Annotated in this window: 49 protein-coding genes (1 of these 49 running past the window's edge); 26 read left to right on the top strand and 23 right to left on the bottom strand. The window is 62.1% G+C overall.

The features are described from left to right. From AD670_RS08170 to AD670_RS08180, 3 genes are all read right to left on the bottom strand, one after another. The coding region (locus tag AD670_RS08170; protein WP_053130328.1) for a DUF6531 domain-containing protein at positions 1-3,677 on the bottom strand (3,677 nt) is incomplete at its 3' end. A 110-nt stretch (positions 3,678-3,787) separates the two neighbouring features. Beyond that, a complete protein-coding gene (locus AD670_RS08175) occupies positions 3,788-6,871 on the bottom strand; it encodes an efflux RND transporter permease subunit (protein WP_053130331.1) in 3,084 nt (1,027 codons plus the stop codon). 2 nt (positions 6,872-6,873) lie between these two features. Further along, entirely contained in the window at positions 6,874-7,980 is a 1,107-nt protein-coding gene (locus tag AD670_RS08180; protein ID WP_053130334.1) for an efflux RND transporter periplasmic adaptor subunit, read from the bottom strand. Between the two features lie 100 nt (positions 7,981-8,080). On the opposite strand from AD670_RS08180, the gene AD670_RS08185 reads away from it, so the two are divergent. Together AD670_RS08185 and AD670_RS08190 are read left to right on the top strand one after the other, a co-directional pair. Next, a complete protein-coding gene (locus AD670_RS08185) occupies positions 8,081-9,286 on the top strand; it encodes a multidrug effflux MFS transporter (RefSeq protein ID WP_053130337.1) in 1,206 nt (401 codons plus the stop codon). A gap of 78 nt (positions 9,287-9,364) precedes the next feature. Next, the gene (locus AD670_RS08190; RefSeq protein WP_053130340.1) at positions 9,365-11,305 is read left to right on the top strand and encodes a TonB-dependent receptor domain-containing protein; all 1,941 of its coding nucleotides are present in this window, start codon (positions 9,365-9,367) and stop codon (positions 11,303-11,305) included. On the opposite strand, the gene AD670_RS08195 is transcribed toward AD670_RS08190, so the two are convergent. Together AD670_RS08195 and AD670_RS08200 are read right to left on the bottom strand one after the other, a co-directional pair. After that, positions 11,302-12,621, bottom strand: a complete 1,320-nt coding sequence (locus tag AD670_RS08195; RefSeq protein WP_053130474.1) for a HAMP domain-containing sensor histidine kinase — start codon at positions 12,619-12,621, stop codon at positions 11,302-11,304. The genes AD670_RS08190 and AD670_RS08195 overlap by 4 nt on opposite strands. A 20-nt stretch (positions 12,622-12,641) precedes the next feature. Continuing rightward, on the bottom strand, positions 12,642-13,385 hold the full coding sequence (locus tag AD670_RS08200; protein ID WP_053130343.1) for a response regulator: 744 nt from the start codon (positions 13,383-13,385) through the stop codon (positions 12,642-12,644). Between the two features lie 180 nt (positions 13,386-13,565). Between AD670_RS08200 and AD670_RS08205 the strand changes: the two genes are divergently transcribed. From AD670_RS08205 to AD670_RS08220, 4 genes are all read left to right on the top strand, one after another. Next, positions 13,566-14,432 (top strand): pirin family protein, encoded by an 867-nt coding sequence (locus tag AD670_RS08205; protein ID WP_053130346.1) that lies wholly within the window; start codon positions 13,566-13,568, stop codon positions 14,430-14,432. Positions 14,433-14,547: 115 nt separating this feature from the next. Continuing rightward, positions 14,548-15,993 (top strand): mechanosensitive ion channel domain-containing protein, encoded by a 1,446-nt coding sequence (locus tag AD670_RS08210; RefSeq protein ID WP_053130349.1) that lies wholly within the window; start codon positions 14,548-14,550, stop codon positions 15,991-15,993. Between the two features lie 111 nt (positions 15,994-16,104). Beyond that, entirely contained in the window at positions 16,105-16,623 is a 519-nt protein-coding gene (locus AD670_RS08215) for a sigma-70 family RNA polymerase sigma factor (RefSeq protein WP_053130351.1), read from the top strand. Beyond that, entirely contained in the window at positions 16,620-17,537 is a 918-nt protein-coding gene (locus AD670_RS08220) for a FecR domain-containing protein (protein WP_053130353.1), read from the top strand. The genes AD670_RS08215 and AD670_RS08220 overlap by 4 nt, the downstream gene beginning before the upstream one ends. A gap of 59 nt (positions 17,538-17,596) precedes the next feature. On the opposite strand, the gene AD670_RS08225 is transcribed toward AD670_RS08220, so the two are convergent. Genes AD670_RS08225 through AD670_RS08235 form a run of 3 tightly spaced genes read right to left on the bottom strand, consistent with a single transcriptional unit; the run spans position 17,597 to position 20,118 of the window. After that, positions 17,597-18,313, bottom strand: a complete 717-nt coding sequence (locus AD670_RS08225; RefSeq protein WP_053130355.1) for an ABC transporter ATP-binding protein — start codon at positions 18,311-18,313, stop codon at positions 17,597-17,599. Beyond that, positions 18,310-19,137 (bottom strand): ABC transporter permease, encoded by an 828-nt coding sequence (locus AD670_RS08230; RefSeq protein ID WP_053130358.1) that lies wholly within the window; start codon positions 19,135-19,137, stop codon positions 18,310-18,312. The genes AD670_RS08225 and AD670_RS08230 overlap by 4 nt, the downstream gene beginning before the upstream one ends. 9 nt (positions 19,138-19,146) lie before the next feature. After that, complete coding sequence (locus tag AD670_RS08235) at positions 19,147-20,118, bottom strand: aliphatic sulfonate ABC transporter substrate-binding protein (RefSeq protein ID WP_053130360.1); 972 nt, start codon at positions 20,116-20,118, stop codon at positions 19,147-19,149. A 340-nt stretch (positions 20,119-20,458) separates the two neighbouring features. Here AD670_RS08235 and AD670_RS08240 point away from each other — a divergent pair, with 340 nt between their 5' ends. Further along, on the top strand, positions 20,459-20,674 hold the full coding sequence (locus tag AD670_RS08240; RefSeq protein ID WP_003173733.1) for a molybdopterin-binding protein: 216 nt from the start codon (positions 20,459-20,461) through the stop codon (positions 20,672-20,674). A 55-nt stretch (positions 20,675-20,729) separates the two neighbouring features. Here AD670_RS08240 and AD670_RS08245 read toward each other — a convergent pair whose 3' ends face one another. Further along, the gene (locus tag AD670_RS08245; protein ID WP_053130362.1) at positions 20,730-21,875 is read right to left on the bottom strand and encodes a MalY/PatB family protein; all 1,146 of its coding nucleotides are present in this window, start codon (positions 21,873-21,875) and stop codon (positions 20,730-20,732) included. A 78-nt stretch (positions 21,876-21,953) separates the two neighbouring features. Continuing rightward, the gene (locus tag AD670_RS08250) at positions 21,954-22,805 is read right to left on the bottom strand and encodes a LysR substrate-binding domain-containing protein (protein ID WP_371263178.1); all 852 of its coding nucleotides are present in this window, start codon (positions 22,803-22,805) and stop codon (positions 21,954-21,956) included. Positions 22,806-23,048: 243 nt separating this feature from the next. Between AD670_RS08250 and AD670_RS08255 the strand changes: the two genes are divergently transcribed. The 7 genes from AD670_RS08255 (at position 23,049) to ggt (ending at position 31,274) form a co-directional block, all read left to right on the top strand. Continuing rightward, positions 23,049-23,870 (top strand): transporter substrate-binding domain-containing protein, encoded by an 822-nt coding sequence (locus AD670_RS08255; RefSeq protein WP_053130366.1) that lies wholly within the window; start codon positions 23,049-23,051, stop codon positions 23,868-23,870. A gap of 13 nt (positions 23,871-23,883) precedes the next feature. Then, on the top strand, positions 23,884-24,618 hold the full coding sequence (locus AD670_RS08260; protein WP_053130368.1) for an amino acid ABC transporter permease: 735 nt from the start codon (positions 23,884-23,886) through the stop codon (positions 24,616-24,618). Next, complete coding sequence (locus tag AD670_RS08265) at positions 24,608-25,291, top strand: amino acid ABC transporter permease (RefSeq protein WP_053130370.1); 684 nt, start codon at positions 24,608-24,610, stop codon at positions 25,289-25,291. Before AD670_RS08260 ends, AD670_RS08265 begins: the two co-directional genes overlap by 11 nt. Further along, entirely contained in the window at positions 25,278-26,102 is an 825-nt protein-coding gene (locus AD670_RS08270) for an amino acid ABC transporter ATP-binding protein (RefSeq protein WP_053130372.1), read from the top strand. Before AD670_RS08265 ends, AD670_RS08270 begins: the two co-directional genes overlap by 14 nt. Positions 26,103-26,118: 16 nt before the next feature. Then, positions 26,119-26,715 (top strand): cysteine dioxygenase, encoded by a 597-nt coding sequence (locus AD670_RS08275; RefSeq protein WP_053130374.1) that lies wholly within the window; start codon positions 26,119-26,121, stop codon positions 26,713-26,715. 39 nt (positions 26,716-26,754) lie between these two features. Beyond that, positions 26,755-29,457 carry a cystathionine beta-lyase gene (gene metC, locus AD670_RS08280; protein WP_053130377.1) on the top strand — a complete coding sequence of 901 codons (2,703 nt, stop codon included), beginning with the start codon at positions 26,755-26,757 and terminating at the stop codon, positions 29,455-29,457. Between the two features lie 92 nt (positions 29,458-29,549). Then, the gene (ggt, locus tag AD670_RS08285; RefSeq protein ID WP_053130381.1) at positions 29,550-31,274 is read left to right on the top strand and encodes a gamma-glutamyltransferase; all 1,725 of its coding nucleotides are present in this window, start codon (positions 29,550-29,552) and stop codon (positions 31,272-31,274) included. A gap of 109 nt (positions 31,275-31,383) precedes the next feature. Here the strand turns inward: ggt and AD670_RS08290 are convergent, their stop codons facing one another. From AD670_RS08290 to AD670_RS08300, 3 genes are all read right to left on the bottom strand, one after another. Then, positions 31,384-31,914: an AAA family ATPase gene (locus tag AD670_RS08290; protein WP_053130477.1), complete on the bottom strand. Its 531-nt coding sequence runs from the start codon at positions 31,912-31,914 to the stop codon at positions 31,384-31,386. Continuing rightward, on the bottom strand, positions 31,911-32,474 hold the full coding sequence (gene pnuC, locus AD670_RS08295; protein WP_053130383.1) for a nicotinamide riboside transporter PnuC: 564 nt from the start codon (positions 32,472-32,474) through the stop codon (positions 31,911-31,913). The genes AD670_RS08290 and pnuC overlap by 4 nt, the downstream gene beginning before the upstream one ends. Positions 32,475-32,591: 117 nt before the next feature. Then, entirely contained in the window at positions 32,592-34,226 is a 1,635-nt protein-coding gene (locus AD670_RS08300; RefSeq protein ID WP_053130385.1) for a methyl-accepting chemotaxis protein, read from the bottom strand. A gap of 230 nt (positions 34,227-34,456) precedes the next feature. On the opposite strand from AD670_RS08300, the gene AD670_RS08305 reads away from it, so the two are divergent. Together AD670_RS08305 and AD670_RS08310 are read left to right on the top strand one after the other, a co-directional pair. Beyond that, on the top strand, positions 34,457-35,287 hold the full coding sequence (locus AD670_RS08305) for an undecaprenyl-diphosphate phosphatase (RefSeq protein WP_053130479.1): 831 nt from the start codon (positions 34,457-34,459) through the stop codon (positions 35,285-35,287). Further along, entirely contained in the window at positions 35,284-35,667 is a 384-nt protein-coding gene (locus AD670_RS08310) for a DUF1294 domain-containing protein (RefSeq protein WP_053130387.1), read from the top strand. The genes AD670_RS08305 and AD670_RS08310 overlap by 4 nt, the downstream gene beginning before the upstream one ends. Here AD670_RS08310 and AD670_RS08315 read toward each other — a convergent pair. Next, a complete protein-coding gene (locus AD670_RS08315) occupies positions 35,656-36,012 on the bottom strand; it encodes an MmcQ/YjbR family DNA-binding protein (protein ID WP_053130389.1) in 357 nt (118 codons plus the stop codon). The genes AD670_RS08310 and AD670_RS08315 overlap by 12 nt on opposite strands. Next, a complete protein-coding gene (locus AD670_RS08320; protein ID WP_053130392.1) occupies positions 36,009-36,917 on the bottom strand; it encodes a LysR substrate-binding domain-containing protein in 909 nt (302 codons plus the stop codon). Before AD670_RS08320 ends, AD670_RS08315 begins: the two co-directional genes overlap by 4 nt. Before the next feature lie 125 nt (positions 36,918-37,042). Between AD670_RS08320 and AD670_RS08325 the strand changes: the two genes are divergently transcribed. Together AD670_RS08325 and AD670_RS08330 are read left to right on the top strand one after the other, a co-directional pair. Further along, positions 37,043-37,654: an FMN-dependent NADH-azoreductase gene (locus AD670_RS08325; RefSeq protein ID WP_053130394.1), complete on the top strand. Its 612-nt coding sequence runs from the start codon at positions 37,043-37,045 to the stop codon at positions 37,652-37,654. 241 nt (positions 37,655-37,895) lie between these two features. Then, positions 37,896-38,933: a dienelactone hydrolase gene (locus AD670_RS08330; RefSeq protein WP_053130398.1), complete on the top strand. Its 1,038-nt coding sequence runs from the start codon at positions 37,896-37,898 to the stop codon at positions 38,931-38,933. On the opposite strand, the gene AD670_RS08335 is transcribed toward AD670_RS08330, so the two are convergent. Further along, positions 38,927-40,102, bottom strand: coding sequence for an MFS transporter (locus AD670_RS08335; protein WP_053130402.1), 1,176 nt, complete (start codon positions 40,100-40,102; stop codon positions 38,927-38,929). The two genes, AD670_RS08330 and AD670_RS08335, sit on opposite strands and share 7 nt — an antisense overlap. A gap of 298 nt (positions 40,103-40,400) precedes the next feature. Beyond that, entirely contained in the window at positions 40,401-41,987 is a 1,587-nt protein-coding gene (locus AD670_RS08340) for an ABC-F family ATPase (protein WP_082340930.1), read from the bottom strand. A gap of 311 nt (positions 41,988-42,298) precedes the next feature. Here AD670_RS08340 and AD670_RS31635 point away from each other — a divergent pair, with 311 nt between their 5' ends. Together AD670_RS31635 and AD670_RS08345 are read left to right on the top strand one after the other, a co-directional pair. Then, entirely contained in the window at positions 42,299-42,460 is a 162-nt protein-coding gene (locus AD670_RS31635; protein ID WP_168208991.1) for a hypothetical protein, read from the top strand. 5 nt (positions 42,461-42,465) lie between these two features. Beyond that, positions 42,466-42,783 carry a hypothetical protein gene (locus AD670_RS08345; RefSeq protein ID WP_053130406.1) on the top strand — a complete coding sequence of 106 codons (318 nt, stop codon included), beginning with the start codon at positions 42,466-42,468 and terminating at the stop codon, positions 42,781-42,783. 123 nt (positions 42,784-42,906) lie between these two features. On the opposite strand, the gene AD670_RS08350 is transcribed toward AD670_RS08345, so the two are convergent. Next, positions 42,907-44,145, bottom strand: a complete 1,239-nt coding sequence (locus AD670_RS08350; RefSeq protein WP_053130409.1) for an MFS transporter — start codon at positions 44,143-44,145, stop codon at positions 42,907-42,909. A 157-nt stretch (positions 44,146-44,302) separates the two neighbouring features. Here AD670_RS08350 and AD670_RS08355 point away from each other — a divergent pair, with 157 nt between their 5' ends. Further along, positions 44,303-45,115 carry a bifunctional 2-polyprenyl-6-hydroxyphenol methylase/3-demethylubiquinol 3-O-methyltransferase UbiG gene (locus AD670_RS08355; RefSeq protein WP_053130412.1) on the top strand — a complete coding sequence of 271 codons (813 nt, stop codon included), beginning with the start codon at positions 44,303-44,305 and terminating at the stop codon, positions 45,113-45,115. Positions 45,116-45,244: 129 nt separating this feature from the next. Here AD670_RS08355 and AD670_RS08360 read toward each other — a convergent pair whose 3' ends face one another. Next, complete coding sequence (locus AD670_RS08360) at positions 45,245-45,631, bottom strand: TIGR03067 domain-containing protein (protein WP_053130417.1); 387 nt, start codon at positions 45,629-45,631, stop codon at positions 45,245-45,247. 258 nt (positions 45,632-45,889) lie between these two features. Between AD670_RS08360 and lpxO the strand changes: the two genes are divergently transcribed. Beyond that, positions 45,890-46,789, top strand: coding sequence for a lipid A hydroxylase LpxO (lpxO, locus tag AD670_RS08365; protein WP_053130420.1), 900 nt, complete (start codon positions 45,890-45,892; stop codon positions 46,787-46,789). An 18-nt stretch (positions 46,790-46,807) separates the two neighbouring features. On the opposite strand, the gene ligD is transcribed toward lpxO, so the two are convergent. Both ligD and AD670_RS08375 read right to left on the bottom strand, forming a co-directional pair. Next, entirely contained in the window at positions 46,808-49,285 is a 2,478-nt protein-coding gene (ligD, locus tag AD670_RS08370) for a DNA ligase D (protein WP_053130423.1), read from the bottom strand. A 24-nt stretch (positions 49,286-49,309) separates the two neighbouring features. After that, entirely contained in the window at positions 49,310-50,149 is an 840-nt protein-coding gene (locus AD670_RS08375; RefSeq protein WP_053130425.1) for a Ku protein, read from the bottom strand. Positions 50,150-50,335: 186 nt separating this feature from the next. Here AD670_RS08375 and AD670_RS08380 point away from each other — a divergent pair, with 186 nt between their 5' ends. Further along, positions 50,336-50,650, top strand: coding sequence for a hypothetical protein (locus tag AD670_RS08380; RefSeq protein ID WP_053130428.1), 315 nt, complete (start codon positions 50,336-50,338; stop codon positions 50,648-50,650). An 11-nt stretch (positions 50,651-50,661) separates the two neighbouring features. Further along, positions 50,662-51,810, top strand: coding sequence for a PQQ-dependent sugar dehydrogenase (locus AD670_RS08385; RefSeq protein WP_053130432.1), 1,149 nt, complete (start codon positions 50,662-50,664; stop codon positions 51,808-51,810). 43 nt (positions 51,811-51,853) lie between these two features. On the opposite strand, the gene AD670_RS08390 is transcribed toward AD670_RS08385, so the two are convergent. Further along, complete coding sequence (locus AD670_RS08390; RefSeq protein WP_053130434.1) at positions 51,854-52,333, bottom strand: nuclear transport factor 2 family protein; 480 nt, start codon at positions 52,331-52,333, stop codon at positions 51,854-51,856. 13 nt (positions 52,334-52,346) lie between these two features. Then, positions 52,347-52,925: a TetR/AcrR family transcriptional regulator gene (locus tag AD670_RS08395; protein WP_053130436.1), complete on the bottom strand. Its 579-nt coding sequence runs from the start codon at positions 52,923-52,925 to the stop codon at positions 52,347-52,349. Between the two features lie 124 nt (positions 52,926-53,049). Between AD670_RS08395 and pssA the strand changes: the two genes are divergently transcribed. Then, on the top strand, positions 53,050-54,393 hold the full coding sequence (gene pssA, locus AD670_RS08400; protein ID WP_053130438.1) for a CDP-diacylglycerol--serine O-phosphatidyltransferase: 1,344 nt from the start codon (positions 53,050-53,052) through the stop codon (positions 54,391-54,393). A 143-nt stretch (positions 54,394-54,536) separates the two neighbouring features. Then, positions 54,537-57,671 carry the 5' portion of a hypothetical protein gene (locus AD670_RS08405; protein ID WP_156338158.1) on the top strand. It continues 480 nt past the right edge of the window, so only the first 3,135 of its 3,615 coding nucleotides appear in the window; its start codon is at positions 54,537-54,539; its stop codon lies beyond the right edge, outside the window.

A 57,671-nucleotide genomic window follows, 5' to 3' on the forward strand; every position in this document is an offset into this window, starting at 1 on the left:
CGGATGAGGTTGCCGAAGGCGTCATAGTCGTAGTGGCGGTCGCCCTGGATCATCAGGCGGTTGCCGGCGACGATGTCGGGGCCGGGGCGGTCTTGCATGAGCAGGTTGCCGGCCGGGGTGTGGCCGAAGCGTTCCTGCAGGTCCTGGGAGTGGTTGGCGCGGGTGAGGCGGCCTAGCGGGTCGTAGTGGTAGTGGTGTTCGCCTTTGCGGGTGTCGAGCAGGCGGGTGAGGTTGCCGGATGTGTCGTAGTCGTATTGACGTTGGTAGAGATGCTCTTGTTGCTGGGTGATCGCGTGGGCGTGCAGGCGTTGCTGGTCGTCGTAGTGGTAGTGGCTGAGGAGTTGGCCTTGTTGGCGCTGGTGTTCTTGGCCGGCCTTGAACAGATGAGAGGTCAGCGGCGCGCCGTTTAACTCGACCGTGGCGAGGTGGCCGCCTTTGGCGTGGTTGAAGGTGAGGCGGTTGTTGTCGGGCAGACGCAGGGTTTGAAGCTGGCCGCAGGCGTCGTAGCCATAGCGCAAGGTGCCCCAGCCCTGATGTTCGGCGGTGAGGCGGTTTTGTTGGTCATATTCGTAGGCCAGCGCCCAGTGGCCGTCGTCGACGCTGAGCAGGTTGCCCTGGCGGTCGTAGGCATATTCAACAACGCTGCCATCGGGCAGGGTTTTTCGTACGAGGCGTCCGGCGTGGTCTCGCTCGTAACGGGTAACGAGCTGACTGCCATCGTCACCGTGTTCGATTTTTTCCTGCAGGTTGCCGTTGAGGTCGTAGGCATAAGCCGTACGCTGCCCGTCAAAGCCGGTTTCCTGCTGGATCAGGCCGTTGGGGTGATAAGCAAGTCGGTAGGTCTCGCCAACCTCGTTTTCGATCTCGGTCAGCAGTAATCGCGCATTGTCGTAGCGGTAGTTGACCTGGGTACCGTCGGCGTTGATACGGCGGCTGATCAGGTGCAACCCATCGGCATATTCGTAGCGAGTAACGTGGCCCCGTTCATCGCGTTCGGCGGTGATTTTTCCGTAGGGGTTGTAGCTGTATTCCCGACATGCCCCACCGGGCAGCACCACGCGAACCAACCGACCCACGCTGTCCCACTGATACTGGGTCAGCGCGCCATGTTCATCCTCACGGGCAATCTGGCGCCCCAGGTCGTCATAGCGATACCGCTTGATCCCGCCATTGGGCAGTTGTTCCTCTATGAGCTGCCCACGGTCATTCCACACCAGCCGCTGACAACTGTGATCCGGATACCAAACCCCGACCAGTTGCCCGTATTTGTTGTAGCTGTAGTCCGTGACATGACCGTCGGGATCGATCTTACGAATGACATCGCCCTGGTCATTGCGCTCGTACTTCCAGACCGCCAGACCCCGCCTTACAACCCGTACGAAGCCATTGTCATGCTCGTAGGTTGTTGGCTCATCATCCCCGGGAAATAACGCGACCAGCCTTCCGGCTTCGTCGTACTGATACGCCGTCACAGCGCCCAGAGGATCCTGCTCAACCGTCAGCCGGCCCTTGTCATCGTAGGATTTGAAATGCTGGGCACCATCCGGATCTATCCGCTGTACCAGCCGCGCCCGGTCGTCATGGACATACACTTCCTGACTGCCATCGGCGTTATGCACCGTGACACGGCCGTCATCTCCCCAGGCATACCGCGTATCCATCTGGGAAAAACTGGCCCAATGCCGCACACACCGTGCGGCATTGCCAGACCGTTCCCACGCCCAGAAGAAACTCGCCCCACCGGCCAGTCCACGCTCAAGAATCACATGCTGATCGTCGTAGCGATAAACCTCGCGTTCACCTACCGCATTGGTCGCCGAGACCAGTCGGCCAGCGTCGTCGTAGGCGTAGGAAACGACGGTCTGCTCGGTAATCCAGACATACGGACCACGGCCTTCCGCCCGCTGTACCTGGTAGTCCACCGCCACGATGCGGTTCGATTCATAGCGCAGGAACAGCGCACAACCCGCACCGTTATCCAGCCGCTCAATGCGCCCCAAATAATCCCGAGCAATCCGCAGCCGGTTGTCGTACGCATCGCTGATCGAGACCAGCACACCGTCGCGAAAGTGATAAAACCGCGACGCCTGGGCCAGCACCAATTCATCCGGCGACGAGCCCAAATAGATCGCGGCTTCGGCCAGACTATTGGTGATGGCCGGTCGAGCAACACTCGGCATCGGAAATGAAGTAAGGCGATTTTCATGGTCCGTCCACACCACCGAATCGCCCGAAACAGAAAGCCGATGCGCCAGCGAGTGACTCCAGCCAAACCCCAACCCGCCATCCAGTTCCACCGCACTGGTGCGATATAGCCGCGTCCACTCAAACGGCAGGATTCCATCCAACGTGCCATCGGTTAGAGTGAGCAATTCCTCCCCGGTAACCATCGACACGGGGCAGCCGTTGGTTACCGTCTTATCCGAAGAAGCCGCCGCATCGCCCTTTGGATTTGTCGATACAGCAGGCACATCATCGACAGGCTCCTGCCTGACCAACACCGTCTTCTGTGTCTTGTTACGAACCGCCGGCACCGGGTTCGAAACCACGTGATCTCCCGCCTTCATCGGCGCAGCCGGTACGGTCTTGATCGCTGTCGCCGGGCCACCAAGCAGCAAAGGCTTCACCGCCTCGACATGCGCGTCCAACTTCGGCACGACCCACTGATCAGCCAGCCTCTCCAGCCACTGGCGCGCTCGTCCGGATTTGATATGTCCCAGCACCTGAGCGCCCAGGCGAATCTGCACGCCCATGCCCCGGGTCGCCCAGATCAAAAACAGATTGATCAACACCTCGCCGGTGATCTCGCCCAGCACTTCACACATCTCGGGCGGCGGTAGCAGGCGTATCCAACTGACCATGGCCGACAGGTAGATAAACAGCAGCGGCTCATCGCTGAGCACCGACAGCCCCTTTGCGATGGCGTCGTTGCCCAGCCTCAGCAGTTCATCGAGTTCAGTCTGGGAGATGTAGGCCAACAACTTCTGGCTGTTGGCCTTGAGGTCCGCCAACAAGTCATACAGCTGTGTGACGTTGTCCCACAGGTTGTAGAGCGCCTTGGCCATCCCGCTTGAAAACGCCAAACCTTGCATCACGCTACGTTCGGGCGGCGTGGCGTTGGCGAAGTCATCCCACAGGGGCTGGAAAGTCTTGGTCCATTCGTCACGCAGGCGACTTTCCAACCCCGCGATCACCGACTGATAAGACGCATGCAGCGCCTTGACGTGATCCTTGGAAACGTTGGGATAGAAGGTGATTTGGTACGGCTGGTTGCGATCACACTCGGTGATTTCGAGGATGCCGCTGGGGCCGATGGTTCGATGCAGTGGTGCGCCGAGCGGGCTGCCGTCCTGGGCAATGGCTTGCAGCATCACCGGCGTATTGCCGATTGGCACAAACCGAGTGCTTTCGAACATATGCACCAGAGTCAACGAGCCCTGGGCTTTGCACATAGCGACCGTTTTACTGGGGGCTTTGGAAGAAACCGGCGCCACCAGCGCCACCTCATCCCCCACCTTGAATACTTGCTCAACCTCCAGCGCCGAAACGCTCCAGAAGCTTTCGGCCCACTCATCAAAGGTACTCAGGCAACCGCGCAAGTCACGAAAGACGCGCTCAACGTCCGGCGCCTTGGCATCCATGGGGGCCAGGACAAAGCTGGCAATGATGGGAATCAAGAGGCAGCCCTTTCAACCAGGGCCTTAACAAAAACAACCATCTGCAATCCCTCGCACTGTTTAATCAGGCGAGGGACTTTGCAGCGGTTTTCAATGGCGGGGAGTAGGGCTTATCCGGCGGTCACGTGGGCCGTATCGACAACCTTTGTCTTCGCTCGTCCCAGCACCAGGCTGCACAGCGCCGGCAAAAACAACAGCGTCAGCACCGTGCCCACCAGCACCCCGCCAATCAGCACAAACGCCAGGGACGACCAGAACACCGATAGCGTCAGCGGAATAAACGCCAGCGCCGCTGCCAGCGCGGTCAATATCACCGGCCGCGCGCGCCGCACCGTGGCCTCGACAATCGCCGCGTGGATCGCCATGCCATGTTCCTGGTTCTGGCGGATCTGGTCGGTAAAGATCAGCGTGTTGCGCATCAGGATCCCACCGATGCCGATCAGCCCCAGGATTGCGTTGAACCCGAACGGCTGGTTGAACAGCAGCAAGGTCGGCACTGCGCCAATCAAGCCCAACGGCGCGGTGGCAAAGACCATGAACATCACGCCGAAGGAGCGCACCTGGAACATGATCACCGTGAGGGTCAACAGGATCATGATCGGGAACAGCGCCGCCAGCGCCACGTTGGCCTTGGCGCTTTCTTCCACCGGGCCGCCGATGTCGATCCGGTAACCGGCCGGCAGCCTGGCGATCAGCGGTTGCAGGTCCTTGTACACGGCCATTTCCACGTCGGGCGGTTGCACGCCGTCGATGATGTCGGCGCGCACTTCCACGGTGCTTGCGCGGTTGCGGCGCTTGAGGATCGGTTCTTCCATCACCGCCTGGAACTGCCCGACCTGGGCCAGTGGCACCGAAGTGCCGGCGTTGTTGGTCAGGGTCATGTTGTTGAGGTTACCGAGGTTCTCGCGCTGGTTGCCCTGGGCACGGGCGACCACGGACACGGTGCGGTTGCCCTCACGCACTTCGGTGATCGGGTTGCCGCTGAGCAAGGCATTGAGCTGGGACTTGACCTCGTTGGGGGTAAAACCCAGCAGGCGCAGGCGGTCTTGATCCAACACCAGGCGATAACCGCTGGTGCGCTCGCCCCAATCGAGAAAGGCGTCCTTGGTCAGCCTGTTGGCGGCGACCACCTTGCGCACGTCTTCGGACACCCCGCGCAGCACCTCCACATTCGGGCCTGACACGCGGAACACCACCGGGAACGGCACCGGTGGGCCGAACAGCAATTGGGTGACCCGTACCCGCGCCGCCGGAAACTCACCGGCCGCAATTCGCTCACGCATGCGCAGCTTCAAGGCGTCGCGGGCGTGGGAGTCCGGCGTCTGCACGATCAGCTTGGCAAACGCCGGGTCCGGCATTTCGGGGTTCAGTGACAGGAAGAAGCGTGGTGCACCGCCGCCCACGTAGGTGTCGACCATGCTGGTTTGCGGCTCTTGCAGCAGCGCCTTTTCCAACTGCGCCGCCACCGTTTCGGTACTCTTGAAGGCACTGCCGGGCGGCATATACACCTCAAGAATCAGCTCGGATCGGTCGGAGTTGGGGAAGAACTGTTTCTTCACCACGGCCATGCCCAGTACGCACAGCACAAACGCCGCCACCACCAGCCCGGTCACCCACCAACGCTGACGCACGCAGGCTTCAACCAGGCTGCGCAGTTTCTGGTAATAGCGCCCGGCATAAATCGCGTCGTGACCACCGGGCACCGGTTTGATCTGCGGCAGCAACTTCACGCCCAGGTACGGCGTGAACACCACCGCCACCAGCCACGACGAGATCAGTGCAAAGCCGACGATCCAGAAGATATTGCCGGCGTATTCCCCTGCACCGGACCGCGCAAACCCCACCGGCAGAAAGCCGATGATGGTCACCAGCGTACCGGTGAGCATCGGTGCCGCCGTGGAGCTCCAGGCGAAGGTGGCCGCATGAATGCGATCAAAACCTTCCTCCAGTTTCACCACCATCATTTCAATGGCGATGATCGCGTCATCCACCAGCAACCCCAGGGAAATGATCAGTGCGCCCAGGGTAATGCGGTCGAACTCACGCCCGGTGAGCAGCATGATCACAAACACCACCGACAAGGTCAGCGGCACCGCAGCCGCCACCACCAGGCCGACGCGAAAGCCCAACGCCAACAGGCTGATGATCATCACCACGGCCAGGGCGACGAAGAATTTGAGCATGAATTCATTCACCGCCAGGCTGATGTTTTTCGCCTGGTCGGAGACTTTGGCGAAGTTCACGCCCAAGGGCAGGTCCGCCTGGATCCGGGCTTCCTGGGCCTTGAGGCTTTTGTCCAGGTCCAGGCCGTTCCAGTGTTTTTCCATGATCACGCCGAGCATCAGCGCCGGGTCGCCCTGGTGGCGGATGCGGTAGCTGGGCGGGTCTTCATAACCGCGGCTGACGCTGGCCACATCGGCAATGCGCAGCACACGACCGTTGACTTCCAGGGGCACGTTTTCGATCAGCGCCAGGCTGTCGAAGGCGCCGTCCACACGGATATAGGCGCGGGCCCCGGCAGTTTCGACAAAGCCTGACGGGGCCACGGCGTTCTGTGCGGCGAGGGCGCTGAAGATCTGGTCCGGCTTGATGCCCAGGGTCGCCAGGCGCTCATAGGAGAACTCGACGAAGATCCGCTGCGCCTGCTCGCCGAGGATATTGACCTTCTTCACCCCCGGCAGATTGAGCAGGCCCTGGCGTAAATCCTCGGCCATTTGCACCTGTTGCCGATGGGGCAGGTGCTCGGCTTCCAGGGCATACAACGCAAAGTAAACATCGGAATATTCATCGTTGAAGAACGGCCCGATCACCCCGTTGGGTAGCCTGGCGGCTTCATCGCTGAGTTTTTTGCGCGTCTGGTAGAACAGGTCCTGGATTTCGCTGGGGCGCGTGGACTCCTTGTAGGTCATGCGCATCGACACAAAGCCCGGCTGGGCGATGGTCTCGACGCGGTCGTAGTAGTCGAGTTCCTGCAGGCGTTTTTCCAGGCGGTCGGCCACTTGCTCCTGCATTTCCTGGGCGGTGGCGCCGGGCCAGGCGGCGGTGATGGTCATGACCTTGACGGTAAACGACGGGTCTTCGGCGCGCCCCAGCTTGCCGAACGAGAAGATCCCGGCGGCGAGGATCGCAATGATCAAGAACAGTGTGACTGCGCGGTGCTTGACCGCCAGTTCCGAGAGGTTGATGCCGCGCATGCTCATTGGTCCTGTTTGCGGTTGAGGGCCAGTGCCTGGGCGGGCAGCAGGCGCACCGCATCGCCGCTGTGCAACAGGTGCGCGCCGAGGGCGACGACGATCTGGCCGGGGTTCACGCCGCTGTCGAGCAGGGCGTCTTCCTGGCCGAGGCTGGCGACCTTGACGGCGGCGAAGCTGACCTTGTCATCCGCGCCGATCAGCCACACGCCGGTGCCTTGTCCGGCATCGTGCAACGCACCGATGGGCACGCGGGTTTGTTGCGCCTGGCCGTTGCCTTGCAGGCGCACGGTGATGGTCGAACCGAGAGCGAAGCGCTCGACACCGCCGTGCAGCACATAACGGGCGCGATAGGTGCGGGTGGCAGGGTCGGCACTGGCGGACAGTTCGCGCAAGGTCGCCGTTACCGCCTGGTCGGGGGCGCCGAAGGGGAAGGCCAGGGCTTTTTGCGAGGCCTGGTCACGCTGGTTTTCCGGCAGATTGACGATGGCTTCGCGGGCGCCGTCATGGGCCAGGCGCGCGACGATTTGCCCCTCGGCCACCACTTGGCCGCGATCCACCCGCACGTCGGTGATGATGCCGTCGCCGTCGGCCTTGAGCACGGAGTAGGTACGACGGTTCTCGATCTGACTGGCGTCGGATTGCGCCGCGGCCAGCTCGGCCTCGGCCACGCGCAAGTTAGTCGCCGACTGGTCGAAGATCTGCCGCGACACCGCGCCGGTACTGGCCAGGCGCTGGTAGCGGTTTTCATCGTCGCGGCGTTGGCGCAGTTGTGCCTGGGCGGCGTTGACGCGGTTTTTCGCCGAGCGCAGGGCCAGCTCGAAATCGCCGATATCCAGCACCAGCAGGGTGTCGCCACGGGAGACATGCTGGCCGGGGTCGACCTTGCGTTCGATGACCTTGCCGCCGACCCGGAAGCCTAGGTCGCTTTCCGTACGCGCCGCCACGACACCGGTGTAGGCGCTTTGCTGAGTGCCGGCGGCTTCGACCTTGGCGGCGAGTACCGGACGCGGTTGCGGCACTTCGGCGGCGGTATCGGCCTGGCTGTTGCAGCCGCTGAGGATGACTAACAGGGCCAGGGGCGGGAAAAGACGCAAGGGGAGAGGGTGCATGTCGGGCTCCGGGGATGACCATTGGGCAAAAAATTATGGACATAATTTTTTACGCATATTATGGTCGAAATATAAATAAATCCAGCCCCGGATAATCCCCATGTCGAACGCCCCGGTCCCCTCGCGAAGCTTGTTGTTTTTACTGGTGGCCCTGACGGCACTGGGTGAAGTCTCGACCCAATTGATCATCCCCGGCTTGGGTGTGATCGAGCAGGCGCTGCTGGCGCCGCCTGGTTCGGCGTTGATGGCACTGTCGGCGTTTGTCGCCGCCTTTGGCCTGGGGCAACTGCTGTTCGGCCCGCTGTCGGACCGTATCGGCCGTCGTCCGGTGCTGATCGGCGGGCTGCTGCTGTATGTGCTGGCGACCTTGTCGATGCTGCTGGTCAATGACATCCACCAATTCATCGCCGCTCGCGTCGTGCAAGGCCTCGGCGCCTGCGCCGCATTGGTATTGGCGCGCACCGTAGTACGTGACGTGTGGAAGGCCGAGGCGGGGCCGGCGCTGGCGCTGACCATGATCGGCATGCTCTACGCCATCGTCGTCGCCCCGATGGTCGGCGGCCTGCTGATCAAGCTGCTGGGCTGGCGTGCGCCGATCCTGCTGGCACTGGTGATTGGCAGTGTGGTGTTACTGCTGGCGCTGCTGTTCTTTCGCGAGAGCAACCACGCCCTCGATCCCAGGGCCGGCCACTGGCGCACCCTCGGCGGGCAATACCTGGATTTGCTCAAGGGCCGCCAGTACCGCGCGTTTGCCGTGGCGCTGGCGTGCACCTATGGCGCCATGTTCGCGGTGATCGCTGGTTCTTCGGCGGTGTTCATCAACCTGTTGGGCTTGAGCAGCCTGGAGTACGGCATCAATTTTGGCCTGATCGTGTCGATGCTGATCATTGGTTCCACCTACGCCCGGCGCAACATCCTGCGTCTGGGGCCGCAACGGATCGTGGCGATGGGCGTGACGCTGGTGGCCATTGGCGGGATTGCCGCGCTGGTGATTTATGCGCTGTTCGGCCTGTCGGTACTGGGCCTGGATATTCCAATTGCGCTGGCGACCCTCGGCGGTGGCCTGGTATTGCCCGGTGCGGTGACCGGTGGGGTCATGCCCAACGCTCACCGCGCCGGTTTGGCGGCGGGCTTGATGGGCTTTGCGCAGATGTTCGGCGCGACCTGCAGCGGCCTGTTGCTGAGCCATCTGCGCGACGGCAGTGCCACGCCGATGATCATCATCCAGGCGTGTTTTGCAGTGACGGCCTTCGTGGCCTTCCATCTGCTGCGTGAGCGCCGTACCGCAGCGGTCGCGGCGGCTTGAGTTGTCACACTTTGTCCAAGTTATCCCGGGCTGGATGATTACGATTCTCTTTTGAGTCTAATCCGAAGGTCTTCGCCCATGCTGCCTGCTTTTCGTTTCTCGCCCCTGGCCCTGCTGGTTGCCGCCAGTCTTCATGCCCACGCGGATGAGCCCGTTGCCCTGGAACTCAATGATGTAGTGGTGACTGCATCCGGTTTTGCGCAAAACGTGGAAGACGCGCCGGCCTCGGTCACCGTAATCGATGGCGAGCAATTGCGTCGCAAGTCCTACCGCGACCTCGGCGATGCCGTGCGGGACGTCGAAGGTGTGACGGTCAACGGCGGGGCGAATGAAACCGATATCTCCATCCGTGGCATGCCTGCCGATTACACCCTGATCATGGTCGACGGCAAGCGCCAGAGCGCGCGGGAATCGCGGGTCAACGGCAACAGTGGTTACGAGCAGAGCTTTGTACCACCGGCTGCAGCCATCGAGCGGATTGAAGTGGTGCGCGGGCCGATGTCGTCGCTGTACGGCTCGGACGCCATCGGCGGGGTGATCAACGTGATCACACGCAAGGTCTCACCGACCTGGGGCGGCTCCATCGGGTATGACTACTCGGCGCGCCAGCACAGCGACCAGGGCAATGCACGCCAGACCCAGTTCTACCTCAGTGGCCCGCTCAAGGAAGATTTCCTTGGTTTGCAGGTGTGGGGCCGCTACCTGGACCGCCAGGCCGATGACGACATCGAGCAGACCAATGGCTTCAGCAAGGCTGACCACCGCGACCTCACCGCCCGCCTGGCCTTCACCCCCACTATCGACCACGACATCCTGCTGGAAGGCGGCGCCACGCGCTTGAAGAATGGCGACGGCATGAGCGCCAACTGGGCCACCCGCGGACAGGAAAACAACCGCGATCACTGGTCGCTGTCCCATCAGGGCCGCTGGGGCTGGGCCACCTCGGACATTGCTTTGTCCCAGGAAACCTCCAGCCGTGAAGGCAAGGCGACACCGGCTCAGACTGACATCTACGGGCGCAAACCCGAGATCAAGAACACTGTGTTTGACGCCAAGCTGGTGATGCCCACCGCCCGCAACGTCAGCACCGTGGGCGTGCAATGGAATAAAAGCGAACTGACCGACTGGAACCAGGGCCTTGGGGATCGCGTCGACTATAAATTCTCGGTGGTGCAAAAAGCGCTGTTCGCGGAAAACGAATGGTCGATGACCGACAGCTTCGCCCTGACCACCGGCCTGCGCCTGGATGAGCACGAAGAGTACGGTGCCCACGTCAGCCCACGGGTCTACGGGGTGTGGCGTGCCACCGAACAATGGACGTTCAAGGGCGGTATCGCCCGAGGTTTCAAGGCGCCTGAATTGCGTGCGGTGGTTGAGGATTACGCTTACCTGCGCCGCAACCGCTTCGTGATGTTCGGCAACCCCGACCTCAAGCCCGAGACCAGCACCAACTATGAAGTCTCGGCGCTGTGGAGCAACCGCGACAACCTGTCCGGCGGCGTGACGCTGTTCTACAACGACTTCCAAGACAAGCTCTCTACTGTCACCACCGACCGACGCTGGAACGGCTACACCATCATGGAACGGGTCAACGTCGACAAGGCGATCATCCAGGGCGTCGAGCTCAACGGCCAATGGGACATCAACCCCAGCGTGCTGCTCAAGGCCAACTACACCTACACCGATTCCGAGCAGAAAAGCGGCGCCAACAAAGGCGCGCCCCTGGCCCTCACACCGGAGCAAAAAGCCAATGTGCGCACCGAGTGGACCCTCAACGACCGCACCCAGGCCTGGGCCTCGCTGAGCTACTACGGTGAGGAAACCGGCAACACCATTACCACCGACAAACCGGCACCGGGCTACACCACCGCCGACCTCGGGGGTTCCTATGACGTGAGCGATTCGCTGACCCTCAACGCCTCCCTCAACAACCTCACCGACAAGCGTCTGGACGATGAAACCTACGGCACGGTGAACTACGGCCGCACCCTGTGGATGGGCGCTACGCTCAACTTCTAAAGCGCTGTAGGCAATCGCACCACCGCGCACAGGCCGGCCGGTGGGCGATTCTCCAAGACCAGCTCGCCGCCATGGGCCTGGATGCACGACCGTGCGATCGCCAGGCCGAGCCCCACGCCGCCGTCACTGACACCCCGTTGCACGAAGGGCTCGAAGACTTTGCTCAACCACGCTTCGGGCAAGCCTTGGCCGTGGTCGAGAATCTCGATGCGCAGCCAGCCGTTGTCCTCGCGAACCAGGTTCAGGTCGGCATCGCCGGCGTGGCGCAGGGCGTTGTCGATCAGGTTGGTCAGTGCGCGTTTGAGCGCCAGCGGCCGGCAGGTCAGCCGTAACGGTGGTGCGCCGGCCCAGGTGACGGGCTGTCGCAGGCGTTGGTAACGCTTGGCCAGGTCATCCAGCAAGTCGCTCAACGAAAGCGTGGTGGTAGCTTCCTGCACCGTGTCGTCGCGCACGAAATTCAGGGTTTCACGCACCATCGCGCTCAGTTCGGCGAGACTTTCGAGCATGTCATCGCGGGCTGCGCCGGGCTCCAGCAATTCCACTTGCAGGCGCAGCTCGGTGATCGGCGTGTTCAGGTCGTGGCTGACTGCTGCGAGCATCCGCGTACGGCCTTCGACATGCCGGGCGAGGTTGGCCTGCATGGTGTTGAAGGCGGCGGTGAGGTCGCGGGCTTCCTGCGGGCCGATTTGCGCCAGCGGTGCGATCCATTCACCGCGGCTGACGCGCTCGGTGGCCTGGGCCAGGGTCTTGATCGGGTGCACCACGCGGGCAATGAAAAACATCACGATCAGCAGCACCGGCAGCGTGGTCACCGGCAGGCTGTAGGCCAGGACGCGGCCCCATTCATAGGCGCCGGCGGGGTATTGCACGGCATTCAGGTAGGTACCGTCGGGCAGCGGCACGCTGCTGCGCAGGCGCAACGGCGCCCAGCCGGCGGGGCTGAACACATGGGTGCGGGCGTCGGCGCCGCTGATGCGCTCCAATTGCATGCCGATGGTGGTGGCGTTATCCAGCTGTAATTGGTGGCGCAGCTCGTTGGCCAGGCGCTGTTCTTCCGGGCGTTGGGCAAACGGCGCGACCTCTGGTGTGGGCGCGATCCAGAAGCGTGTGTCGCCGGTGCTCATGCCGGCCAGCAGGTGCGCGGTTTCATTGGCGGGCAGGTCGATTGCGGTGTGATGCGCAATCCCCAGGCGTTCCAGGCTGAAACTGCGCGACAGCGGGTGGATCAGGCTGCCGGTGCGTTGCAGAAACAACATCGCAATGGCGTTCGACGCCAGCAATGCCAGCAGCAACAACAGGCTCAACTGCCGGGCCAGGGTGCGCGGCCACAGCCTGCTCAGGGCGTGCATTCGCTGACCTCGGCCGCCAATAGATAGCCGCCACCCCAGATGGTGCGCAGCAGTTCCGGTGCTTCATCGCCCTGGGCCAGCTTGCGGCGCAGGCGGCTGACTTGCCGGTCGATGGCGCGGTCGCTGACATCGCTGTCGGCGGCGGCGGTGAGGTCGATCAGGCGTTCGCGGGGCAGTAGGGTATTGGGATGGGTGAGAAACACCTGCAGCAACCGGCTTTCAGCGGTGCTGAGTTGGATGTCGGGGTGGGCATCGCGGCGTAAGGTGGCGCTGGTCACGCTGAAGTGCCAGCCGCAGAACTGATAGGCCCTTGCGCCAGTGCTGGGCGCGGTGGGGCCGGTGGCGCGGCCCTGACGGCGCAGTACGCTGTTGATACGCGCCACCAGCTCCCGGGGCTCGAAGGGCTTGGTGACGTAGTCGTCGGCACCCAGGTCCAGGCCACGCACACGATCGGCGGCGGTGTCGCGGGCGGTCAGAAGGATCACCGGCGTGTTGCTGCGCCGATGCAACTGGTTGCACAACTCAAAGCCATCGCCATCGGGCAACAGCACGTCGAGCACCACCACATCGAACGCCTGGGTCTTGAGCAATTGCCACATGCCGGCCGCGTCTTCAGCGGTGCGCACATCAAAGGTGTGGCGCCGCAGATACGTGGCCAGGGGTTCGCGAATCTTGCGGTGGTCATCCACCACCAGCACGCGCGGTGCGGCAGGCGCAGGGGCAAACGGCATTGCGGCCCTCGGAGGGTTGAGCGGGAGAGGGCGGATATTACTACGAGTCATTATCATTAACGCTGTTTTTGTGCGAATGTTGCGGTCCATCGTTCTGTCAGTAGGACGATCAAGGTTGCTTTTAGCCTCTAGCGCCGAATTGATACGAGTTTTAAGGTGTATGCACTTTGGAGGACTACCATGAAAAAACTCATCGGCATCTACACCAGCCCTCGCGCCCATTGGGTCGGCGACGGTTTCCCTGTGCGCACGCTGTTTTCCTACGACTCGATGGGCAAGCACATCAGCCCATTCCTGCTCCTGGACCACGCCGGCCCGGCCGATTTCACCCCGACAGACCAGCGTCGCGGCGTCGGCCAGCACCCCCATCGCGGCTTTGAAACCGTGACCATCGTCTACGACGGCGAAGTCGAACACCGCGATTCCACCGGCGCTGGCGGCAAAATCGGCCCGGGCGATGTGCAATGGATGACCGCCGCCAAGGGCATCCTCCACGAGGAATTTCACTCCGCAGCGTTCGCCCGCAGCGGCGGCGTGATGGAGATGGTGCAACTGTGGGTCAACCTGCCCGCCAAGGACAAAATGGCCGACGCGGGTTACCAGACCCTCGTCGACGGCGATATCCCCGTGCTGCCCTTGGCCAACGACGCCGGCCACCTGCGCCTGATCGCCGGTGAGTTCGCCGGCACCCAGGGCCCGGCGCGCTCCTTCACGCCGATCGACGTGTGGGACCTGCGCCTCAACGCCGGCAAGCCCGTCACCCTGGACCTGCACGCCGGGCGCAACACCGCCCTGGTGATCCTGCGCGGCACGGTGCTGGTCAATGGCGAAGAAGTCGCACGCCAAGGTCAACTGGCGTTGTTCGAACGTGAGGGCCGTCAACTCACCCTGGAGTCCAACGACGACGCCAAGGTGTTGCTGCTCAGCGGCGAGCCGATTGACGAGCCTATCGTTGGGCATGGACCGTTTGTGATGAATACCGAGCAGGAGATTCACCAGGCGTTCGCGGATTTCCAATCGGGTCGTTTCGGACAGATGCAGGATTAAGGTCGGCCACAAGGCCAATGTGGGAGGGGGCAAGCCTTCTCCCACATCTGTTTTTGCTATACCCCGGAACGGCATTTCATGCGATCTTCCCGTCATTCGCCCTGGAGTCGCCTGGATGCCCTCATTTATCGCTGATCACCCGATGCTGTGCGCCGTGGCGCTGATCTTTATCGACATCGCCGTGTGGCGCCTGATCTCTGCCGACCTGGCCAATTGGAAGCTGGCTGCGCGACTGGCGATTTTTGCCGTGTTCAGTGCCGTGCTGTTCAACGACGGCATGAACCCCATGCAACTCGCGCCCTACACCGACAACACCGCCTTGCACCTGGCCGCCACGGCCCTGCAGATCGGCTGGTGGCTGTTTGCGGCGCGTACGCTGACGGTGTTGCTGGGCGCGGTGATGATGCAGCGGGTGGGTCACACCGGGCGATTGTTGCAGGACCTGATGGGCGCGGTGATTTTCCTCATCGCGATCATCGCCGCCATGGCCTACGTGCTCGACCTGCCGGTCAAGGGCGTGCTGGCCACCTCCGGTGCGGTTGCGATCATCGTCGGCCTGGCGTTGCAAAGTACCCTGAGCGATGTGTTTTCCGGGATCGTGCTCAACACCACCAAGCCTTATCAGATCGATGACTGGATCTCCATCGACGGCACCGAAGGGCGGGTCATCGACATCGACTGGCGCGCCACGCGCCTGCAAACCTCCCAAGGCAGCATGGCGGTGATCCCCAACTCCCTGGCGGCCAAGGCCAAGATCATCAACTTCTCGCGTCCGGCGGATATGTTCGGCCTGGCGGTCAGCCTGCAGGTCAGCCCCCATGCACGTCCGCAAACCGTGATCGAAGCATTGGAACGTGCGATGCAGGGTTGCCGGCCACTGTTGGCCAAGCCTGCGCCGAGCGTGGCGTTCAAGACCTCCGCCAGTGGCGGCGTGGAATATGAAATCAGCGGCTTCGTGCCGGCCATGGCCCTCAAACGCGAGGTGCGCAACCAGCTCTATGACCTTGCGTTCCGGCACTTGCAAGCGGCGGGCGTGGGCGTGTTGTCGGCGACCGAGAGCAGCGCGCCACCGGCCATGTCCGCCGCGCGGGCGTTGCTGGAGCGTTCGTCGATTTTCTCCACCCTGCGCCAGGAAGAGAAAGACACCTTCAGCCAGAACATGACCCTGCACACCTACCGCGCCGGCGAGATGATCCTGCCGGCGGGGGAGGTCAGCGATCATTTGTTTATCGTCGAGTCCGGCGTGGTCTCGGTGATGTTGACCAAGGGCGGCCATGTATTCGAAGCCGGGCGCATGGGGCCGGGAGAGGTGATTGGCGAGGCGGGCATCCTGTCGGATGAGGCGACGCTCGCGGACTTTTCCGCCAAGACCTTTTGCACGCTGTACCGCATCGAGAATGAATACTTGAAACCGTGCCTGGACGCGCGTCACGACATTGGCGAGGCGATGAAGGCGCTGTTGGATTTCCGTCTGCACGCCGCCCAGGTCCTGACCCAGGAGGCGCCAGCAGCGCCAGTGAAGAAGGGCTTCCTGCAGTGGCTTCGCCAACGCGGGCTCTGAGTGCTGGAATCCCGCGTTAAACACGACGTTGAAAAGATCATGGTGTCCCGGCGCGATATTAAATAGAATGAATCTCATTTGAGACTCAATCGCGCCGTGCAGGTTGTTGCCATGAATGATGCTGTAGTCCCCACGCACGCCCCCGAACTGACGCTGTCGAGCATGTACCGTGACCACCGCAGTTGGCTGGAAAGCTGGCTGCGCCGGCGCCTGGGCAATGCCTGGGATGCGGCCGACCTGAGCCAGGACACGTTTCTGCGGGTACTCGCCAGTGCCCAGCCGATTGCGCAGATGCAGGAACCCCGGGCGTACCTGGTGACGGTGGGCAAGCGCCTGCTGGTGAATTTTCATCAGCGTCGCAGCCTGGAGCAGGCGTATCTGAAGGCCCTGGCCACTTTGCCCGAGGCCTGTGTGCCGTCGCCCGAACAGCGCTGGCTGGTGCTGGAAACCCTGCAAGCCCTGGATGAATTGCTCGATGGCTTGCCGGTGCTGGTACGCCGCGCGTTTCTGTGGAGCCAATTGGAAGGCCTGGGCTATCGCGAGATTGCCGAGCGCCTGGAGGTGTCCGAACGGACGGTGAAGCGCTACATGGCCCAGGCCTACGAGCATTGCCTGCTGGTGGAGCTGTGAGTCGCGACGTTGCGCGCGCCGCCGCCCAGTGGCTGGCGCTGCTCGAATCCGGCGCGGCCACCGAACGCGATCACGCCGCGTTGCAGCACTGGCGCGACAGCCATCCCCAGCATGAACAGACCTGGCAAAGAGCCCAAACCCTGCGCCAGCGTTTCAGCGACTTGCCCCAGGCGCTCGCAATGGCCAGTCTCGACCGCCCGCAACCGGGGCGGCGTGCCGTGCTCAAGCGTGCGTTGGGCTTGGCAGCGCTGGTGCCGACGGCCTGGCTGATCAGCCGCCAGTTGCCCATCGAGGCTTGGCGTGCCGACCTGAACACCGCCACTGGCGAACGCAAGCGCCTGCCCCTGGGCGACGGCGCCAGCCTGCAACTCAATACGGCCACGGCCGTGGATGTGGACCTGGCGCAGCGGCGCATCACCCTGGTCGACGGGGAGCTGGCGCTGAATGTACCGGGCTCGACGGCGATGAGCGTGCACACCCGCTACGGTGAGCTGAGGGTCAGCCAGGCTGAGTTGTGCGTACGCCAATTGACGTCCGGGTGTCTGGTCTCGGTGCTCAGGGGGGCGGTGCAGGTGCGTGATTTGAGTGGAAGACTGACGACGTTGCAGGGGGGCCAGCGAGCACCGTTGCAAACCGCCGGGCTTGGCGCCTGGGTGCCGTTCGATGTGCTGCAACTGGGCTGGCGCGATGGCGTGCTGACCGCGCAGAACCAAGCGTTGGGTGACTTTTTGCGCGAGCTGGAACGTTATCGGCCCGGTGTGTTGCGCTGGGATCCAAGCCTGGAAGCGCTGCGGGTGACCGGCAGTTTCCGCCTGGATGACACCGACCGTATCCTCAACCTGCTGGCCTCGACCCTGGGGTTGGAAGTGCAATCTCGAACGCGTTATTGGGTGAGCTTGCGCAAGGCGGCTTGATGCGGTTTTGTGGCCAGCCTGCTTGTTGCGGTGAGCAGGCTGGCTGTGGTGAGTAGTCCTCAGATCACGTGGGCACGCTGCAACTCGGTCAAGGCCAGCGCCTTGAGCCGGGCCAGCAACGGATCACGTCGGTCTCTCGGGTGGGGCAGGTCGACCGCCAGTTCCTGGCGAATACTGCTGGGCCGGTTGTCCATCACCAGCACCCGATCACTCAGGTACAGTGCCTCGTCCACATCATGGGTCACCAGCAACAGGGCGATGGCGTGGTGCGCGGCCAGTTGCAGCAGCAAGTCCTGGAGCTTCACGCGGGTGAAGGCATCCACCGCACTGAACGGTTCATCCAGCAACAGCACCTGCGGGCGTGAATACAGGCCGCGTGCGATCGCCACCCGCTGTGCCATGCCGCCGGACAACGCCTTGGGCAGCGCCTGGGCGAAGCCCTTGAGGCCGACTTCCTCGATCAATTGCGCAACCCAGGCCTTGTCGTAGTGGTGGTCATCGCTGAAACCGATGTTCTGCTCGACCGTGAGCCAGGGCATCAGCCGAGGCTCCTGGAACACAAACGCCACTTGGCCGTCGGGGCTTTGCAGCTCGCCCTGAAAGTCGGTTTCCAGCCCGGCGACAATCCGCAGCAAGGTACTTTTGCCGCAGCCGCTGGGGCCCAGCAGGCTGACGGCTTCGCGAGGCTGCAAGGCCAGGCGCACGTCTTTCAACACGGTGGTGCTGGCGAAGCTTTTACGCTCCACCCGAATGTCCAATAACGGCTGGGTACTCATTGTTCCGCTCCTTGGCCGTTGAAGGTATCGCGCCAGGCCAGGCAGCGTTTCTCCAGCGCCGCGAGCAGGCCGTCGCTGACCTTGCCCAGTAGCGCCAACACGACAATGGCGGCCAGCACAATGTCGGGCCGCGAGGTTTCCCGCCCATCGCTGAGCAGGTAACCCAAGCCCTTGGTCGCCGCGATCAGCTCGGCCGCCACGAGGAACATCCACGCCAGGCTCAAGCCACTGCGCAGCCCGGTGAACAGGCCGGGCAGGGCCGCGGGCAGCAGGATCCGCCGCACCAGGCGGCGGCGACTGAAACCGTACATCTGGCCCACTTCCACCAGCTTGCGGTCGATATCGCGAATCGCCGCGACACCATTGAGGTACACCGGGAAAAACGCGCCAATGGCGATCAACACAATCTTCGAGGTTTCATCGATGCCCAGCCACAGCAACAGCAAGGGCACCCAGGCCAGGCTTGGGATCGAGCGCAGCCCGGCGAACGTCGGTTCCAGGTAGGCTTCGGCCTCACGGCTCAAACCGACCCAGGCAGCGAAGACCAGGGCCAGGCTGGCGCCGATGGCAAAGCCCAGCAGCACCCGCGCGAGGCTGGCGCTGATGTGCTTCCACAAGGCGCCCTCGGCCAGGTCGGTGAGGGTCACGGCGATCTCGCTGGGGGCCGGCATCTGGTAGGACGGCAGCCAGCCTACCCGCACGACCACTTCCAGGATCAACAGGATCAGCACCGGCAGGACCAGGCCTTTGAACCGTCGTGGCCAGGCGCTGCGCTGGCTGGCCACGGGGGCCGGAAGGGGCAATGCTTGGCTTTCGCTGGTCATCAGCGCCCCTTACTGCTGCGGCAGGGTTTGGCCAAACGAAGGGTCGATCAGTTGATCGATCACCTGGTCCACATTTACCCCACGACGCACCAATTCCTCGGACACCAGGATCGGCGCCGCTGACTTGGACGACTGCACATCCTTGGCGCTCAACAACGGCGTACTCAGATCGGTGCGCGACAGTTGCAGCTTGGCCACTTCCAACGGCAGGCCGGATTCATCCGCCAGCAGCTTGGCGAATTCATCCGGGTGCTTCACGGCCCAATCCCGGGCTTTTTCATAAGCGCCAAGCACCTTGGTGATGGTCTGTGGGTGCGCCTTGGCGAACTTCTCGGTGACGCTCACCACGCCATAGCTGTTGAAGTCCTTGTTGCGATACAGCAGGCGCGAACCGGCCTGGATTTGACTGGCGGCCATGTGCGGATCGAGACCGGCCCAGGCGTCCACGTCACCTTTTTCCAAGGCGGTGCGGCCGTCGGGATGTTGCAGGTGCACCAGCTCCACGTCGTCTTTTTTCAGCCCGGCCTGTTGCAGGCTGCGCAGGGTGAACAGGTACGGATCGGTGCCTTTGGTGGCGGCGATTTTCTTGCCCTTCAGGTCGCTGACGCTGTTGAGTGGTGAGTCCTTGCGTACCACCAGGGCCGTCCATTCGGCGCGGCTGTAGACGTAAACCGATTTGATCGGGCTGCCATTGGCCCGGCTCAACACGGCAGACAAGCTGGCCGACGAAGCGAAATCCACGCCGCCGCTGTTGAGGTATTCCAGGGAGCGGTTGCTGCCCTGGCTCAGGACCCAGCCGACTTTACTCTGGGGCAGGGCCTGTTCCAGCCAGCCGAAGTGCTTGAGCACCAGGCTGACCGGCGAGTAGTAGGCGTAGTCGAGGTTGACTTCGGCGGGATCGGTTTCGGCGGCATATGCCTGCGGCTGCAGGCTCAGGACGAGGGCGCAGGCGCCGAGTAAACGCTGGGTGAAGGGTTTCATGGAACAGCTCCGGACAAGGCGTTGAGAGAAGGCTTTTCTTATATTCAGAAAGATGATTTTTAATGTATCATCATGCTTTACAGGAATATGCAGTCTCTATGCCAAGGTCACCGCTACCCCGCGTAGATATGGTCTTAACCGTAAATATCGCCTTATCCAAAACCGCAGCTGCTACGGGGGTAGCAGATTGTTGATCGGCTGTTGGTGGGGCAACAGTGCGCATATGTTTTTATGGAATAAATAAAGAGTTATATATTCCTTTTAATGTTCTGCGCGATAGCGCACTTTGAAGGCCTGCGCATTCGTGCGGATTGACCCAACAGCCAAAAGGAAAGCCGACATGACCATTAAAGCGATCAACGTGCGCAACCAGTTCAAGGGCGTGATCAAGGAAATTCTGCTGGGGGAGGTGGTGTCCGAAATCGACGTGCAAACCGCGTCCGGCATCGTCACTTCGGTGATCACCACGCGCTCGGTGCGTGACCTGGAATTGAAAGTAGGCAGTGAAGTGATTGCCTTTGTGAAGTCCACCGAAGTGTCCATCGCCAAGCTGTGACGCCCACCTGATGTGGGAGCGCTGCTCCCACATTGATAAAGCCTGCGACGGTGCCTCAGCGCTGCTGCAGCGCACGCTCCATACGTTGCAGACCCTCTTCCAGCAAAGCCCGTGGGCAGCCGAAGTTCAGGCGCACGAACTGCTGGCTGTCGTCACCGAATTCGATCCCCGCACTCAACCCAACCTTGGCCTGCTCCAGGAAGAATTGCTGTGGGTCGTCCAGGCCCAGGGCGGTGCAATCCAGCCAGGCCAGGAACGTGCCTTGTGGCGCGTGCATCACCACGCCGGGTAAGCGGGTTTGCACGGCGTCGAACAGGTAATCGCGGTTGGCTTGCAGGTAGTGCTTCAGCGCGTCGAGCCATGCGCCGCACTGGCTGTAGGCGGCGCGGGTGGCTTCCAGGCCCAGGGGGCTGACGCTGTCGACCATGCCGCAGCGGGCCTGGTTGAAGCGTTCGCGAATCTCGGCGTTCTGGATCACGGCAAAGCAGGTCTTCAAACCGGCTACGTTGTAGGCCTTGCTCGCCGACATCAGTGTGATGGTGCGCTGGGCAATCTCCGGGCTGAGGCTGGCGGTGGGGATGTGGCGGCGGCCGTCGAAGCACAGCTCGGCGTGGATTTCGTCACTGATGATCAGCGCGCCGTTTTCCAGGCAGGCATTGGCCACGGCCAACAGTTCTTCACGGGGGAAGACCTTGCCTATGGGGTTGTGCGGGTTGCTCAGCAGCAGTGCGCCGGCGCCGGTCAGGGCCTCGCGCAGGGCGGGCATTGGCGTGATGTATTCAGCGCCGCGCAATTGGAACGGTACTTCGATACGCGGCAGGTTCCAGTGGCCGGGCGCCAGGCGAATCGGCCGGTAGTTGGGGGTTTGCAGCACCACCGGCTGGCCCGGTTGTACAAAGGCGTGCAGCGCCATATTGAAACCGGGTTCGACGCCGGGCAGGAACAGCAGGTCGTCGGGCTGCACGCGCCAGGCGTACTTGGACCACAGGTCGGCGACGATGGCCTCGCGTACATCCGGGCCGGCCACGCTGTAGCCGAGAATCTGCTGGTCGAGGCGCGCATGCAGGGCTTGCAGCACGGCGGGCGGCGCGGCGATGTCCATGTCGGCAATCCACATCGGCAACACATCGGCCGGGTAGCGGTTCCACTTGGTGCTGCCGGTGCCGAGGCGGGGGTGGATCGTGTCGAAATCAAAGCTCATGAAAGGGCTCGTGTCAGGGAGGGCAGGCGGGAATGGCGACGATTCTAACGGGATAAAATCCAGATGCCAGCACGCTCTTTACAGGCCCTGGCTGCCCCGGATCAAGTCATACGCCTTGCGCGCAATCGGGTTCGCCGTATTCGGCCGAATCCACAGGTAATACGTGACCTCCGGCAACCTCGGTAATCCATCCGTTTCGCCCAGCACGCGCATATCCGGGCCGAGCATTTCCATGCTGCGCGGCGTTACCCCGAGCCCTGCGCGGGTGGCGGCCTTGATGCCGATCAGGTTCGATGCCAGATACGCCTGGCGCCAGGGGATATTCGCCTGTTCCAGCGCCTCCAGGGCGTAGCGTCGGTAGATGCTCGGCTCGTCCACCAGGATCAGCGGCAGCGGTTCGCTCGGCTGGTGGATGTACTGCGCCGAACAGATCCACCACACCGGCGACGTCCGCAGCGCAAAGCCTTCCAGGTTCGGGTCGGAGCGGGTGGAAATCACCATGTCGACCTTGCCCCGGTGCAGGTCGTCCATCAGGAACGGGCTGCGGCCTACGTCGATCTCCAGGCGCAGGCGTGGCGCGGAGCGCGCGATATGGCTGAGGATCGGCGGCAGGATCGTGTCGGCGATATCGTGGGGCGAGCCGATGCGCAGCACGCCGCTCAAGCTGCTTTCGCGCAGGGAGTTCAGTGCATCGTCATTCAGCGCGAGCATCTGCCGTGCATGACGCAGCAACTGCAGGCCCGGCTCGGTCAGTTGTTTTTGCCGGCCGCGCTTTTCGAACAGGCTCACACCCACTTGCTGTTCCAGGCGCTGCATATGCTGGGTCACGGATGACTGGGTACGCGCCAGGTGCGTGCCGGCTTCGGCGAAGCTGTGGTGGTCGACCACGGCGATAAAGGTGCGCAGAAGTTCAAGGTCGAGGGTCGACATGGCCATTTCCAGAAGCGGTTTTACATCAAGTGTGTGAAGTTAAACATTACAGATATTTATGTATGGGTGAAGAGGATTTTTGCCTGGGCCAATGAATAATGGGTTATGCCGAAATTGAAGGTGGTGCAAAGACGGTGAGTTATAACGATATGAGATATTTGCATTTCCGTTGCCCTCGCACTCTCCCTAGCATGCCCCTCCATCAGGTCGGGGTACGCCGATCATTCGCCAGGGGGAAGTCCAATGATGTTCAAGAAATGGTTGCCGGTGGCCCTGGGGTCGATGATCGCCCTGGGCGGCAGTGTGGCGGCGCAGGCCGATGCGACGCTGGACAAGATCGAGCAGCGCCATGTGCTGGTGGTGGGCGTGTTGTTGTCCGGCGGTCCGTTTGGCAGCATCGACCCCGCCACGCAACAGCCCAAGGGCTTGAACGTCGACCTGGCCAACGAGCTGGGGCGTCAACTCAAGGCCGAGGTGCAACTGGTGCCGGTATTGCCGGCCAACCGTGTGCAGTTCCTGCAGCAGGGCAAGGTCGACCTGCTGATTGCCAATATGGAATGGACCGCCGAGCGCGGTGAGATCCTCGGTTTTGTGCCGACCCCGTTCTACCGCGTCGGCGGTGCGGCTGCGGTGCTCAAAGACAGCAAGATCGCCCGTTGGGAAGACCTCAAGGACCAGCCCGTGTGCACCTCCCAGGGCAGCAGCTACGTCAAGCCGCTGACTGAATTCGGTGCTCAGCTCAAGGCGTTCAAGAGCTCGTCCGAGTCGTTGCTGGCCCTGCGCGGTAACAACTGCGTCGCCGCGGTGCACGACGCCACCCTGATCAACCCGTTGGTCAACGACAGCGCCGAATGGAAGGACTACCGCGTCCTCGGCCCGGAACTCAACCCGGCACCGTCGGTGATCTGGACCCGTCGCGGCGAGAGCGACACCCAGGCCAAGCTCGATCCGATCGTCAAGGAACTGCACCGCAGCGGCTGGCTGATCGAGGCCCAGACCCGCAACCGCATCAGCCCGGCATCGCCGGCCCTGGTGGAATTGCAGAAACAGTTCAAGGGCGCCTGAACCGGCAATGGAGATGAGTCATCTGCTTGAAGTGTTCGTCCATTGGGCCGCCGGCATTGGCCTGAACTACACCTTCCTGCTGGACGCCTATCAGCGCGGCAGCCTGGTCGAGGGCGCGCTGACCACCGGTCTGCTGTGCCTGTTCACGATCATCGGCAGCCTGTTGGCGGGGATCACGCTGGCGGCGATGCTGACCTCAGGCAACCCGTGGCTGGCCAAGCCTGCGCGGGTGTTCGTGGAAGTGACGCGCAACACGCCGACGCTGGTGCAGCTGTACTGCGCGTTCCTGGTGTTGAACATGCTGCTGACCCAGGCGGTCGGCGCGGCCAACCCGCTGACGCCGTTTGCCTGGGTGGTGATCGTGATCTCCCTGCACAAGGGCGCGTTCCATGCCGAGGCCCTGCGCGCCGGCATCGAAGCGGTGCCTGCCGTAACGATGGAGGCCGCCAGCTCCCTGGCCTTCAGCCGCCGCCAGTTGTTGTGGAATGTGCAGTTGCCGCTGGCGCTGCGCTTTGCCTTGCCGTCGCTGATCAACAACCTGATCGACCTGGTGAAGATGACCGCCGTGGCCTCTGCGATTGCGGTGGGCGACATCACCTACGCGGCGATCATGATCTGGACCCAGAGCGACAACGTGCTGGAGCTGATGCTCCTGATCCTGAGCTTTTTCGGCCTGCTGAGTTTTATCGTCAATTGTGTGGGGCGCTGGCTCGAAGCGCGCCTGAGGATGCCCGGCTATGGCCATTGATTCATTCCCGGTGCTGTCGGCCTTGCTGCAATGGTCGCCGGCACTGCTGGTCGGTTTTGGCCAGAACATTCTGATCAGCCTGCTGGCGATCGGCATTGGTTCGGTGCTGGGTCTGGTGATCGGTGCGTTGGCGTTGTCGCCCCTGGGCTTTGTGGCGCGGCTGTGGGTGCAGGTGTTTCGCAATGCGCCGTGGCTGGTGCTGATCTATTTCACTACCTACGTGTTCCCGTTCGAGATCCGTATCGGCAGCAGCTACGTGTCGTTCCCCGATTGGGTCAAGGTCACTATCGGCCTGGCGTTACCGGCCAGCGCCAACGTGGCGGAAATCTTCCGGGGCGCCATCGGCTCGATCCCCAGCACCCAATGGGAAGCCGCGCGGTCCCTGGCATTCACCCGTGGCCAGCTGTTTCGCTCGATCATCCTGCCGCAGTGCTTCAAGCGCATGTTGCCGCCGTGGATGAACCTTTACGCGGTGGTCACCATGGGCACTGCGCTGGCCTCGCTGGTGGGCGTGCATGACGTGATCGACACCGCGCAGATCGCCAGCAACACCGTGAACATGACCGGCTTTACCGTGGTGATCTACCTGAGCCTGCTGGTGCTGTTCTTTGCCTACTGCTACCCGATTTCCCGCCTGACCCAACACCTGGAGCGCCGTTATGCCTTCTACTGAACCCCTGGTGAGCCTGCGGGATGTGCACTTGTCGTTCGGCGCCAACCCGGTGCTCAAGGGCATCGACCTCGACGTGCTGCGTGGCCAGGCCGTGTCGATCATCGGCCCGTCCGGCTCGGGCAAATCCACGATCCTGCGCTGCATCACCGGGCTGTTGCAGCCCCAGCGCGGCAGTATTCGCGTGGGCCAGACCCAGGTCGACAGCCTGGTCCAGGAAGCGCAGCGCATCGAGTTGCGCAAGCGCGTCGGCTTTGTGTTCCAGCAATACAACCTGTTCCCGCACTTGTCGGTGCTGGAAAACCTGGTGATCGCCCCGCGCAAGGTGCTCGGTCGCAGCCGTGCCGATGCGGAAAAAGACGCGCGGGCGCTGCTGGCCAAGGTGCGCATGGAGCACAAGGCCGATGCGTACCCAGGCCAACTGTCCGGTGGCCAGCAGCAGCGCGTGGCGATTGCCCGCGCCCTGGCGATGCGCCCGGAGCTGATCCTGTTTGACGAAGTGACCTCGGCGCTCGACCCGGAAACCGTCGGCGAGGTGCTGACGGTGATTCGCGAGCTGACCGAAGAGGGCATGACCTGTGTACTCGTCACCCACGAAATGCGCTTCGCCGAGGAGATCAGCGACGTCGTGTACTTCACCGAAAACGGCGTGATTGTCGAGCATGGCAGCGCTGAGAGCATCTTTCAGAATCCCAGCAGCGAACGCACCCAGACGTTCCTGCGCCATGCCTTGGGCGATACGGGGCGCCGTGGCCCGCTCAAGCATGCCCCGTATCTGTTGACCAACTTGGGCCGTTACAGCCTGTCAGTCTGATAAAAGGAAAACTGTGATGAGCAACGCACACCGTGCCGCCGTGATCGAGGCGTTTTTGCAGCAGATCCGCGTCATCAACCAGCGCGGCGTAGACCGCGCAGCCCTGGTGGACATCGTCGGCCTGCTGGAACAATTGGCCGAGCGCCGCGACCTGTTCAACTTCGATGAATTCCCCGCGCCTGTGCCAGGGCAGGGCAGCACCGCGTTCCGCTATCGCCTGAACGACGACGGCGATACGCCGACCCTGTACCTCAACTCGCTGTTGCCGGGCAAAAGCACGCTGCCGCACAACCATGAGACCTGGGCGATCATCAGCGCGGTGGAAGGCCAGGAGATCAACTACGTCTATGCACGCAATGACGAAGGCCACGAGCCGGGCTTCACCTCCCTCAGCCTGGAAAAGGAAGTGATCGTGCAGCCGGGCACGTCGATCTCGTTCCTCGGTGAAGACCTGCATGGCATCAAGGTTGAAGGTGAGCAGGCCACGTTGCATTTCCACCTGTATGGCTTGCCGCTGGAATCCCTGAACGGCCGCTACGGTGTGGACGCGGATGGCCGCATCCTCAACTACAACGCTTCGCAGATGGCGCCGTCGATCAAGGCCTATGCCTGACGCGTTGCCGTCACTTTTCTCTTAATTGTTGGGACTTCCATGAGCCAGACCATCACCCCACGTCAACTGCAGCAATGGCTGTTCGACGGGCAGGAAATCGCCGTGTTCGACGTGCGCGAGCACGGGCAATACGGTGAGGCCCACCTGTTCCATGGGGTGAACCTGCCCTATAGCCGCCTGGAGCTGGAGGTACGCCGCCTGGCGCCCAACCCGCAGGTGCGGCTGGTGATCTATGACCAGGACGGCGGTACGGTGGCGGCGCTGGTCGCCGCGCGCTTGCAAGTGTTGGGCTACCGCCGCGTGCATGTGTTGGAGGGGGGCGCCGATGGTTGGCAGGCGGCGGGCTTGCAGTTGTTTGCCGGCGTGCATGTGCCGTCCAAGGCCTTTGGCGAATTGGTCGAAGAGGCCAGCCATACGCCTCACGTCACCGCTCGGCAACTGGCCGATTGGCAAGCCAGTGGCGCGCCGCTGGTGGTGCTCGACGGGCGACCGTTCGATGAATACCGCAAGATGACCATCCCCGGTTCCATCTGCTGCCCCAACGGTGAGTTGGGCTATCGCGTGCATGATCTGGTGGCGGATGACAGCACGCCCATCGTGGTCAATTGCGCCGGGCGTACGCGCAGCATTATCGGCGCCCAGACCCTGATCAACCTGGGCTTGAAAAACCCTATCTATGCCCTGGAAAACGGTACCCAGGGCTGGTACCTCGAAGATTTCCAGCTGGAACATGGCAGTACTCGGCGTTATGCCGATCAGGTCAGCACTGACCTGGCTCGGCAGCGCCTGGCTGCGCGGCAATTGGCCGAGCGGGCAGGGGTGGTGACGGTATCGGCGGATCAGGTTCGACAATGGGCGGATGACGCGCAGCGCAGTCTGTTCTTGTGTGATGTGCGCACTGCTGAAGAGTTTGCCGCGGGCAGCTTGCCGGGCGCGCAACACACGCCGGGCGGGCAGTTGATCCAGTCCACCGACCTGTATATCGGCGTGCGCCAGGCGCGCATCGTGCTGGTGGACAGCGATGGCGTGCGTGCGCCGATTGTCGCCAGTTGGCTACGCCAACTCGGGCACGAAGCCTATGTGCTCAGCGGCGGTATCGACAGCGGCCTGGCGCTGCCGGTGTTGCCAGCGGTGGCGTATGAGCCGTTGCCGCTGATCAGTGCCCAGGATTTGGCGCTGGAATTGAACGATGTGAACCTGATCGACCTGCGCCCGAGCATGGCCTATCGCAAGGGGCATATTGCCGGTTCGCGCTGGTCGATTCGTGCGCGGCTCAAGACCGATCATCGTCCCTTGGTGCTGGTGGCGGATGACCCGGCATTGGCGGCGTTTGCTGCCGAAGGCCTGTCGGCCAGGTTGCTCGACGGTGGCTTCGCCGCGTGGGCCTCGGCCGGCCTGCCGGTCAACGAAGACCCGCATACGCCGCCGGACGCCGAGTGCATCGACTTTCTGTTTTTTACCCACGACCGTCACAGCGGCAACAAGGACGCCGCGCGCCAGTACCTGGCCTGGGAAATCGGCTTGCTCGCGCAAATGAGCGAAGCGGAAATCGCCAGCCTCAAGCCGTTGGCCGCGCCCTCGCGGGTGCGCACGCGCTTGATCCACGCCGCGCGTACCGAAAAAGGCCACGGCGGCCGTGCCGTCAACGTACCGATCACGCGTCTGAGCACCGTGCTGTTCGACAACCTGGCGCAGATGCGCGACGCCCGTGCCCGCCGCGACAGCGAGCGGGTGCTGACCTACGGTGCGCGTGGCAACCCGACCTCCCATGCCCTCGAAGACCTGGTCACCGAGCTGGAAGGCGGCTTTCGCACGCGGCTCTACAGCACTGGCCTGGCGGCAGCGGCGCAGGTGTTCCTGGCCTACCTGCGCCCCGGCGACCATGTGCTGATTACCGATGCGGTGTATTCGCCAGTGCGCAAGCTGGCGCGTGAATTCCTCCAGCCGTTCGGCATCCAGGTCAGCTACTTCGCACCCGATGGCAAGGGGCTGGAAGCGCAACTGCAAGCCAACACCAGGCTGGTCTACGCCGAAGTGCCGGGCTCGCTGTTGTATGAACTGTGCGATCTGCCGGCGATTGCGGCGTTGTGCAAACCACGCGACATCCTGCTCGCCGTCGACAACACCTGGGGCTCGGGCTACCTGTACCGGCCACTGGCGTTGGGCGCGGATATTTCGATCATGGCCCTGACCAAATACCTCGGCGGCCACAGCGACGTGATGATGGGCAGCGTGTGCACCACACCAGCGGCCTGGCCGGCGCTGGGCAGGATGAGCGACACCTTCGGCAACGCGGTGAGTGCCGACGACGCCTACCTGATCCTGCGCGGCGCACGCACCCTGGCATCACGCCTGGATGTGCACGAGCGCCAGGCCGTGGCGATCGCCCACTGGTTGCAGGCGCAACCGCAGGTCAAGCGCGTGTTCCATCCGGCCTTGCCCAAGCATCCGGGGCATGGGGTGTGGCGCCGGGACTTCACCGGCAGCAATGGGTTGTTGTCGTTTGAACTGATGAATGCGGACACCGCTTACGTCGAGCGTTTTATCGACGGCTTGCAGCTGTTTGGCCTGGGCGCTTCGTGGGGCGGCTATGAAAGCCTGGTCACCGTGGCCGACACCGGCGACCGCGACAGTGCGGCCGACCGTGCGCTGAACCCGGTGGTGCGCCTGCATATCGGTCTGGAAGATGCAGCGGCGTTGATCGAGGATCTGCAACGCGGCTTTGCACGTGCCGTTCTGTGACCGACAAGTTCTGTAATAAAAACGCCATTGCGCTGGGGATTAAATTCGCGAGGGGCTATTTTGGTGCATCTCAATAACTAGAGTAGCCATGGATGAAATACCAACCCTTCAGCCGCACGTTAATTGCCACCGCCTTGGTGTTGACGGTCAGCGGCGTGCAAGCCGCGTCCCAGGCCCCGGTGGCCGGTGAAAATGGCATGGTGGTGACCGCCCAGCATTTGGCCACGCATGTGGGTGTGGATGTACTCAAGGCCGGCGGTAACGCTGTGGATGCGGCCGTGGCGGTCGGCTACGCGCTGGCGGTGGTGTACCCGGCGGCCGGTAACCTGGGCGGCGGCGGGTTCATGACCGTGCAACTGGCGGACGGACGCAAGACCTTCCTCGACTTCCGCGAAAAAGCCCCGTTGGCGGCCACCGCTGACATGTACCTGGACAAGGCCGGCAATGTGGTTGAAGGCCTGAGTGCCAAGGGGCACCTGGCCGTCGGTGTGCCCGGCACTGTTTCCGGCATGGAGCTGGCGCTGAGCAAGTACGGCACCCTCAAGCGCGCCCAAGTGATTGCCCCGGCGATCAAGCTGGCGGAAAACGGCTTTGCCCTGGAGCAGGGCGATATCGACCTGCTGCACACCGCTACCGGCGAGTTCGAAAAAGACAAGGATATGCGCGGGATCTTCCTGCACAACGGCCAACCGCTGCAGGTCGGCCAGAAGCTGGTGCAGAAAGACCTGGCGAAAACCCTGAAGGAAATCTCCGCCAAGGGCAGCGACGGCTTCTATAAAGGTTGGGTCGCCAAGGCCCTGGTGGATTCCAGCCAGGCCGGCAAGGGCATCATCACCCAGGCCGACCTCGACAAGTACAAGACCCGCGAACTGGCGCCCATCGAGTGCGACTACCGTGGCTACCACGTGGTCTCGGCACCGCCGCCAAGCTCGGGCGGTGTGGTGATCTGCCAGATCATGAACATCCTCGAAGGCTACCCGATGGCTGACCTGGGCTATCACTCGGCCCAGGGCCTGCACTACCAGATCGAAGCCATGCGCCACGCCTACGTGGACCGTAACAGCTACCTGGGCGATCCGGATTTTGTGAAGAACCCGATCGAGCATCTGCTGGACAAGAACTACGCGGCCAAACTGCGCGACGCCATCGAGCCGCAAAAGGCCGGGGATTCCCAGGCAATCAAGCCGGGCGTTTCACCCCATGAGGGCAACAACACCACCCACTATTCCATCGTCGACAAGTGGGGCAACGCGGTCTCGGTGACCTACACCCTCAACGACTGGTTCGGTGCGGGCGTGATGGCGAGCAAGACTGGGGTGATCCTCAACGATGAAATGGACGACTTCACCGTCAAGGTCGGCGTGCCGAACATGTACGGGCTGGTCCAGGGTGAAGCCAACGCCATCGCACCGGGCAAGGCGCCGCTGTCGTCGATGAGCCCGACCATCGTGACCAAGGATGGCAAGGCGGTGATGGTGGTGGGTACGCCGGGCGGCAGCCGCATCATTACTGCGACCTTGCTGACCATCCTGAATGTCATCGACTACAAGATGAACATCCAGGAAGCCGTGGACGCGCCGCGTTTCCACCAGCAGTGGATGCCGGAAACCACCAACCTTGAGACCTTTGCGGTCAGCCCGGACACCCAGAAGATTCTGGAAAGCTGGGGCCATAAGTTCGCCGGGCCGCAGGATGCCAACCACTTGGCCGCGATCCTGGTAGGTGCGCCGTCCCTGGGTGGCAAGCCGGTGGGTAATAACCGCTTCTATGGCGCGAATGACCCGCGTCGTAATACCGGGCTATCGCTGGGCTACTAACCGCTGCAATTCCCTGTAGGAGCGAGCTTGCTCGCGAAGATCGTCAACGATAACGCGGGGTACTTGATGCCCCGATGTGCTCTTTGGTTTTTCGCGAGCAAGCTCGCTCCTACACGGGTTGGGCGAGCAGTTGCTCTACCGCTGTAAACGCCGCGATCCGGCGCTCCTCCCAATCCCCCCGAATCACCACCATCGCCTGTCGATGCTCCTGCATCCACGCCAGGCTGCCCTGGAAAAACGCCTGGCGGTCGGCCAGTTCCGGCTGGCAGCGTTGGCCATCGGCGGTCCATTCCACATCGTCCGGCGACAGCAGCAGGTGCAGGTCGTAGTGACGCGCCAGCAGTTCATCGTCGAGCCACGCCGGGTAGTCGCCGAACAGGGTCTGGCTCCACAGTTTGTTGGTCAGCAGGTGTGTGTCGAGGACCAGCAGGCGCGGTTGTTGGGCGCGGGCGGCATCTTCCCAGGCCAGTTGGCCGTGGGCGATGGCCGGGATATCCGCGAGTCGGGTGTCGCGCTGGTGCTGGTCGATGAAATACCGCACGTATTCACCGACCATCAGCCCGCCGAAATGCGCGTGCAACTCGGCAGCCAGCCAGCTTTTTCCGCTGGACTCGGGACCGGCCAGGACCACCACCTTCATGCGCGCAACGCCGGGTCGGCGCGCCATTCACGCCAGCCTTGCACGGCGATCACGGTGAACAGTGCGTAGAGCGCAGCAGTGAGGTACAAGCCCTTGTAGAGGAACAGCCCGACGAAAATCACGTCCACGGCGATCCACAGCGGCCAGCATTGCACGCGTTTTTGCGCCATCCACATTTGCGCCACCAGGCTGAAACCGGTGAGAGCCGCATCCAGCCAGGGTTGCGCTGCGTCGGTCCAGTGCGCCATCGCAGCCCCCAGCAGCAAGCTGCCGACCGCACCGATGGCCAGGCTGGTCATGATTGCGGGCCAACCCAGGCGGGTGACCTGGCGTCCTTGCTTGACCTCGCCGGCGCGGGTCCACTGCCACCAGCCGTAGACTTGCAGGGCGGCGTAGACCACTTGCAGGAGCATGTCGGAATAGAGCTTCACGTCATAAAACACCCAGGTGTACAGCAACACCATCACCAGGCCGATGGGCCAGCACCAGGGATTCTGTTTGACCGTCAGCCAGACAGCGATCACCCCCAGGGCGGCGGCGAACAGTTCAAGCCCGGACATGGCGGATCCTTGGGAGAGTGGGAGAGGGCGGGGATTGTAACCAGAGGTACGCAATCTTCAAAACATCGGGGGGCAAATGTGGGAGGGGGCAAGCCTCCTCCCACATTTGGAGCGGTGTTAGACCTTGAACTGGCGCAAGAGGCTGTCGAGTTGTTCGCTCAGCCCGCGCAAATGCACGCTGGCGACGCTGGACTGCTCCGCTGCCAATGCGGTGCTGTGGGACAAGCTCGCCGCCTGGGTGACGTTCTGGTTGATGTCTTCCACCACATGGGCCTGTTGCAGGGTGGCGCTGGCAATCGACGCGTTCAGGCCATTGAGGTTGTGCAGCGCCTGGCCGATGGCGGTGAGGCTGGCACCGGCCTGGCCGGCTTGTTCGATGGTCAGTTGCGAGGCGCTGTGGCTGTCGCTGATCACCTTGACCGCCGCTTCCGAGTGGCCTTGCAGGCGCTCGATCATCGCCTGGATCTCGGCAGTGGATTTTTGCGTACGCTGGGCCAGCAGGCGGACTTCATCGGCCACCACGGCAAAGCCACGGCCTTGTTCCCCGGCGCGTGCGGCTTCGATGGCGGCGTTGAGGGCCAGTAGGTTGGTCTGGTCGGCGATGGAGCGGATTACTTCCAGCACACCACCGATCTGCGTGCTTTCGCTGGACAGGGTGCGGATCACCTCCACGGCCTGGCTGATGGTCGTGGAGAGCTGGTCGATCTGCTGCAGGCTGCCGTCGATATTGACCTGGCCTTGCTGCGCCTGGGCCTGGGCGTCGCGCATTTCGCTGGCGGCGTGTTCGGCGTTCTTGGCCACGTCCTGCACGCCGTAGGTGACTTCATTGATGGCGGTGGCCACCAGTTCCATCTGCTGGGACTGTTGCTGGCTGCGGTCATGGGCTTGGGTCGCGTTGTTGCCCAGCTCCGTGGAGGACTGGCCCAAGGCATTGGCGCACACCTGCAACTGGCCCACTACCTGGCGCAGCTTGGCGGTAAAACTGTTGAAGTGTTGGGACAGCTGGGTAACCTCGTCGCGGCCGTGGGTGTCGAGGCTGCGGGTCAGGTCGCTTTCGCCGCTGGCGATATTGCCCATGGCGTTCACCGCGTCCTGCAACGGGCGCACGATGCTGCGGGCAATCAGCGACACCAGCAGGCCCATTACCAGCGCAATGCCCAAGACGATAAACGAGGCTTTCCACACCTGGCTGTTGAACTCGGTCTGCACATCATCGACATACACGCCGGAGCCGATGATCCAGCCCCACGGCTCGAACAACTGGATATACGAGGTTTTTGCCACCGGCGCCTCCGCACCCGGCTTCGGCCAGCGGTAGTTGATGATGCCGGCGCCCTTGGCCTTGGCGAGGATCACGAACTCGTTGAACACGGCAAACCCGTCGGGGTCGCGGATGGCCGAGAGGTTCTGGCCGTCCAGCTTGGGGTTGGCCGGGTGCATGATCATCACGGGCGTGAGGTCGTTGATCCAGAAATAGTCGTCGTGGTCGTAGCGCAAGCCGCGCACCGCGCTCAGGGCTTGTTTTTGTGCGGCTTCGCGGGTCATCACGCCGGTGGTTTCGAGGCTGTGATAAAACGTCAGGATGCCGCTGGCGGTCTGGACCACGTGCTGGGTCTGCTGGCGCTTGGCCTGGTACAGGTCGTCGTGGATCTGCTTGAGCATCAGCAAACCCAGGGCCATCAGCATCAGCACGGCGACGATCAGGATCATCCAGAGGCGTCGGCTGATCGACATATTGCGCAAACTGTTCATCGTCCTGTCACTCCGGGCTTTTTATAATTGTGGGCGTCGCATCGACTTTTACGCCTTGTCTGATAGGCTTTCGGCCTGAAACCGTAAAACCTGAGTACTGCCTGATTTTTCACAGAATTTTTGCAGACCGGTGTTGACCATGGTCAACACCGGGCACTTAAGTGCGCTCGTCAGTGAACCATTAAAAAGATTGATAAGGCATGCCACAGGGCATGACCTTTGGGGGAAGCATGGATTTTTGGACCGCCATTCAGGCATTGATACTGGGCGTGGTGGAGGGGCTCACCGAGTTCCTGCCGATCTCCAGCACCGGCCACCAGATTATCGTCGCCGATTTGCTCGACTTCGGCGGTGAGCGCGCCATGGCGTTCAACATCATCATCCAGTTGGGCGCCATCCTGGCGGTGGTGTGGGAGTTCCGGCGCAAGATCCTCGATGTGGTGACCGGTTTGCCGACTCAGCGCAACGCCCAGCGCTTTACGCTCAACCTGCTGATCGCGTTCCTGCCGGCCGTGGTGCTGGGGGTGATTTTTGCCGACCTGATCCACCATTACCTGTTCAACCCGATCACTGTGGCCACCGCGTTGGTGATCGGTGGCGTCGTCATGCTGTGGGCCGAGCGCCGCGAGCATGAAGTGCACGCCGAAAGCGTCGATGACATTACTTGGAAAGACGCGCTCAAGGTCGGATTTGCCCAGTGCCTGGCGATGATCCCGGGTACGTCGCGCTCCGGCTCGACCATCATCGGCGGCCTGTTGTTCGGCCTGTCGCGCAAGACTGCCACCGAGTTTTCGTTCTTCCTGGCCATGCCGACCATGGTCGGTGCGGCGGTGTATTCGGGCTATAAGTACCGTGACCTGTTCCAGCCGGCGGACCTGCCGGTGTTTGCCATCGGCTTCGTCACCTCGTTCATCTTCGCGATGATTGCGGTCAAGGGCCTGCTCAAGTTTATTGCCAGCCATAGCTATGCGGCGTTTGCCTGGTACCGCATCGCGTTCGGCCTGCTGATCCTGGCGACCTGGCAATTCGGCTGGATCGACTGGGCGGCGGCCAAGGCATGATGATTCAGCACCCACGCCTGAAAGCGGCGATTTTTGTGCTGCTGTGCGCGGCGCCGCTGGTGGGTTCGGTGTTGGTGTGGCTGCGCGGTGAAACGGTACTTCCGTTGGCGGCCTACGGCGTGGTCAGCGTGCTGGCGTTCTTCCTGTATTGGAGCGACAAGCGCAAGGCCCGCACCGACAGCTGGCGCACCCCGGAGAACATCCTCCACGCCGTGGAGCTGGCGGGCGGTTGGCCGGGGGCATTGATTGCCCAGCAGGTGTTCCGGCACAAGACGCGCAAGGTGTCTTACCAGGTGCTGTTCTGGGTGATCGTGCTGTTGCACCAGGTGTTCTGGCTGGACCAGTTGTTCCTCGGCGGCACGCTACTGTCAGTTCTCTAGCAGCAAGTCGACCTGCGTGCGCTTGGGCAGCTTGCTCACCACCAACTGGTGGGAGCGCTGCAACAAGCCGCGCAGTTCCTCGGCGCCCAGCGGGTAGGGCGTGTTCATGATGATCCACTGCGCGCGTGCCAGGTACGGCGCCGGGTGGATGCCAGGGCGGTCCACATGGCCGAGGAACAATTCCTTGTCGACCTTGAACGCCAGCGAATCACCGCGCAGGTTTTGCAGGGCGAACATCTTGTTGCCGGCGATCGAGAACACCCGCACGCCGCCCCATTTGTAGTCTTCCCGGGCGCCGGGCAGGCTCAGGCAGAACGTCGCAACTTGCGCTTCGGTCATCTTCATAGCAAGCGGTCTCCACAGCTTTTAAAGCCTTCTTCCAGGTAGTCGATCCAGGCGCGAATCGCAGGCAGCACGCCACGGCGATGCGGGTAGACGGCCTGGAGCCAACCGCCCGGCAATGACCATTGCGGCAGCAGTTGCACCAGGCGGCCGCTGGCCAATTCCTCTTCGCAATACATCATCGGCAGTACGGTAAAGCCCAGGCCCATGATGGCGCTGGTCTTGCGCACGATAAAGTCGTCGATGCCCAGGCGAGCTTCCATCGCCAGGTCGTGGGGTTTGCCCTGGGGGTCGAGGATGCGCTGGTGCACCAGGCGATCCGCCTCCAGTGCGCCGAGTATCGGCAGTTGCTTGAGGTCGTCGAGGGTGTTCACCTGGCGCCCGAGCATCAGTGCGGGGCTGGCGACCAGCACGGTCTGGGCCTGGCGCAGGCGCTTGGTGACCAGCAGTGGGTCTTCATCACCGAGTTCGCGCACGCGCAGCGCCACGTCGATGCCTTCGGCGACCAGGTCGACGCGGCGGTTGACCAGGGTCATCTCCAGTTGGACCTGGGGGTGCGCGGCGAGAAATCCGGCCACCACCTCCGGCAAGATATGTTGTGCCATGCCCACCGGGCAGCTCACCCGCAGCCGCCCGCGTGGTTCGCTGGACATGCTGGCGACGGCCTCATCGGCCATTTCCGCTTCCAGCAGCATGGCCTGGCAATGGCGCAGGTAGCGCTCGCCCACGGCGGTCAGGGTCAGTTGCCGCGTGGTGCGTTGCAGCAGGCGTGCGCCGAGTCGCTCTTCCAGCTCGGCGATGCGCCGCGACAGACGCGACTTGGGAATCCCCAAAAGCCGTCCGGCCGCCGCAAAGCCGCCGGCTTCGACGACTTTGGCGAAATAGTAGAGGTCGTTGAGGTCTTGCATGCTGGGCCTATTGTCCTGTCAGTGGGACAAACTATCGCATTAAAGCCGGCTTATCGACTATTGGTTTCATGCGTAGCATCACCGCCATCTGATCGCCCCTGTCGATCCCACCTCGGAGATCCACCATGAAACTGTTGCACATCGATTCCAGCATTCTCGGCGACAACTCGGCTTCCCGTCAGCTCAGCGCTGGCGTCGTCAAGGCCTGGCAAGCGGCCCAGCCAGGTGTGGAAGTGACCTACCGTGACCTCGCCAGCGAAGGCATCAACCACTTCTCCGGCGCGACCCTGGGAGCCTTGGGCACCGCTGCCGAATTGCGTGATGCGGCGCAAAAGCATGAGGCCGAACTGAGCGCATCGTCGCTGGCTGAGTTCCTCGCCGCCGATGCGGTTGTGATCGGTGCGCCGATGTACAACTTCACCATCGCGACCCAGTTGAAAGCCTGGATCGACCGCATCGCCGTCGCCGGTCAGACCTTCCGTTACACCGAAGCCGGTCCGGAAGGCCTGTGCGGCAACAAGAAAGTCATTATCGTGTCCACGGCCGGTGGCATGCACGCCGGGCAAGCGTCTGGCGCAGCCCATGAAGGCTACCTGAAACTGCTGTTTGGCTTCCTCGGTATTACCGATATTGAAATCGTGCGTGCCGAAGGCCTGGCCTACGGTGATGAAGTGCGTGCAAAAGCCTTGAGCGATGCCAACGTAGTCATCAACGAACAATTGTTCGCTGCCGCGTAAGACTTGTGTAAATTTCGCCTCTGCGCGGTTTCAATCTGAAGCCGTGCGCCTAAACTCTGTATTCTGATCGCCTTAAATCGATCGGAGTACGGAGTTTTTTCGTTTACCCGCTGTCATTACTTTGGCCCAGGTTATGCACGCATGGGTTTATCACCCGATGCGAGTGCCTTGAACCATGGACTTTTCAAATAGACATGCCGCGGGTGTTGAACGTGGTTACACAGCAAAGGTGGACATCCTCATGATGCGTCTTTGTGCCGTTATGGTTCTTTCCCTCCTCGGCGGCCTGATTTCAGTGCACGCCGCGCCTGCGCCGCACCCCCATTGGAGTGTGGGCTTCCATCGCATGACGTTTCTCGACCCGCTGGATCTGCAGCCGATGAAGGCGGTGGCGTTTTACCCGTCCACCGACGATGAACACAGCACACAACTGGGTCCCTATCACGTCGCGGCTACCGAAGATTCCAAGATCGCCATTGGCCGCTTCCCGATGCTGATGCTGTCCCATGGCAACACCGGTACGCCATTGGCCCTGCATGACCTGGCCACCTCCCTGGCGCGCAAAGGCTTTGTGGTGGTCGCGGTGCTGCACCCTGGCGATAACTACAAGGATCACAGCCGCCTGGGCACGGTGAGTAATCTCTACGGCCGGCCGATCCAGATTTCCGAAGCGATCACCGCCACCCTGGCCGACCCGATGCTGTCGCCATTCGTCAACGTCGACCAGGTGGGGGTTATCGGTTATTCGGCCGGTGGCGAGACCGCGTTGATCCTGGCGGGGGCCAAGCCGGACTTCGATCGCCTGCGCCGCTATTGCCAGGAACGTCCCGAAGATCGTGATGCCTGCACCACCAAAGGCGAGCTGGTGGTGGACCGTGACGACCTGCAACCGCAATCCGACCCGCGTATCCACGCACTGATGTTGATGGCGCCGTTAAGCCTGATGTTCGGCCGCCATACCCTGGCGGATGTGCATGTGCCGGTGCTGCTCTACAGCGGCGACGGCGACAAGCTGGTGGCGGTAGACAAGAACGCCGCCGCCCTGGCGCGCAAGCTGCCGGAGCCGCCGGACTTCAAGTTGCTGGCGGGGGCAGGGCACTTCGTGTTCATGGCCCCGTGTGACAGCGATCAACTGGCCGCCATGCCGGCGATCTGCACCGATGCCGATGGCGTCGACCGTGAAGGCATCCACCGCGACCTGATCTCCGAAGCCGGGCGTTTTTTCACCCACACCCTCGGCCAGACCACCCGCGCCGGCATGCAGACCGCCGATCAGTAAGCGCGGCGCTTGAGCAGCAAGGTCACGCCCAGTGCCGTGACCGATAACAGTGCCGCGCAGAAGAAGATCCAGCCATAACCCAGGTTCAGCGCCACGGCGCCCATCAACGGCCCGGCAATCGCCAGGGCCAGGTCGAAAAACACCGCATACGCACTCAGGCCCGCCCCGCGGCTGCTGTTGGGCACCTGCTTGATGGCTTCTACGCCCAGCGCCGGGTACACCAGCGACAAACCAAAACCGGTCAGCCCCGCACCGATCAGAGCCACCCCGGTAGAGGGTGCCAACCACAGCAGCGTCAGGCCCAAGGTCTCGATGATCATGCAGGCAATCGCCGCCGTGAAGCCGCCAAAACGGCTGATTGCCGAGATAAACACCAGTCGCGCCAGGATAAAGCACACGCCAAACACCGTGAGGCAATAAGCCGCGCCGACCCAGCCGCGACTCAGGTAATACAGGGTAATAAAGGTGGTCAGGGTGCCGTAGCCAATGGAGGCCAGGCACAGGCTGGCACCGAAGGGCGCGATACGCCCGAACACCGCCCAGAACGGCAGCCGCTCGCCGCGCACCACCGGCACCGAGGGTTTATTGCGGATCAGCACCAGGCCCAGCGCCGCCAATACCGATAGCGCGATACCCAGGCTGGTGTAGCCATATTCGGCGACCATCACCACCCCCAGCGGCGCGCCAATGGCGATGGCACCGTAGGAGGCGATGCCATTCCACGAAATCGAGCGTGCCGTATGTTCGGCACCGACCTGGCCCATGCACCAACTGATGGTGCCCACGCCGATCAGGCCCTGGGCCACACCCAGCAACAGCCGGCCGACGATCAGAATCCCCAGGCTCAGGCTGGGCATGCTCTCCAACAGGGTGGCGAAGAACGTCAACACACCGCTGATCAGGATGCCCGCCAGCCCCAGCACAATTGCGCGCTTGGTGCCGACGTTGTCGGACATGCGCCCGGCCATGGGACGGCTGAGCAGGGTCGCCAGGTACTGCGAACCGATGGTGATCCCGGCCACCACCGCGCTGAAGCCCAGTTGCTCATGTACATAGCCTGGGATTACCGCAATCGGCAGGCCGATGCAGATAAAGGCAATGAAGGTGTAGAAGACGATGGAGACGATCTGCAGGGTGATCGACAAGGAGGAGGGGGCGGCGTCGGACATGAGCACTCGTTCGCGGGCGGGCGGTGAATGCATCATGGCAAGGGCTTGGGGGAAAAGGAAGCAGCCTAACTACTTTGACCGAGAAACCGGCTTTTGTGGCGAGCGGGCTTGCGCCGCGTTGGGCTGCGTAGCGGCCCCAATAAAAAACACCGCATTCTGCCAGGCAAAACGCGGTGTTCGTTTTCAGGGCTGCTGCGCAGCCCAACGCGGGGCAAGCCCGCTCGCCACAACAAGCCCGCTCGCCACAACAAACATGCTTGCCACAACAAGCATGCTCCAGGGTTTCAGGTCGCTGCTGTTAGAACACCACGCCTTGGCTGCGCAGGTAATCGTCATAGGTGCCGCTGAAGTCGATCACGCCGTTGGCGCTCAACTCGATGATGCGCGTCGCCAGGGACGATACGAACTCACGGTCATGGCTGACGAAGATCAGCGTGCCCGGGTAGTTCTCCAGCGCCAGGTTCAGCGCCTCGATGGATTCCATGTCCAAGTGGTTGGTCGGTTCGTCCATGATCAGCACGTTCGGCTTTTGCAGGATCAGCTTGCCGAACAGCATGCGGCCTTGCTCACCACCGGAGATCACCTTGACCGACTTGAGGATCTCGTCGTTGGAGAACAGCATGCGGCCCAGGGTGCCACGGATCACTTGCTCGCCTTGGGTCCACTGGCCCATCCAGTCGAACAGGCTCATGTCGGTTTCGAAGTCGCTGGCGTGGTCCTGGGCGTAGTAGCCCAGTTCTGCGGCGTCGGTCCACTTGATGCTGCCGGCATCCGGGGTCAGTTCGTTGACCAGGGTACGCAGCAGGGTGGTCTTGCCGATACCGTTCGGGCCGATGATCGCCACGCGCTCGCCGGCTTCAACCTGGAAGCTGAAGTCCTTGAACAGCGGCTTGCCGTCGAAACCTTTCGCCATGCGCTCGACGATGACCGCCTGGCGGTGCAGCTTTTTGGTTTGTTCGAAACGGATGAACGGGCTCACACGGCTCGAAGGCTTGACCTCGGCGAGCTGGATCTTGTCGATCGCCTTGGCACGGGACGTTGCCTGCTTGGCTTTCGAGGCGTTGGCCGAAAAGCGGCTGACGAAGGATTGCAGCTCGGAGATCTGCGCTTTCTTCTTGGCGTTGTCCGACAGCAGCTGCTCGCGGGACTGGGTCGCCACGGTCATGTACTCGTCGTAGTTGCCCGGGAACAGGCGCAGCTCGCCGTAGTCCAGGTCAGCCATGTGGGTGCACACGCTGTTCAGGAAGTGACGGTCGTGAGAGATGATGATCATCAGGCTGGAGCGCTGGGTCAGGATGTTTTCCAGCCAGCGGATGGTGTTGATGTCCAGGTGGTTGGTCGGTTCGTCGAGCAACAGCACTTCAGGATCGGAGAACAGCGCCTGGGCCAGCAGTACACGCAATTTCCAACCCGGAGACACTTCGCTCATCGGGCCGAAATGCTGCTCCAAGGGAATACCCAGGCCCAGCAGCAGTTCACCGGCGCGGGATTCGGCGGTGTAGCCGTCCATTTCGGCGAACTCGGTTTCCAGCTCGGCCACGGCCATGCCGTCGTCTTCGCTCATTTCCGGCAGCGAGTAGATACGGTCGCGCTCAGCCTTGACCTTCCACAGCTCCTCGTGACCCATGATCACGGTGTCGAGCACGGTGAATTCTTCGTAAGCGAACTGGTCCTGGCGCAGCTTACCCAGGCGCACATTCGGCTCCAGCATGACCTGGCCACCGGACGGATCGAGGTCGCCGCCGAGGATTTTCATGAAGGTCGACTTGCCGCAACCGTTGGCACCGATCAGACCATACCGGTTGCCGGCGCCGAACTTGACCGAGACGTTCTCAAAGAGCGGCTTGGCGCCGAACTGCATGGTGATGTTAGCTGTGGAGATCAATTACTTTACCTATCAATGGGTTGCGAGCGTGGCGGCAGGAGCCTTCAGGCATGCATCAACAGCGACATCAAGGCGCGAAACCCGGTCGCTGAGCAAAAAATGGGGGATGTGTGTTGGAATTTGGCGCGCATTGTCGCATATGTCAGGCGACAGTTGTATGGCGGCCGACGACGGATGTTGAGCGCCTTCAATCTCATGTGGCGCTTGGCCACCCCAAGGTGGCGGGTTGTTCAGAACGGATAGCGGAACGTATGATCGCCACGCGTCCCCAATGTGGACGCCAAGACTCACCCCCTATGAAGGATATGAGCATGGAAAAGCACTTCGGTAATTCAGGCCTGTTCAAGGCTGCTTCGTATCACTGCAACGAACTCCTGGGCTGCGGCATCGCTGGCTGGGAGCTGAAAAATATTGCGCTGAATACGAAGGAGTTTTTGATATGTCCAAAGAACTACTCGGAGTTTCTGCTCTAGGGTTGATGGTGCTCGGCGAGTTTTGTGCAATCTACAGTGAGGTGGTCACCGCCAAGCTTGCCCAGACAGGAAATGGTTCATGGGAAGGGTTCGTCCTTCCTGTTGTGCTGATGTGTTTTGCAGGGCTTTGTCTGTTGGGTGCGTATTGGCTGGGGTACGTTGCTGTCGGTGACATCTGGATCGTCACCGTGGTCTCCGTCACCTCTTTGTTGCTGCTTGAGCCCTTGGTGGTCTGGTCGCTGTTTCATGAAGCACCAGGACGAGGCGCCCTTATCGGGTTCGTCTTGGGAGCCTTGGGAATGCTGTCCACTGTACTGCTCTAACTTGCGCTTCTGGCCCAGCAATCAAACGCTGGGTCAGCTCACCGAAAGTGGGTGAGACTTTTTTTGGGCCGAAATTTGGCGCCCGCTCGGATTTCGTCTGCACAGTTCCTGGTGTCGCTCATATCAGGCAGCAGAGGCGTGGGGCGCGAAGACGGGTTTCGCCAGGGTCTCTGGCATTGCCAGCCATAACAGTGCCAACGCAACGCCAGCCACACCGGCCAGGGTGAGGAATGCCGCGTTGTAGCCCGCCTGTTGCACCACGAAACCGGCCAGGCTGCTGCTCAATGCTGCGCCCAGGCCAAACACGGTGGAGATCGCCCCCAGGCTGACATTGAAGCGCCCGGTGCCCTGGGTCAGGTCCTTGACGATCACCGGGAACAACGCACCGAAGATCCCCGCGCCGATACCGTCGAGCATTTGCACGGCCACCAGCCAATAGGGATCGCTGGATAAGGTATAGAGCACGCCACGCAGGGGTAAAATCATGAAGCCGGCCAGCAGCAGCGGTTTGCGTCCCCACACATCGGCCTTGCTGCCCACCAGCCAGGCCATCGGCACCATCACCAATTGCGCTGCGACAATGCAGGCCGAGGTCAGCGGCGTGGCCATCTGCAGGTTGATCTGCGAGAGCTTCTGGCTGACCAGCGGCAGCATGGCGGCATTGGCCAAATGGAACAGGGCGCAGCAGATTGCGAACAGCAACAGCGGGCGGTTGGCCAGTAGGACTTTCAGCCCGGACGGCTGCTCGTGATCGACTGTATGGGCGGGGTCGAAGCCTCGGGCGACCTCATGGTCGATAGCCTTGGCCGAGACGCAACTGACCGCGACGACACTGGCCACCGCCATAAAAGCCATCAGGTAGAACACCACCACCGGCCCAAACAGATACGCCAGGCCACCGGCCAGCAACGCAGCCACCGCGTTGCCGGCATGGTTGAAGGTCTCATTGCGCCCGGTGCGGCGAGTAAAGGCGCGTGGCCCAGTGATGCCCAGGGAAATCGCGGAGATCGCTGGCGCGAACACCGAAGCGGCGACGGCACTGGCCGCCTGGGTCAAGGCGACGAGGCTGAAGGAACTGACAAAAGGCAGCAGCAGGCAACTGCCGGTCACCAATAGGGCGGCAATCGCAACCACCGCGCGTTTGCTGCGCGTACGGTCGATCAATGCACCCGCCGGGCCCTGGGTGATCAGTGCGGCAATACCCGCCAGCGTCATGACCACGCCGATACTGGCCGGGTCCCACTTGTGCACCGCCAGCAGGTAGATGGCCAGGTAAGGGCCAAGGCCGTCGCGTACATCCGCCAGGAAAAAATTCAGGCCATCCAGGGACAGGGTATTACGCAGGTCGGCGGTGTTGGCCATGGCACAGTCTTCAGGGAGTGGGCGTTCAACGGCTGAACGCACGATGAGCTAATGACCTGTACGGTTGGCGTTAAGTTTCGCGCGCTCCCCGGGGTTTTAATCCGCGTGCACTTGGCTTACTTTCTGAGTCTCGCTGTAACAATTATCTGGAGACGCAATGGACATGCCCTCAGCTCAACAGGCGATTGCCTGCAACAAGGACGCCTGGGACCAATCCGCCGACCTGCACAAAACCACCGAGACCTGGAGCGCACTGCTCAGCGGCGTCCGCGACCCTGGTTTTTCGTGCCTGGACCCCACCATCACCGGCTTGTTGCAGGACGTCGGTGTCGACGGTAAGGATGTGGTGCAACTGTGCTGCAACAACGGTCGCGAAAGCTTGTCGCTGTTCGCCCTGGGCGCCCGTTCGGTGGTCGGGGTGGACCAATCCTCGGCGTTTCTCCTGCAGGCGCGCGAGCTTGCCGCTATGTCGCCCCATGACCCGGAATTTATCGAAAGTGACATCCATGCGTTGCCGCCACGCTTGCACGGGCGCTTCGATCTGGCCTTGGTGACCATCGGTGTACTCGGTTGGATGCCGGATGTGGCGCTGTTCATGCGTCATGTCGCCAGCACCTTGAAGCCCGGCGGCACGCTGGTGATGTATGAAACCCATCCGTTCCTGGAGGTGTTCGATCCCAAGGCGCCAAATCCGTTGCTGCCTGCCAGTTCGTATTTCCAGCGCGAGCCTTTTGTACTGCAGGAGTCGATTGTCTACGAAGGCCAGGGCGACGTGGCCGGACCCACCTCCTATTGGTATATGCACACCCTGGGGGATGTGGTGAGCGCGGCGATTGGTGCCGACTTGCAGATCGCCCACTTGCAGGAGTATTCCCACTCCAACCGTGAGGAACTGTACGACCAGTACGAGCACCAGCCTGCCCAGTTGCCCTTGTGCTTTACCCTGACCGCCACCAAGCATCGCCCCTGAACGGGATTTCCCAGGCAAAAAAATGCCCGCGGAGGAGGCGGGCCAAGGGATTCACTGGAGTAGGTAGGCTTCACCCTATAGCGCAGGAAGTGAAGCCTTTGTGAAAAGGCTGTCGCAGTTTCGTACGCCTCAGGCGCGCCGTATGAAACTGCGCATGGTCTGGCCTGCATGCGTCTTGAATGAGAGCGGTCTGGGCATACCCTCATCCGCAGCAATGAACACAAATGTATCCCCTTCGAGGCGATAGCTGGCGGGCAAATGCTTGCCAGCGTCATCCCCTATGCTGTCCACCCAGGTAATGCTTTTGGGTGCGGTCGTGCTGTCGAGGAAAAACCGGCCCTCCAGCAACACCTCGCCACTGACGGTCTTTACCTCGAAGCGGTCGCCGGCGATCGTGGTGATCGCCCCCGGCGCGCTGTGCGCATCCACGGGGTTGAGTACGCCACTGTCTTCCAGCGAGGTTTGCTCCCAGTCACCTTGGAGCGCCTGAAAGTCGGGATCTGAAATAGATGACATGTAATTTCCTTTTTCCATGGAGGTGAACGCTGCGCATTGAGGCGTTCGATGAGTACATTCTGTGGACAGCTTTTCACAATTGTTGATTAACTTTTGGTTACAAACTATGGCTAAATAACTGCCAATGGCCACGAGCCGGGTTGTACTCAGCCGCTGGTGGCAAACGTGTGAATTGTGATTTCAGGTACTGCTATCCATCCTCGGCCGTCGTGGGCACGCAGGAGCAGTCTGTTATCTTCTGACGTGTGACGAAATTCCTTGAAACTGATCATTGTTGTTCTCTATGTGGCCTCTATTGCGTATGTACACCTGCGTGGTCGGGTGCGGCACACACTGGGCCGTCAGCTCAGTGATCATTCGACCTTCCTGGCCCCGATCAACTGTTTGCTGTACCTGTGCTCCAGGCTCCCCGGCAGACCTTACCTGTCGCCCAGTGATTTCCCCGACCTGAGCCCGCTGCAGACGCATTGGAAGGATATTCGCGAAGAGGGCCTGAACCTGATGCGGGCGGGCGAAATCAAGCGTTCCGACCAGTACAACGATGTGGGCTTCAACTCGTTCTTCAAATCTGGCTGGAAGCGCTTTTACCTGAAATGGTACGGCGAAAGCCACCCTTCGGCGATGAAGCTGTGCCCGCGCACCACTGAATTGCTACAGAGCATTGGTTCGATCAAGGCGGCCATGTTCGCCGAGTTGCCACCGGGGTCCAAGCTGGTGCGCCACCGCGACCCCTATGCCGGCTCCTACCGTTATCACCTGGGCCTGGATACGCCGAATGATCCCGGTTGTTATATCAATGTGGACGGCGAGCACTACTACTGGCGTGACGGTGAGCCGGTGATGTTCGATGAGACCTACATCCACTATGCCGAAAACACCACACAGCAGAACCGCATCATCCTGTTCTGCGATATCGAGCGGCCGATGAAGTATCGCTGGGCTGCCGCGTTCAACCGGTGGTTCAGCCGTAATGTCATGGCTGCCGCAGGTTCGCCCAATGACGCCGGTGACAAGACCGGTGCACTCAACCGCGCATTTACCCGGCTTTACAAGATTCGCTTGCGCGGCAAAGCGTTGAAAAAACGCAACCGCACGCGTTACTACCTGGAAAAATGGGCGATCTTCGCCGTATTGGCACTCATCTTTGTGCTGATTTGAGATCGACCTGGGCGCGCGTCACTCCGGTGGCGTGGCGCCCAATTTGTCCCACATCTTCTTGCTGAGTTTTTGCCGATTGGCATAGCCGGCCCACGGATCAACTTTCAGCCCCTGCAAGCGTTGGTGCAGGTTGGCCACCGTCCATTGCTGGGCACCGCGCAAGCCGGTCAATTCCTCGCGGCTGACCGGTACCGATACAGGCAGCCCTGGGCGTGCGCGGACCGAATAGGCCGTCACCGTGCTTGCGCCTCGCGCATTGCGCAGGTAATCGATAAAGATCTTGCCGACGCGGTTTTTCGGCCCGGAGGTCGCGGTAAAACGCTCCGGCAGTTGCTCGGTCATGAATTGGGCGATGGCTTTGGCAAAGGCTTTCACCGTGTCCCAGCCATCCCGACGCGCCAACGGTATGACCAGATGCAGGCCTTTGCCGCCGCTGGTCTTGACGAACGCGTCGAGCCCCAGCTCGTCGAGTACCGACAGCGTGAGCTGCGCGGCCTCCAGCATGGTTTTCCACGGCAGCGCCGGGTCCGGGTCAAGGTCCAGCACAAACAGGTCCGGGGTTTCGATCTTGTCCGAGGTGGCGCCCCAGGTATGCAGTTCGATGGTGCCCATTTGCACGGCGCCAATCAGCGCCTTCGTACTGTCGATTTCCATCAGGCGCGCATGGCCTGGATCCAGTGCCGGGTCCAGTTGCTTGATATTGGGAATCGCCAGGCGCTCAGCGTGCTTCTGGAAGAACTGCTCACCCTCGATGCCTTCCGGCGCCCTGAGCAGGGACACCGGGCGATGGTGCAGGAAGGGCAGGATCCACTCGCTGATACCCTCGTAGAACTGCGCCAATTGCTGTTTTTGCGTGCCGCTTTGCGGGTCGATGATGCGCTCGGGGTGAGTGATGTTCACGCCTGCGCCGGGTTTGCGGGCTTTCACGGCATTGAGGGATTTTGCCGTGCGCGGCTGTTCATGGATGATCTGCGCGGCGGGCTTGTCGGTTCGCAACCCAATGAAGGCCGCCTGGCGCACCACGCCTTCTCGGGTCCACTCGGCAAACTGCACTTCGCCGACCAGGCGCGGCTCTACCCAATGCACACCACGGGCCTGGGTACTGGTGAGGGGCTTTTCCAGGGGCGATGCCTTGCGCTCCAGCGGGGTGAGTTGGGCGTAGATGTTTTTCAATGAGGACTGGTCGAATCCAGTGCCCACCCGTCCGGCGTAGACCAGCCCGGAATCGTCATTGACCGCCAGCAGCAGCGCGCCAAATCCGCTGCGCGAACCCTGGGGCCGGGTGTAGCCGACGATCACGAATTCCTGGCGCAGGCGGCATTTGAGCTTGATCCAATCGGTATTGCGACTGGAGACGTAGGGGCTGCCCTTGCGCTTGCCGATCACGCCTTCCAAGCCCAGGTCGCACGCGCTCTCGAAAATGTCGCGCTGGTTCGCGGCAAACGCTTCGGAGAACCGCAGCAGTTTGCTGCGGCTGCCAGACAAGGCCTCTTTGAGTGCGGCGCGACGCGCCTCCAGCGGCACCTGGCGCTGATCGCTGCCGTCTAGAAACGGCGCGTCAAACAGGTAGTAGACAATGTCCAGGCTGCGGCCGATATCAAAGGCATTTTGCAGCGCCTGAAAGTCCGGCAGGCCGTCGCCATTGAGGCTGACCACCTCGCCATCCAGCCAGCTGTCCTTGAGCTTGAGCGCGCGCAGGGCCTTGGCCTGGCGTGGCAAGCGTTCGGTCCAGTCGTGGCCGTTACGCGTAAACAGGCGAACCTCGCCGTCGTGTATACGTGCGAGCATGCGGTAACCGTCGAACTTGATTTCATACTGCCAATCGCCCTCGGGCGCACGGTCTACCAGGGTTGCCAATTGCGGCGCGAATTGCTCGGGGAGGGCGGTGGGGTGTTTCGCCGGTTTGGCGCGCGGCTTGGCCTTCGGTTTGCCGACCGATGCGTCACTGAGCACGCTATTTGGCTGCGCCTCCACAATGTTGTAGTCGTCCGCCGGGCGGGCCTGTTGGTCGTGTTCCTTGATCAGCAGCCACTGCTCCTTGTCGCCACTGCCCTTGAGACGCGTACGCACAAGCGCCCAGGCGCCGGTCAGTTTCTCGCCGATCAGGGTGAACTTGAGTTTGCCGGCGGCGTAGGCCTTGTGCGGGTCGTCATGGGGTTGCCACACGCCACGGTCCCACACGATGACATCCCCGGCACCGTATTGGCCCGCTGGAATGTTGCCTTCGAAACTGCCATAGCCCAGCGGGTGGTCCTCCACATGCACCGCCAGGCGTTTCTGGCTGGGATCCAGGCTCGGCCCCTTGGGCACTGCCCAACTGAGCAACACGCCGTCTAGCTCCAGGCGAAAGTCATAGTGCAGGTTGCGCGCATCGTGCTTCTGGATCACGAAGCTCAGCGCCGACGCCTTGGATTTACGGGCGGGCGAACTGCCTGCCGGTTCGCTGGTGATGTGGAAATCGCGTTTGCGCTGATATTCGCTCAGGGGCTTTGCCATGGGGCTCTCCGGCATATCGCAGGCTCAAGAGGCGTGTTTGCGCGCTTTTTTCGCGGCCGGTTTTTTGCTCGTCGGCTTGCCCGCCAGGCTGCGCTTGAGCAGCTCGGTCAAGTCGATCACATCGGCTGACTTGCGCTCTTCGCTGCCTTCCTGGGATTCGACGTCTTCGATCTTGCCGGCCTTGGCCTTCTTCGCCACCAGCGCCATGATTTTTTCCTGGAAGCTGTCGCGATAGTCCTCAGGCTGCCAGTCGGCGCTCATGTCTTCCACCAGGCGCTTGGCCATGTCCAGCTCGCCCTTGGCCAGGCTGGGTTTGGTCACGTCGCTGGGCAGTTCCAGTTCATCCAGGCTGCGCACCTCGGCGGGCCAGCGCAGCATCACCAGCACCAGCGCCGACTCCAGGGGCATCAGCGCTGCCAGATGCTGCTTGGTGTGCAACACCACATTGGCCAGGGCGACCTTGCGGGTTTTCTTCAAGGTTTCGCGCAGCAGCGCGTAGACCTTGCCACCGCGTTTGTCCGGGGCCAGGAAGTAGGGCGTGTCGATGTTCTGCAGGGGGATCTGGTCGCTGGCGACAAAGGCGATGATCTCGATGGTCTGGGTCGATTTAGGGTGGGCTGAGCGAATTTCCTCTTCGCTGAGCACCACGTAGCGGCCCTTCTCAAATGCCACGCCCTTGACGATATTCTCCTTGGTGACCTCCTTGCCGGTGGTCTTGTTGATGCGCTTGTAACCCACCGGGTCCATGCTGCGCTTGTCGAGCCAGTCGAAATCCACACCCTGGGCGGACGTGGCCGAGACCAGCGAGACGGGGATATGCACCAGGCCGAAACTGATAGCGCCTTTCCATATTGCCCGTGGCATAAGTGCGATTCCTCTAAGCAAGTGGCTGTGTTCGGCTGACTCGACAGGTGCGTGAAAAGTTTCCCTGGACAGATGCGCGGACAGATCGTGTTACACCTGTTCAGAAAGTATTTAGTTACCAAACCCGAACCCCGGGCGTAGCGTGTTATCGAAAGCAGGTACTCCTCGCCCCAGAGAGGCTTTGTCATGATCACCCGTGTGCGTCACCTCGCAGTCCTGGCATTGGGTCTGGCACTTGCAGCCACCGCCCAGGCGCAGAACCTGCCTGGCAACAATAACGCCAACAACGGCCCCATCCACCGGGCCAACCCCAACAGCATGCAGGGCACCCAGCCCAATGCGCCGGCGATTCGCGGTATCCAGACCGCGCCTGCCACCCGCACGCCGACCCTGGAAAACGGTGGCATCGGCAACCGCTATCCCCAGCGCGAGGCCGCGCCCAGCCGCCCGGCTACCGACACCAAAGCCCCCACTTATGATGCCAACGGCAATCGCCGGTAAGGACTTGTCTTATGTTTCTACGCAAAACCCTGTTAGCCGTTCTGTGCGCAACGACCCTGACGACCGTTTACGCCGCCGATGCCCAGCAGTTCCCCAGTGAGCAAGGCAGCATCAGCGTCACCCCGATCGCCAAAGGCCTCGACCACCCGTGGGCTCTGGCGTTTCTGCCGGACCAGCAAGGCTTCCTGGTCACCGAACGCCCGGGCCGCCTGCGTGTGGTCAGCCCGGATGGCAAGCTCTCGGCGCCGTTGAGCGGCGTTCCCGAGGTCTGGGCCAAGGGGCAGGGTGGTTTGCTGGATGTGGTGCTGTCGCCTGACTTCAAGCAGGACCGCATGGTCTACCTGTCATACGCCGAAGGTGGCGGCAAAGGTGGCACGGCCGGTACGGCGGTCGGTCGTGGACGCTTGGCGGCGGACCTCAGCGGCCTGATCGACTTCAAGGTGATCCTGCGCCAGGAGCCGAAACTGTCCACCGGCAATCACTTCGGCTCGCGCCTGGCCTTCGACCGCGATGGCTACCTGTTCGTGACCTTGGGCGAAAACAACGACCGGCCGACGGCCCAGGACCTGGACAAACTGCAAGGCAAGGTCGTGCGCATTTACCCGGATGGCCGTGTGCCCGATGACAACCCCTTCGTCGGCCAGCAGGGCGTGCGCCCCGAGATCTGGTCCTACGGCCAGCGCAACCCGCAGGGCCTGGCGCTGAACCCGTGGAGCGGCACGATCTGGGAAAACGAGCACGGGCCGCGTGGGGGGGATGAGATCAATATCATCGAGCGTGGCAAAAACTACGGTTGGCCACTGGCGACCCACGGCATCAACTATTCCCTCACGCCAATTCCGGAGGCCAAGGGCAAGACGGCGGAGGGCACCGTGGCGCCGCATCATGTGTGGGAACAGTCACCGGGCATCAGTGGCATGGCGTTTTATGACGGCGACCGTATCAAGGCATGGCAGCACAACGTGTTCATCGGCGCGCTGGCCAGCCAGGAACTGATCCGTTTGCAGTTCGAGGGTGACAAGGTGGTCCATGAAGAGCGTTTGCTGGGTGGGCTGAAGGCGCGGATTCGCGATGTGCGGCAGGGGCCGGATGGCTTTTTGTATGTGCTGACGGATGAGGATGATGGCGTGTTGTATCGGGTCGGGCTTAATCAGGATTAAGCGATAAGCCGCAAGCCTGAAGCTTCAAGCTTGCGGCTTCAAGCTACAGTCCCAGCTCCGACAGTTCCGGATGCTCATCCGGGCGTCGACCCAGCGGCCAGTGGAACTTGCGCTCGCTTTCCTTGATGGGCAGGTCGTTGATGCAGGCAAAACGATTGGCCATCAGGCCGTTCTCGTCGAACTCCCAGTTTTCATTGCCGTAAGAACGGAACCAGTTGCCGGAGTCATCGTGCCATTCATAGGCATAACGCACGGCGATGCGGTTGTCGGTGAAGGCCCACAACTCCTTGATCAGTCGGTAATCCAGTTCCTTGGCCCATTTGCGGGTGAGAAAACCCTTGGCCTCTTCGCGGTTATGGACGAATTCGGCGCGGTTGCGCCACTGCGTGTCCAGGGTGTAGGCCAGGGATACCCGTTGTGGGTCGCGCGAATTCCAGCCGTCTTCGGCCAGGCGCACCTTTTCAATCGCTGATTCACGGGTAAACGGCGGCAACGGGGGACGTGTTTCTGCGGTAGATGACATGGTCTGGCTCCTGTTAAGACGAAGTTGCGTGAAGCCCCAATAACGTTTGCGCCATGCGTTGCGCGTTATCGGCGGCCGTGGAATCGCCCATGACCAGGGCAACGGTAATGGCGCCATCGATCAGGATCAGCAGTTGCGCGGCCTGCCGTTCGGGGTCGGGGGTGCCGTGGGCTTGGCACAGTTCGAGCAGATACTCGAAGAGTTTCTGTTTATGCGCCTTGGCCAGCAGGCGTACCGGGTTGTGCGGGTCGCCGGTTTCACCGCTGGTGTTGATAAACGCGCAGCCGCGAAAATCCGCCGAACCGAACCAGGCCTTGAGCGCATCGAACAGGGCGAGCAAGCGTTCGCCGCTGCCATTCACATGTTCAACTTCGCTGCGCAGCCAATGCATCCAGCGCTCGTCGCGGCGTTGCAGGGCTGCGATGACTAACTCGTCTTTATTGGCGAAGTAACGGTAAATGCTTTTTCGCGAGACACCGGCGGTTTTCACCAGGAAGTCCATGCCCGTGGCGGCGATGCCATGGCGATAGATCAACTTCTCGGTGACGTCGAGGATAATGTCGCGGGTGTCGCTGCAGGTTTTGTCGTTCATGCTCATGAAAGTAGAACGATCGTTCTTCTTGGTCAACAAAATTTTCTGCTTGGCGACAGCAAGACCTGAGCACCCCCATGGTGTAAGCTCGGGGCCTCTTCGGATTCGACCCATTGCGAGCCCTATGCCGTCGTTCTTCAAACGCTCCCTGTTGCCCAAACTGCGCGGTTTCCCCCTCACTCCTGACGCCATTGAGGTGCTGTCCGGTGCTGATGCGTATCGTCGCTGCCTGCTGGAAAAAATCCCCCAGGCCACCCGGCGCATCTACATCGTTGCGCTGTACCTGCAGCAGGACGAAGCGGGGCAGGAGATCTATGACGCCCTGCACGCCGCCAAGGCCGCGCGGCCGGAGCTGGACATCGTGGTGGTGGTCGACTGGCTGCGGGCCCAGCGCGGCTTGATCGGTGCCGGCAAGCAGCCGGGCAACAGCGCCTGGTACCAGGCCATGACGCAAAGCCATGCCAGTGAAGTGCCGGTGTACGGCGTGCCGGTGCAAACCCGTGAGCTGTTCGGCGTGCTGCACCTGAAGGGCTTTGTGATTGACGACAGCGTGTTGTACAGCGGTGCCAGCCTGAACAACGTGTACCTGCACAAGTTCGATAAATACCGCTTCGACCGTTACCACCTGATCCACAGCCAGCCCCTGGCCGATTCGATGCAGCACCTGGTCGAACACGGCCTGGTGGCCTCCAAGGCGGTGCACCGCCTCGACCTGCCGAACCCACCCACCACCCGCAGCCTGCGCAACGATATCGGCGACCTGCGCAGCCGCCTGAAGCACGCGGCCTACGACACCACGGCAGGGCAGTTGCCCAATGGCCACCTGTCGGTCAGCCCGTTGCTCGGGGTGGGCAAGAACAACCCGTTGAGCCGGGTGATCCTGGAACTCATCGCCAGTGCCCAGCAGCAACTGACCATCTGCACGCCGTATTTCAACCTGCCGTTGCCGGTGACCCGGGAAATCAACCGCGCCCTGGCGCGCGGGGTCAAGATCGACATCATCGTCGGCGACAAAACCGCCAACGACTTCTATATCCCGCCCAGCGAGCCGTTCAAGGTCATCGCCGCACTGCCTTACCTATACGAAATCAGCCTGCGCCGCTTTGCCAAGCGTCATCAGTCGATGATCGACAGCGGCCAGTTGAACCTGCACCTGTGGCGCGACGGCGACAACACCTACCACCTCAAGGGCATGTGGATCGACCAGCGCTACACCTTGCTCACCGGCAATAACCTCAACCCTCGGGCGTTCCGCCTCGACCTGGAAAACGCCTTGCTCGTCGATGATCCACAAGGCCAGTGGCTGGCGCCACGACGTACGGAGCTTGCGCAGATTTTCCAGCACACCACGCGGATCGAGCGTTACCAGGATCTGCAAACCCTGGTGGATTACCCCGAAGCGGTGGGCAAGTTTCTCCGCCGGGTCAGCCGGGTGCGGATCGAGCGATTGTTGTATCGAATCCTTTAAGCCGCCGGATGAAATCATCGGCAACGCAACGGTAAAGGGCGTCGGATAAGGCTTACATCAGCCTCGGATAAGCGGCCGTACATTGCCTCTCACAGTCCACGGATGGGCGGACCCATTTTTTTATGGACCCTTCCGAGAGGGCAATGATTATGTTGATGCAACCGTCGAGCAACCGCCCCCCTATTCCTGCAGTTGTCCTGCCCCCCACCGCACTGCCGGCTGCCCCTGAGCCCGCATGGACCCAACCAGCCTCCCAGCGTACGCGGCGTGCCATTGACGATGCGCCTGTCGCAGCGGGCGATCCATGGACACGACTGCCCCCCCAGGATCCTGGCCGCACGCCCGCCGCCGACGCCCAGTTGGCCGAGCGTATCGCTGCCGCACAAGGCATTGGCAGCACCATGGTTGAGGTGCCCCCGGACAGTCGCCCCGGCCCTGCACTGCGCCTGTACCAGCAGTTACTGAACCGGCCAGCGGTGCAACAGTGGATTGCCGACCAGCGCCTTGAACCTGCGACCCTGACCTTTCATCGCGACCATATCGAGGGCTACGCCAGCCACAATGGCGTGCGTGCCGCGGTCAGGTTCAGCCTGACCGACAACTCCGGCTGGAACGAGGTGTCGCGGACCTTAAGGCCGATCCTCGAACCGCTGGACCCTGCTGACCAGGGGTTGCCCTATATCGGTCGGGACGACGGATTGTGGTTGCCGCGCGAAAGTGTCGGCCAGATCAACGTCGATAATCTTGAGCAGGCGTGGCAGGTGATCAGCGAACTGGAGGAGCGCGACGCTCTGGCCGATCGCCTTGAAGCCGAACTTGAAAAACTGCCGGACATTGCGCGTACGGACTGGTCGACCCACACGGCTGACACTTCGCCGGCATCACCGTTACTCCGACATAGCCAGGCGGCGGTGGCGCACTTGCAGCGTTTTGTCGCGCGTCCTGAAATGCTCAGCCTGCTGGAGCGCGAAGGCTTTGCGTGGCCTGACGCGCCGTTTCGGGTGTCTGAAGGCCGGTTTGAGCGCCTGAGCCCGGTGGGTGGTTGGGTGGATCTGACCCGCTACGTGGAAGCAGTGGCTGAACTGGGTGATGAACTCCAGGCGTTGGTGGCGCTCAGCGTGCCGCTGGGCAACGCCTTGTACTCGACGCCACGCCACGACATCCGCCAGCTCCTGGATTTCAAGGGCCTGGACTCGCCGGGCAGCGTGGCGCAAACGCGTAATGTGATTGCCTGGCTGCGCACCACTCTGCCGCCGCCAGCTCCACTGGGGGACTACGGCGCACTGATGACGCAGGACTGGCAGCCCGGCACCCTGACCCAGGAAGATCAACGGCATGTCCGCGCGATGGCCGAGATTCGCCTGGGCGGCGCCCAGCCCCGCGGGTTCAGTGCGTTGTCGGGTGTTACCCAGCAGGCGCTGCGGGCCGATCCGCAGGCCCATCTGGACAGGCTGCTCGACAGCCCCGACGCCTTGGCATTCGGCGAGCAAATGGCTGCTGCGCTGCGCTGGCAGGAGGGGCAAGGCGCTGCTGCAACGCTGCCAAAGACGCTACGCCAACAGTTGGTGATCGCCGCGATCAAGCTGCAGGTTGACCCGGCGATGCCCGGCAAACCCGGCGAAATCGCGGGCTACTCGATCTATCAGCCAGCGAACATGGGCCGCACGTTTGACCAGGTACGCCGGGATATCGAGCGCCACCTCCAGGACAATAAAGGCCTGGACCCCAAGCTGGCGGTGCTGGCTGCGCACCTGTGCCTGGCACAGGCGGCGCCGGAAATGCTGGTGCGCGACGTGCCGGCGTCGGTGCACATCGGCACTCCGGCCTGGATGGAACTGCGCCTGGGTTGCGCTCTGGCCGATCACAACGCGCCGGGTACGTCCCGGATGATGAATGAACAGCAGGTCACCGCCTTGACCACTCTGGTACCTACCAGTGACGGGCAAGCGAAGTTGATGCAACTCAATGCCCTGAAAATCATCGCTGATTGGGGGGTGTTGAACGGCAGCATCGGGCAGCGCACCGACGGTGAGTATTCTCAGCAGGATATCCAGGGGGCCGCTCGGGCATTCTTCAAACAGCGCGAAGACGCCGCGAGCGCCTTCACCAGCGCAAGCGCCGAGCTGCCGACGCGCAAGGCACTTGCCGTCAAGGAACTGCTGCGCGTGTTCCGTGGTACGACGCCGGCCGAGCTCGAAAGCATGACCGTGTACCTGGCCAGCGCCGACGATCGTCGCAACTTGCCGATCACCGAGCCGCGCAGCCGTTCGTTGGTGGAAACCTACATGACCGGCGACCTGACGCCGGGCAAGTGGGTCCTCAGCGAAGACATGCCGGCAGCGCCCCCAGCGGCGAAAACACCCTACAAGCCAGTCCGTGTGCCGCAGGTGAGCGAGGAGGCGCGAGCCAGGCTTGATACGCGTATTCGACGCTTGCCCGAACTGGAGGGATTGCTCAAGACCACGGTGCTCCAGCACCAGAAAAAACTTCAGGAGGCCTACGCCACCAAGCTCAAGCTGATGTTTGCCGAGTTGCCTCTGGAGGATCGCAAGTTGCTGGAGCTGGGCAAGGTCGAGCTCTTCACCTTACGCGCGGAAACCGGGGTGACCCAGGCCAGGGAAACTGACGCACTCAAAAACGCCCGCAGGGCGCGCCAAGGCACCCTGATGCGCGTGGAGCATGGACCCAAGGTGGTGTATTTCGAGGTGTTCGCCAACGGCAAGATCATCAAGCGCACGGATTTGCCCGAAGCGCTTGAACTTGACGGCGTCATTCGCCGCGAGCGCTTTCCATCACCCCACGCTCCGGTATATCTACCGATGGTGCGCGGCTCGCAAATGGACCTTGATTTCGACGCCTATCGCAACGGCTCTCATCCTGATCCCAATGCGGTGTCTCAGACGGTGATCGTCGAGGCGCTGGGCAGTGCGTTTGCTGCGCAGCAATTACCCCCGAGCCATACGCTGCAATCGTTCGTCCCGGACACCTACAGCTCGCGAAAAACGGCGAGTATTGTCAACAGGATCGCCAAGGACAACTTTTACGAGCCCGCCGAGGCCATGTTGCAACGCGCAAGCGAGGCACTGCCGCTGGAGCAGCGCCGTGAAGCACGTGCACGCGATCATGCCTTTATATTGGGGTTCGTGCCGTTCGTGGGGGCGTATCAGGAGTTCAGGCAAGGCAATATCGGCACAGGCCTGGCCACTCTGGCGCTGGATGCCGTCGGCGTGGCCATTGGTGCGGGCGGCCAGGCCCGAGCGCTGATCCGTTCGGCAAAG

Source organism: Pseudomonas sp. MIACH, from assembly GCF_001269925.1.
Lineage (GTDB): Bacteria > Pseudomonadota > Gammaproteobacteria > Pseudomonadales > Pseudomonadaceae > Aquipseudomonas.

Bases quoted from the DNA above. Each gene is read 5' to 3' on its own strand.
- AD670_RS08355 (WP_053130412.1), top strand. From the start codon at position 44,303: ATGGACATGCCCTCAGCTCAACAGGCGATTGCCTGCAACAAGGACGCC.
- metC (WP_053130377.1), top strand. From the start codon at position 26,755: ATGAGCCAGACCATCACCCCACGTCAACTGCAGCAATGGCTGTTCGAC.
- AD670_RS08260 (WP_053130368.1), top strand. From the start codon at position 23,884: ATGAGTCATCTGCTTGAAGTGTTCGTCCATTGGGCCGCCGGCATTGGC.
- AD670_RS08270 (WP_053130372.1), top strand. From the start codon at position 25,278: ATGCCTTCTACTGAACCCCTGGTGAGCCTGCGGGATGTGCACTTGTCG.
- AD670_RS08180 (WP_053130334.1), bottom strand. From the start codon at position 7,980: ATGCACCCTCTCCCCTTGCGTCTTTTCCCGCCCCTGGCCCTGTTAGTC.
- AD670_RS08350 (WP_053130409.1), bottom strand. From the start codon at position 44,145: ATGGCCAACACCGCCGACCTGCGTAATACCCTGTCCCTGGATGGCCTG.
- AD670_RS08310 (WP_053130387.1), top strand. From the start codon at position 35,284: ATGATGATTCAGCACCCACGCCTGAAAGCGGCGATTTTTGTGCTGCTG.
- AD670_RS08305 (WP_053130479.1), top strand. From the start codon at position 34,457: ATGGATTTTTGGACCGCCATTCAGGCATTGATACTGGGCGTGGTGGAG.
- AD670_RS08325 (WP_053130394.1), top strand. From the start codon at position 37,043: ATGAAACTGTTGCACATCGATTCCAGCATTCTCGGCGACAACTCGGCT.
- AD670_RS08395 (WP_053130436.1), bottom strand. From the start codon at position 52,925: ATGAACGACAAAACCTGCAGCGACACCCGCGACATTATCCTCGACGTC.
- AD670_RS08245 (WP_053130362.1), bottom strand. From the start codon at position 21,875: ATGAGCTTTGATTTCGACACGATCCACCCCCGCCTCGGCACCGGCAGC.
- AD670_RS08320 (WP_053130392.1), bottom strand. From the start codon at position 36,917: ATGCAAGACCTCAACGACCTCTACTATTTCGCCAAAGTCGTCGAAGCC.
- ggt (WP_053130381.1), top strand. From the start codon at position 29,550: ATGAAATACCAACCCTTCAGCCGCACGTTAATTGCCACCGCCTTGGTG.
- AD670_RS08390 (WP_053130434.1), bottom strand. From the start codon at position 52,333: ATGTCATCTACCGCAGAAACACGTCCCCCGTTGCCGCCGTTTACCCGT.
- AD670_RS08225 (WP_053130355.1), bottom strand. From the start codon at position 18,313: ATGAGTACCCAGCCGTTATTGGACATTCGGGTGGAGCGTAAAAGCTTC.
- AD670_RS08385 (WP_053130432.1), top strand. From the start codon at position 50,662: ATGTTTCTACGCAAAACCCTGTTAGCCGTTCTGTGCGCAACGACCCTG.
- AD670_RS08200 (WP_053130343.1), bottom strand. From the start codon at position 13,385: ATGCCGTTTGCCCCTGCGCCTGCCGCACCGCGCGTGCTGGTGGTGGAT.
- AD670_RS08315 (WP_053130389.1), bottom strand. From the start codon at position 36,012: ATGAAGATGACCGAAGCGCAAGTTGCGACGTTCTGCCTGAGCCTGCCC.
- AD670_RS08215 (WP_053130351.1), top strand. From the start codon at position 16,105: ATGAATGATGCTGTAGTCCCCACGCACGCCCCCGAACTGACGCTGTCG.
- AD670_RS08185 (WP_053130337.1), top strand. From the start codon at position 8,081: ATGTCGAACGCCCCGGTCCCCTCGCGAAGCTTGTTGTTTTTACTGGTG.
- AD670_RS08290 (WP_053130477.1), bottom strand. From the start codon at position 31,914: ATGAAGGTGGTGGTCCTGGCCGGTCCCGAGTCCAGCGGAAAAAGCTGG.
- pssA (WP_053130438.1), top strand. From the start codon at position 53,050: ATGCCGTCGTTCTTCAAACGCTCCCTGTTGCCCAAACTGCGCGGTTTC.
- AD670_RS31635 (WP_168208991.1), top strand. From the start codon at position 42,299: ATGGAAAAGCACTTCGGTAATTCAGGCCTGTTCAAGGCTGCTTCGTAT.
- AD670_RS08345 (WP_053130406.1), top strand. From the start codon at position 42,466: ATGGTGCTCGGCGAGTTTTGTGCAATCTACAGTGAGGTGGTCACCGCC.
- AD670_RS08210 (WP_053130349.1), top strand. From the start codon at position 14,548: ATGCCCTCATTTATCGCTGATCACCCGATGCTGTGCGCCGTGGCGCTG.
- AD670_RS08380 (WP_053130428.1), top strand. From the start codon at position 50,336: ATGATCACCCGTGTGCGTCACCTCGCAGTCCTGGCATTGGGTCTGGCA.
- AD670_RS08335 (WP_053130402.1), bottom strand. From the start codon at position 40,102: ATGTCCGACGCCGCCCCCTCCTCCTTGTCGATCACCCTGCAGATCGTC.
- AD670_RS08255 (WP_053130366.1), top strand. From the start codon at position 23,049: ATGATGTTCAAGAAATGGTTGCCGGTGGCCCTGGGGTCGATGATCGCC.
- AD670_RS08175 (WP_053130331.1), bottom strand. From the start codon at position 6,871: ATGCGCGGCATCAACCTCTCGGAACTGGCGGTCAAGCACCGCGCAGTC.
- AD670_RS08190 (WP_053130340.1), top strand. From the start codon at position 9,365: ATGCTGCCTGCTTTTCGTTTCTCGCCCCTGGCCCTGCTGGTTGCCGCC.
- AD670_RS08205 (WP_053130346.1), top strand. From the start codon at position 13,566: ATGAAAAAACTCATCGGCATCTACACCAGCCCTCGCGCCCATTGGGTC.
- AD670_RS08375 (WP_053130425.1), bottom strand. From the start codon at position 50,149: ATGCCACGGGCAATATGGAAAGGCGCTATCAGTTTCGGCCTGGTGCAT.
- ligD (WP_053130423.1), bottom strand. From the start codon at position 49,285: ATGGCAAAGCCCCTGAGCGAATATCAGCGCAAACGCGATTTCCACATC.
- AD670_RS08330 (WP_053130398.1), top strand. From the start codon at position 37,896: ATGATGCGTCTTTGTGCCGTTATGGTTCTTTCCCTCCTCGGCGGCCTG.
- AD670_RS08250 (WP_371263178.1), bottom strand. From the start codon at position 22,805: ATGTCGACCCTCGACCTTGAACTTCTGCGCACCTTTATCGCCGTGGTC.
- pnuC (WP_053130383.1), bottom strand. From the start codon at position 32,474: ATGTCCGGGCTTGAACTGTTCGCCGCCGCCCTGGGGGTGATCGCTGTC.
- AD670_RS08275 (WP_053130374.1), top strand. From the start codon at position 26,119: ATGAGCAACGCACACCGTGCCGCCGTGATCGAGGCGTTTTTGCAGCAG.
- AD670_RS08240 (WP_003173733.1), top strand. From the start codon at position 20,459: ATGACCATTAAAGCGATCAACGTGCGCAACCAGTTCAAGGGCGTGATC.
- AD670_RS08300 (WP_053130385.1), bottom strand. From the start codon at position 34,226: ATGAACAGTTTGCGCAATATGTCGATCAGCCGACGCCTCTGGATGATC.
- AD670_RS08360 (WP_053130417.1), bottom strand. From the start codon at position 45,631: ATGTCATCTATTTCAGATCCCGACTTTCAGGCGCTCCAAGGTGACTGG.
- AD670_RS08265 (WP_053130370.1), top strand. From the start codon at position 24,608: ATGGCCATTGATTCATTCCCGGTGCTGTCGGCCTTGCTGCAATGGTCG.
- AD670_RS08230 (WP_053130358.1), bottom strand. From the start codon at position 19,137: ATGACCAGCGAAAGCCAAGCATTGCCCCTTCCGGCCCCCGTGGCCAGC.
- AD670_RS08235 (WP_053130360.1), bottom strand. From the start codon at position 20,118: ATGAAACCCTTCACCCAGCGTTTACTCGGCGCCTGCGCCCTCGTCCTG.